Origin of the sequence: Ancylomarina sp. 16SWW S1-10-2 (assembly GCF_009669305.1) — a bacterium.
GTDB lineage: Bacteria > Bacteroidota > Bacteroidia > Bacteroidales > Marinifilaceae > Ancylomarina.
Genome location: NZ_SADB01000001.1, coordinates 57,672 through 115,342 on the forward strand (window position 1 = coordinate 57,672; position 57,671 = coordinate 115,342).

The window sequence follows — 57,671 nt, forward strand, 5'->3', positions numbered from 1 at the left end:
ACGCATCAGTAATAAATATTTTAGGAATTGCATTAACAGTAAAATTAGGGTTCGAAAAACTTGAACTCAAATCAATTTTTACAAAAATAAAACTATCTGCATAAACCTTTACCTTATCATCTGACCAAACTTCATCCTCCATTCTAAGACAAGGACCACACCATGTTGCCCAACAATCTACAACTATTAATTTATTTTGTTCTTTTGCAATTTCCTTTGCCAGTTCATAGGAATCCAACCAATTTATTTGACAATTAGCACTAAAACTCAAAAACAATAAAATAATACTAAACCTGAAACGATTCATAAATTAAAATTTTAAATAGTTATTATTATACTTCTTTAAAACAACACATTAATGGATAACATCCATTTGCGAACTTAAACAACACACTAACATAACATTAAAAAATTGATAACCAAAGAAATTTTTACTTTTTTTATGATAACTCAGAAAATAGAATCATAAATTCTTACTATTTTTGGATAATAACAATTAAACTTACTACCACCTTAACAAACAACTCTTTAAGAATATTCTCATGAATAAATTCATATCCCTTAGCTTCCTTTGCCTATTGTCATTTACTATTTCCGCTCAAAGCATCAATAAAAAAGATGCACAAGGACGCAAACAAGGTTATTGGGAAAATACAACTCCACTTGGCAAAAAAGTTTATGCAGGAAACTTTAAAGATGGATATCCTGAAGGAGAAATGAAACGTTTTTATAAGAATGGAGTTATAAAAGCTCGTCTATTTTTTTCAAACGAAGGCAAAAGAGCTAAAGCAAAGCTCTATAATACCTTCGGGCAATTAGCTGCAGAAGGGAATTATATCAATAAGCAAAAAGATTCATTATGGCAATATTTCAACAAAAATGAGGAAGTACGTATAGAAGAGTTTTATACCCATGGTAAGAAAGATGGTTTGAGTACCTACTACTATCCTAATGGGAACATTTACGAAACTTATGCTTATAAAAACAACTTGAAGGATGGACAATGGATAAGGAACAATATCGATGGGACTAAAATTGTTAAAGCAAACTATTCAAAAGGTAAACTCAATTCTTTTTTCACGACCTACTTTGATAATGAAATTATTAAAATAGATGGTTTATATAAGAATGGTAATCGACATGGAAAGTGGATATTTTACACCATAAAAGGTGAAATAGATAAAATCATAAATTACCAAATGGGTGTTGCTAATAACCAAGCTGAACTTGATAAATTAGAAGAACTAGAGATAAATACGATGGAGGCAAATAAAAATAAGGACATAGATCCTGAGAATTATATTCAAAACCCCAATGCGTATTTAATGAAACAACGGAGAAAATAAGTACTTTGTAAAATTATCCATGAACCAAGTGAATCAACTTTAAAATATACTCCAATCTGTGAAAGGCATATCCTTATATCAACTCAACAATCAAGTTAAATCGCACTTATCCAATGCCTTTTCGGATGAAATATGGGTGATTGCTGAAATATCAGAACTTAGACAAACCCAACCAGGACATTGCTATTTGGAACTGATTGAAAAAGACGAAAATACCGACCAGATTACGGCAAAAGCTAGAGCCACCATTTGGGCCTACACTTACCGGATGCTTAAACCTTATTTTAAAACAAGCACAGGTCAAGCACTAAGTTCTGGCATTAAGGTTTTGGTAAAAGTGACGGTTGAATTTCAAGAAATATATGGCTACAGCCTAAATATTAAAGATATTGATCCGACCTACACTTTGGGCGATATGGCTCGAAGGAAAAAAGAAACGATAGATAAATTAAAAGCAGAAGGTATATTCGATATGAATAGAGATCTTCTTTTTCCTGAGATACCAAAAACTATTGCTCTTATTTCGTCGCCAACAGCTGCAGGTTATGAAGATTTCGTCAATCAACTGGATAATAATCCTCAAGGATACAAATTTCATCACAAGCTATTCCCTGCTATTATGCAAGGGAATCAGGCCGAAAATTCGATTATTGAAACTTTAGAAAAAATATACGCCTACGAAGATGTTTTCGATGTGGTCGTGATTATTCGTGGAGGTGGTTCAACATCTGATTTGAATTGTTTCGACAATTTGGGTTTAGCTCAAAACATTGCTCAGTTTCCTATACCTGTAATTTCAGGAATTGGACATGAACGTGACGAAAGCATTGTTGATATGGTTGCCAACGTGAAAGTAAAAACACCAACAGCGGCAGCCGAATATTTAATCGATTGTTTCGAAGAATGCGAAACATATCACGAGAACTTACAGGACAATTTCCTTTCTGGAATTCAAAATATTCTATTGGAATCGTCTGATAGACTTCAACAACTATCGCAAAAATTCGCCCCACAAGTTCGACAAATTCTTGCAAGTAAGAATAACCAATTGAATATGGCTAGGCAAAGTATTATAGCTTCGGGAAAAGGTCTTCTACGCAATTCAAAGCACCAATTACAAGCTTTTGGCTTCGATCTTAAACTAGGCATAAAGCATCAAATTAATATGGAGCAAATGAGTCTCAATCAGTTTGTATTGAAACAAGGTAATGTGAGTAAGCGATTCTTTAATAAACACAAACATCAACTTGAACTATTTGAACAAAAAGCCAAATATGTTAATCCCGAAAACATCCTTAAAAAAGGTTACTCCTTAACACTTAGTAAGGGAAAAATAGTGAAAGATATCCGTGAACTAGAAGTAAACGATATAATTGAAACTAAATTTGCCAAGGGTAGTATCGAGAGTCAGGTAAAGAACATTAAGAAATAGATTATTAAAACTCAACGTTAAAATAGAAATATCATGCCTAAGAAAAAAATAAACTACCGCGAAGCAATAACAGAAATAGAAGAAACCATTCAGGCTATTGAAAATGAAGAATTAGATGTGGACCAGCTTTCCGATAAAGTAAAACGCGTGTCTGAACTGCTTAAAATCTGCAAAGCAAAATTACACAACACAGAAAAAGAAGTTGAGAACATTTTAAATGAAATGGAAGATTAGATAATTAAGGATTAGGAATTGAAGCAAAATAATCAAAAAACTTACTCACATCATCATGACACGATTTGCTACACATCTAAGTTTATTCACTTACCTATTGCTTATTTGTTTATCAGCATCAGCTCAAAAACAAGGAGAACAAGAACTAGTTAATGGGTTTATTCAAGATGATCTATTTAGATCAGCGAGTATGGGTATCGAGATATCTGACCTACAAACAGGACAAATCTTAGCATCTTATCAATCTGAAAAGAGTCTTACTCCTGCTTCAACACAAAAATTGATTACCACGGCTACGGCTCTTAAGGTCTTGGGTTCCGATTTTCAATTTAAGACCGATGTATATATCACTGGCAGAATTGATGAAAATGGAAATCTAATGGGAAATCTTGTTGTACGAGGTTTTGGAGATCCCACATTAGGATCGAAGTACTTCCCTCAAAACAATCGCTTCATTTCAACAGTTTACGCTAAACTTAAAAAATTAGGCATTCGCCAAATTAATGGTAAACTAATAGCTGACGATTCATATTATCAGAGCACGATTCCTCGTACATGGATTTGGGAAGATATCGGTAATTATTACGGAGCTGTACCTCATCCTATTAGCTATAAGGACAATACATATACACTTCATTTTGAATCAACAGAGGCTGGTCAATTAACTCAAATACAAAAGATTGACAGTAAACAAGAAGATTTAATAATCTCGAATAAGGTAATGAGTTCTACAATTAATAAGGACAAAGCCTATATATTTGGAGGAAACACAAGCACAAATCGACTTGTAGAAGGAACAATTCCTCAAAATAGATCCGATTTTAAAGTCAAGGGAGCTGTCTCAAAACCCGAGAAGGTTCTACTATCTGATCTCAAAAAAGTACTTGAAGCTGGTGGTATCCCAATTAAAGGACGATTATTTAAAACTAAAACTCAAAAAACATTAGTTCAATTTAGCTCACCTCCTCTATCTGATATTGTAGCTTTAACCAATCATAAAAGTATCAATTTGTTTGCAGATCATCTTCTTTTTGAAATTGGAATGAATCAAAAAAAAGAAGGTAGTTGGCAAGCTGGAACCGATGCCATAAAAGAATTTTGGCAATCGAAAGGAATTGATTCTAATGGGTTATTTCTTTATGATGGTAGCGGTTTATCTCACTTTAATGCCATCTCGGCACATACTTTAAATCAGATACTCTATTATATGAGTAAAAGTATCAATTCTGATGCCTTCTATAACTCCTTACCCATTGCAGGTCAGAACGGAACACTCAAAAACTTTGGCAAACAGAGTTCACTTGTAAATAATTTCAAGGCTAAAACAGGCAGTATGACAGGTGTTCGCTCCTACTCTGGTATTCTCACAAAAAACAATGGCAACCAAATAGTTGTAAGTGTTATCATAAATAATTATACTTGTTCTAGCAGAGACTTAAGTCAAAAATTTACAAATTTGCTCTTAGACCTATTGTAACTAGTTAAACCAGCTATTATGAAAGAAGTACAAGACGAAAGTAAAATCGAGAAACTATTAAAGATGCCATCTCATGGCTACACGAGTAATTTTCATAAAAGAGAAATGTGGAAAGAAATTGCAAAATCTTTTAATGGTGAATTTAAGATAAAATTTGATTCTAGTAAGACCTATGAGATGCATTACATTACAATTCCTCACAAAAAGTGGGAAATCAGTATTACTGTATCTGACACGAGACCATTAAAGTTTCAAGTGTTTTTTTCTTCGAGAATGGAATTCGATATTGAATTGAGTTTGAGCGATTTTATTGATAAAATTCTAATTAAACTTGACAAAAAAGAAATAAAATTAAGCTCTCAAGAATTTAACAAGCACTATTTAATTAGAAGTAGTAAATCCGATTTGGCAAAACAACTAATGACTGCCAAAATTCAAAAAGCGATTTTAGAAAGTAATCTTTTTTCAATTTGCTATAAAACAAATACCGAATCACAAAAAGCTGAATTAATGAGTATGATTCAACGAAGTGCAGACGATAAAGACTTTATTATTGCCTTAATAAAATTACACCAAGATTTAATTGATAGATTGTCGGAATTGAAGATTATTATATAGGCTATCCAAAGCCAAATTAATAAGCTAAAACAACTCTACTTTACCTATTCCAATCCGAGAGCTTACGACTACAAATTTTAATCAGGTTTGTAGGCATACGCAAATCGTGATAAGCAGATGGAGAAGTAAAATCCCGTTGGGGGAAACATGACAACCTAGGGACGAAGAGCCATCCCCTTGGGGAAAATCATAACAACCAAAGTGCGAAGAACTATCCCCCTGGGGAGAATCGTAACAACCAGAGGGAGAAGATCTATCCCCTTGGGAGAATCGTGACAAACTAGGAACGGAGAGCTATTCCCTTGAGGAGAATCGTGACAAACTAGGAACGGAGAGCTATTCCCTTGGGGAGAATCGTGACAGGCTGATGTTACTTAAGCTCAACTCTTAGAAGTAAGCTACAAAAAAAGCTCCACCAATTCTCATCAGTGAAGCTTCATTATATATTGTATCTCTCTATCAACTAAAAAAAATAGTATAATCCTACTGAAAGACGCGTATTACCAACCCAATGGGAATTAACCACTTCAGCTTTCTCATTCATACCATTCTCATCAGCATAGGCAGCAGCTGTATATTCAGCTTCAAGCTCAATTTTCAAATTCTTATATTGCTTGCAAACACGAGGAGCAATACGATACAACTCACCAATATTCTGACTACGACTATAAATCATACCAGGAACTACAATGTCATCTGCCCCATAGTTTTTTGAGTAAGCAGTTAATAAAGCGAATGTATAGTCATTCTTTTGATATGATAAATCGGCCCAAGTTCCCAACACTTTAATAGGCGTATAAGAAGCCTCATTAGTTAAAGGATTTAAAGTCTTTGCAGCATATCCACCTAACATTAATACATCAGTCATATTAGATCCGTACGTTGCTTGAGCTTTGAAAGTAACAGGTTTAAAATTCAATTTAAAATAGCTCATTAAAGCCCAAGATGAAAGTGTTTCATCATTTTTCCAAGTTTTAAAATCACCATCTTTTTCAGTTCCTGTTGTACTAGAAAGAGATGGCTTAATATTTTTAAACTCAGCACTAACCCCAATTAAATGATTCCCAAAATAGTAATGAACTTGTCCTTGAACAATTGGTAAACCTGCATTTCTTAAATACTTATTACTTGTTCCATCGGGTCCTGTACTCGTATAATCACGTTCAGAAGCTAAGGCAGCCAAGAATTTCCAGTTATCCGTTTTATGAGTTAAACGAACTTGCGGATTACGAGCAAATGGTTTAAAGGGTAGCCCCGAATTGGCACCAACAGTTGTAGGGAAAACCTCAGCAACAAAAAGTGGTGACCAGGTTTGACCAACAAGCAAAGAAGTCTTTCCCCAATTCAAATTGACATAAGCATGACGTATGCGTAATCCATTTGCGTCAGAATCACTATTACCAACAAATTCAGCCTCTACCAACCCTGTAGATTTAGCACCTAATATATCAGGTCCTGATAGCTTCGCATTAACACGAGTTAAAAGAACAGCCATATTATAAACACCACCTTTATTTAAATCTTTACCACTCGCATCCAGATTTTCGTCTTTAGGATACAGAAAAATTAAACCTTCGCGGGCACTTACAGTCTGACGAGAGTCGTAAGTAAATAAGGAATGTACAAAACCACCAAATTTAACTTTAACGGGCTTTTTTTCTTCTTTTGCTTGCGCAGACAAAAGATTTGTGCTGCAAAAAAACAGAATAAATAAGAGTAAATAGTTGTTGCGGTTCATAGCAATAGCTTAAGGTTTAGATTTGCCGCAAAGATAGTTTTTTTAATGAGAGTTAAAATATGTTAACGAGAAATGACGTTTTGTGGATCACAGTATATCGAAAAACAAAGCAACTCAACACCACTTTATCCTTTATGAACCTAATATTCCTGATAAATAATTAGAGAATCCCCCTCAAAATCGATACGAAAACTATCGCCCATGGATTCATTTAATGTGCCTTGCCAAAGCATATCTAGCTTTTGATCGGTAAGCTCATATCTCAAATTAGCAGTGGTAATAGTAGTTTCAGATTGTGGAGAAAATATCGATACTTGCTGTCCTGTATACGAGTCCATATTACGAGAACGAATAAGCGGTGTAAATGTTCCATAGTCAGTCAACATTTTCACCTTCATTTTTTTTGTGTAAGATGGTAATAAGAAGATATTTCCAATCATATGATCGTCACGCTCACCAGTTGCTCCAACAATTGTTACATCGTTAAATTTATTGCTTAAACACCAATTTATCGATTTCGTTAAATCATTAGTATCCTGATTGGAAAAATGATGAATGATATCCTTATATTTTAGCTTAAGATTATCGGAAAGTGAATCCAAATCGCCTACAATAGCTTGAGCCTGAATACCTGCAACTTCTAATTTATTAATTGCCCCATCGCAACAAACAATAAAGTCGGCTGACTTTAATATATTCAAAGGAATTTCGTTTGTGGGAAAGCTACCGTTAGCCAATATAACTGCTGATTTAGATCTCATTTTTCTATATTCTAAGGTGATAAGCCACAAAAATAGCTAATTGCTTTAGATTGCCTCAGTCTTTATCATATCTTTTTTCCATTGGAAATAGCCATAAAGAGCTAAAACAGTAAACACCGCAAATAAAACAGCAGTTGGGTAGAGTTCTTTATAAAGATATAGACACATAGAAACAGCATCAACCAACACCCAAACTAGCCATTGTTCAAGAATTTTTCGCGCCAGCATCCAGGTGGCAACAATACTTAACGCTGTGGTAAAAGAATCCCAGTAAGGTAAGGGTGAGTCGGTATAGTTTACCAAAACATAAGAAATGGCTATATAAATAAAAGAACTAGCCAATAAAAGTTTGAAAAATAGTGGTACTCTTATTCGACTCACAATCAATTCGACCTTATCCTGACTAGTCGATTTAGACCAATAAATCCATCCATAAATACTAATAAAAACATAGTAAAATTGGAGTCCCATATCGGCATAAAACTTAGCCACAAAAAACACATAGATATACAGCAATGCAGAAAACAAACCAACAGGCCAAAGCCATTTGCTCTGCTTAATTTCAAAATATAGATAGATAAATCCCGAAAGCGTTCCTATTATCTCAATAATATGTGTATTAATCCAATCTAACATTTTGTTTATATAAAATACCAAGCTGAAAAAAAACTCCCAGCTTGGTAAACCTATGACTTAATAATTAATTTTGTATTCTATTAAATTTTCAAACTGAGTCCAGCCATAAAATTTGTTCCCGCTTGCGGATATACATATTTCCATGTATTCTCAGTCCCTTGCTCATACCAGTTTCCACCGTAAGCATTATTGTTATATTTCGTATTTAGCAAGTTATTAACTTGTAATTGGAAACCAATATTTTTAAGCCCTAATGCAGCAAATGAATAATCGAATCTAAAATTATGAATACAATAGTCATCAATTTTACGATCACTGCTCGATGTATTATCAAAATATTGATCACCTACATATTTACTAATTAAATTGAAACCCATTCCTTTTACAGGTGTCCAGCTAATAATACTACTTCCTGTTACTTCTGGTGAATAAGAAATATCTGTACTTCCAAGATCTTTAGCTTGCTTAGATTCATTCCAACTTTCGTCGTAATAAGTCGAATATTCAACAAAATCTTTAATTTTGTTACGACTCAAAGTCAAATTGGCATCCCATTTCAAATTTTTAGTTAACTGCACACCCCAAATTAATTCAATACCTGCACGGTAACTTTTATCAACATTGGTCATAATATCATACCCCACAGATGACTTATCTCCTGTTGGAACAAGCTGATCTCTATAGTACATATAGTACATATTAAAACCAAAAGTAGACGATGAAGAAGTATGTGTATATCCTAACTCATAATCGAATAACTGTTCTTGTTTAGGCGTATTTAATGGATCACCATTTGCTTCTTTATAGTTAGAACGAGTAGGCTCTCGATGAGCTAATCCGAAAGATGCATAAGTTGTATTCTTGTCATTAATCGTATAAAACAAACCAGCTTTAGGATTAACGAAATCAAATTTATGCTCTTGGTTTAATTCTAACAATTTGCCAGTAATATCATCCATGTTATCGTCTAATCCAGTCATTATATATGTAATATGACGATACTGTACATCAGCATAAGCACTCAATTGAGAATTCAATTCAAAATTAACTTTGGCAAAGGTGTTATAATCTGTTTTCTCACCATTATTAAAATACCACTCGTAATTATTAGCTATCCCTCCATGCTCAGCCCATAGTATTTTTCCAAAATGATCACCATCATAACGGTTCCATGCACCACCTATTGTTGCACTAATCCCATTTTTATTATAATTTAATGAATAAGTCGCACCGTAAAAATCATTCTTCATCCATTTTTGGCGCGTTAAATCGGTTACTGTATAATCAGAATTAGACAACTCGTAATTACTGTATAGATCATCATCCTTAAACTGCTCATAATAACCTTTTCCTTTTGTATAATGTAAAGCTGCATTCATATTTAATGCCGAATTCAGTTCTAAGGAATAAAACAACTGGTAGTGTGTTTGTTTATAATTATCTGTTTGATCCTTATAATAATGTGTATTTCCTTCCGCATCAGTATACTCTCCTGCAGGATTATACTTACGATCAATTTCTGGAGTTGGATTACCCCACCAAGAAATACCAGTCTTCTGATCACCACTCATGATATTAAATTTCAACAAACTTTTTTCAGTATAATAAGCTCCTGTCATAAAAAAGGACTCATGGTCAGAGAAAGCACGATCGACATAACCATCAGATTTTAATTTAGAGTATCGTCCATCAAAACTAAACTTACCATTTATTAAACCTGTACCAAGCTTAAAAGTATTTCGGAAAGTATTAAAAGAACCAGCTAAGGATTGAATTTCGGCATAGGCATCCTTGTTAACCGTTTCGGTCTGAAAATTAATACTTGCACCAAAAGCAGCCGACCCATTGGTTGAAGTTCCAACTCCACGCTGAATTTGTATGTTATCAACAGATGAGGAAAAGTCCGGCATATTAACCCAATATACGCCCTGCGATTCAGAATCATTAAGAGGTACACCATTCATGGTTACATTAATTCTTGTTGCATCGGTACCACGAATACGCATAGCCGAATAACCGACTCCACTGCCCGATTCTGATGATTCTACTAAAGATGGTGTTAAACTTAACTGGTAAGGAATATCCTGACCTGTATTCTGCTTTTTCAACATATCTTTAGTGATATTTGTCATTGCAACAGGTGTTTTATTACCTGCACGAGTAGCAGAAACAATCACCTCATCAGCAAGTATAACAGAATGTTCAAGTACGAAATTAATCGTTAGATCCGACTTTAAATCAACTTTCTTAACTTGAGTTTCAAAAGCCATAAAACTAGCAGCAAACTCGTAAAAACCTGGTTTAAGATTTTTAATTTTGTACTCACCATCTGCATTAGAGGAAACACCATAGGTACTTCCTTTAATCACAACTGCCGCTCCTGGCAATGGGTTACCATCCTTATCAGTTACTTTACCATTAATAGTGATTTGTGAAAACCCTACATAACAGATAAACTGAAACAAGAGTAGCATAGCTACTTTTCTGAAAAATAAATTTAATTTGATTGTAGACATTACAATAAAGTTTTTTTTAGGCTGAATAATCAGCATTAGATAAAAAAATATTGCAATGAGGTTCTTTAGATGAGATATCAGGCGAATCGTAATTCCGCAATTCCCTACGCCGGCATTATCCGGATCAGGTGTTAGAAACCGATACAATTCTGTCTCTAAGGGTATAATCTCAGCCCGTTTATTTAAGGCACCCCACTGTTAATAGTCCACAAAGGTAATTTGATTTCCTTAAAATACAAGTCACAATACATTTCAATTTGAAACATATCACAATCCAAATTTAAAAACAAACTATTCCACACATAGATTTAAAACCAGAAATTCACAAAGAGTAATTAATAATCTTTTAAAAACAGTTCTATTAACCACTGCACGATTCCATCATCTAGTTACAACATTATTTCTTCCATATTTATTTGCAAAAAAAAAGAGCACCCATCACAAATGGCTGCTCTCATATATAAATATTTAGTAAACTTTTATTTATTCTTAGGCTCTTCTGTAACGCCCATAACTTCCTTTATAGCTTTAGTAAAAACCGATTTTGGTAATGCTCCTTTTGCCAACTGAGGCTCTCCCTTAGCAGGAATAAACAAAAAAGAAGGAATACTTCTTATTTTAAAAGCTGCTGCCACATTTTTAGCATAATCCACATTAACCTTATAAACTTGAATGGCATCGCCATATTCTTTTTGCAATTCTTCAAGAATTGGGGCAACTCTTTTACAAGGACCACACCAATCGGCATAAAAGTCGACAATTACTGGCTTATCCCCTTTAAACACCCAATTCTCTTCTTTTTCAAAATCATACACATTTTCTTTAAACCCCTCATCATCCAAAGGAATTACAATCGATTGAGAATAACTTGCTAAACCTATTAGCATAAAACTTAAAAGGAAAGTATACCTTACTAATTGTTTCATAATCATTGGATTTAATGTTCTGTTCAAATCTGCATTAATAAAATGCTAAACTATCTCATTCCCATTACAAAACCTCTTAATAACTTGTTAAAAAAGAGAAAATGAACACAATAAAATCTATTTTAGACAATCTAATAGCAGAAAATATGTCTCTAACCACTAATAGATATTAGTTCGAGAAATTAATAATTCCCCGAACTTTATATACAGATAGCTTTAACGTTTATTCACTTACGCCCAATACATCTTTAAAGGCTTGCTTAAAAGATTCTTTAGGTAAAGCACCTTGTGTCATTTGTGGTTGCCCCTCTTGTGGTACAAATAGTATTGAAGGAATACTCCGAATTCCAAAAACGGAAGCAAGCTCTTGTTCTTTCTCTGTATCAATCTTGTAGATTTCCAATTTGTCACCATACTCCTTCTTCAGTTCTTCAAGTACAGGAGCAACAGCTTTACATGGTCCACACCAATCGGCATAAAAATCTATTACACAAGGCTTATTTCCTTCAAATTTCCAATCCTTATTATTTTCGAAATCAAACACCTTTTCTTTGAAAGATGCTAATGTTAAATGTTCTAGCATAATCTTTTAATTTAGTAATGTAAATATATGGATTATTGTATATCAATTAATATGCCATAAATTTAAAACTGACATTATGCCATTAACCCAAAGGGTTTTGATTTTTAAAGTATAGGATTATATATCCGAACTGATTATCTCTTCTTATATTTTAGAATCATACTAAATAATTGTATGTTTGTCGATTCATGGAGTTGAAGCTAATCGATAAGCGATTTACTCCTGAGTTAAAATACAAACAAGAAAGAACGTGAAGAGATTTTTAACACACCCTATATTCCCAATATTATCTGAAATTGTAACACAAGAAAACCTTGAGTCTTATGTGATTGGAGGTTTTGTGAGAGATCTTTTTCTTGAAAGAAAATCGAAGGACATTGACATTGTTGTGATTGGCAGCGGAATTGAATTAGCTAAAAAAGTTGCTAAAAAAGCGGGTAATACAAATGTGTCTATTTTTAAGAGTTATGGCACAGCCATGCTTAAATATAAAGGATTTGAGATCGAATTTGTAGGCGCTCGTAAAGAGTCATATCAAAGAGAATCGCGTAATCCTATTGTAGAAGATGGCACATTAGATGATGATCAAAAACGTAGAGATTTTACTATTAATGCACTAGCATTGAGCTTACATAAAGATAATTTTGGTGAACTTTTAGATCCATTTGGCGGTGTAGAAGATCTTCAACGCAAAATTATTAAAACACCTCAAGACCCAATCATCACTTTCTCGGATGATCCTTTGAGAATGATGCGAGCGATTCGCTTTGCAAGTCAATTGAATTTTAAAATAGCAGATGTTACTTTCCAGGCAATTAAGGCTAATAAAGACAGAATTCATATCATCACCAAGGAACGAATTGTTGAAGAAATGAATAAGATTGTTATGTCAGCTAAACCGTCAATCGGATTCAAATTACTTGATGAAGCTGGTTTACTTCAGATTATTTTTCCTGAGTTTGGAAAATTAAAAGGTAGAGAAACTAGAGATGGCATTAGTCATAAAGACAACTTTTACCATACACTTGAGGTACTTGATAACCTATGCTGCCATTCTGACAATTTATGGCTTCGTTGGTCAGCTTTACTTCATGACATTGCAAAACCCAAAACAAAGAAATTCGTAAAAGGTACAGGTTGGACTTTTCATGCTCACAATTTTATTGGAGAGAAAATGATTCCAAAGATCTTTAAGAATATGAAGCTGCCTTTGAACGAAAAAATGAAATACGTTCAAAAAATGGTTTCCTTACATATGCGCCCCATTGTACTAGCTCAAGAAATTGTAACTGACTCTGCTATTCGCCGTTTACTTTTTGATGCAGGCGATGATATTGATGACTTAATGCTTTTGTGCGAGGCTGATATTACATCGAAAAATGAAGCAAAAGTCAAAAAATTCCTTGAGAATTTTAGTTTGGTACGTACCAAACTAAAAGAGGTTGAAGAAAAAGATACCATTAGAAATTTTCAACCACCTATTAGTGGAGAAGAAATTATTAGCACCTTTAATCTACGTCCTTCTAGAGTTATTGGAGATATTAAAATGGCAATAAAAGATGCAATTCTCGATGGAGAAATTCAAAACAATCATGAAGACGCCTATCAATACATGCTAAAGAAAGGCAAAGAACTTGGTTTAAAAACCGACGAAAAAAAATAAAAAAAAAAGCTCGAATAACACATTCGAGCTTTTTTTTACTTCTAATTTTTAATCAATATAGATATAGATACCACAACAACAAAAAGGCATATTATATCTATTTTTGCGGCGTCAAAATTACATTTCCATTAGCAACCTAACACAACAAGATGGCTTACGTTGACAACACCATGATTATCCGAAGAGATTTATTAGCAAAAATGGCTGAACTCTTTAATGAAGAAAAACTTGTTTCAGATATTGATAGAGTGCCTTTGATTATGGCTCCTAGAAACAGAGCAAAAACTGATCGCTGCTGTGTATTCAAAGAAAGAGTGATTATCAAAGAAAAATTTATTCCTCTTTTGGGTTTCGAATTAAAAGAAGATCGTGATGAACTTAAAACTTTAGCCGAATATGCTAAAGAAGCTCTTGTGAGAGAAAAACCAATAGAAAAAATTCTTACCGTGGTAGATGAAGCTTGCACCTCTTGTGTAAAAAATTCATATATCGTAACGAATCTTTGTAAAGGTTGTGTGGCTCATCCATGTATGATGAATTGCCCTAAAGAAGCTATTAGTTGGAATGCAAATGGTCAAGCACAAATTAACCCAGAAACTTGCGTTAACTGTGGTATTTGCATGAGTGTTTGTCCATATCATTCAATTATATTCATGCCAGTACCTTGCGAAAATGCATGCCCAGTTGGTGCTATTTCCAAAAACGAGTACGGTATAGAGCATATCGACGAAGAAAAATGTATCGATTGTGGTAAATGTATCACAGCTTGTCCATTTGGTTCAATTATGGAGAATTCTCAAATTATAGATGTCATGAAATCTCTGAAATCTGAACAAGAAACAATTGCCTTGGTTGCTCCTGCTCTTTATGGTCAATTCAAATATAATACAGAGAATGTAATTGGTGCCATAAAAGAACTTGGCTTTAAAGATGTTATTGAAGTTGCAAAAGGTGCCAATACGACTACTATAAACGAAGCAAACGAATTACTAGAACGACTAGAAAATAATGATCCTTTCATGACAACATCATGTTGTCCTGCTTATGTTTCTGCAGTTAAGAAGCATATCCCCGAAATGGAGAAATATGTTTCTCATACTAAGAGTCCTATGTACTACACGGCAGAGTTAGCAAAAGAGCAATATCCCAACGCTAAATTTGTATTTATTGGTCCCTGTATCGCTAAACGTCGAGAAGGTATGTCTGACCCAAATATCGATCTCGTAATGACTTTTGAAGAGCTTTCAGGCTTATTCACTGGTTGGAATATCAATATTAATGGTGATGCTATAGAACTTGATCGTAGTATTAAAGATCATGGTCGAGCTTATGCTGCAAGTGGTGGCGTTGCTCAATCTGTTCTTGAAGTTAAGCCATACGTTAACATTAAACCAGTTATCGTTGATGGTCTTGATAAAAAGAAGATCAATATGCTTAAAGCTTTTGCAAAAACAGGAAAAACAAGTGGTAACTTTATTGAAGTTATGGCTTGTGAAGGAGGTTGTATAGCAGGACCTAGCTCAAATTACGATGCTAAAACGGGAATGAAAATTTATCAAAATAGCTTAAAAAAATTCAAAGAAAATTAATATATCAAGCTACTAGAAAAAAGCATGGATCAGATCCATGCTTTTTTTGTTAATACTAATGTGTCTTTTCGTATTCTCTATATATTTCAAGTAATTCCTTTGCGGAATAAACACCTTTGGTAATTATACCTAAATCTTTAAGCAAGAGTTTCGCACTTACAATCACACTCTCCTCTTCCATAAATTGTTCGTGAACATTATTCAAATACTTTAGAACTTTAAAAGCATTAAATGCACCAAAGAACTTCTTTCTAAACGTATCGATGGAAGCACAATTGCGATTAATTTCATCTAAAGCTTCAAAAAAATTATCCTCCTTTAAATAGCTTCGAACAGGACCTGGTAATTCTACTATCAACTTATGAATAAAAGTCTCTTCATCCACTCCGAAAAAATCATCAACTCTATCGAAAAAAACTTTTAAATCCTTAAAAGCAGCATAGTTATAATTCTTATAGTTACTTATACCTTCACTTACAAAAGTAGACATCGCTTTCCCTGTACCAAAAGGTACTCTATCCGATGTACGAGGAGAAGGAATAACACGGGTATGCTTAATTTCATAAAACTTTCCTAAAGCAATAATCTTTTGTAGAAAATAGAAATCTTCTCCAGCTTGGCGACGATTCATTCCACCTTGTTTAATGTAAGCATTGGCAGATACAGCAAAACTTGAACCAACCGTATGATAGGCATGTGGATGACCAGTAAAACGCATTGCCAGCATATAATATCGCAAGTAAAGTTCATATTGAGCAATCGAATTATATATCAACTCACTAAACGCTTCTCCTTCGAGAGGATGCTCATAAAAGATGTTTGCACCATTTGCCTTGGGGTACTTTTTAAATAACTTCTCTATTTCGGTAAAGTAATTGGTATCACACGAAGAATCAGCATCATAACCTGTAATAATACCATTAGGCTTTCCAATTTTATTAAAACGACTCACAGCCTCATCCATAGCGATCTTACGTGCCAAACCAACTCCTGCTGATTTCTTTGGCAAGTTTGGCTGATGAATTAAATAGAACTTTAACTTGTTATCCTCATGGTCGACAAGCCATTCTTCAAAATCAGAAATCGTTTTGTCATTCTGCTTTAAAACCTCATCCGAAGCGAGTTCTCCTGAATTTACAATGACAATGACTTCAACATTGAAACTTGGTCGATCACAAAGCCACAAAGCCTGCAAGCTCGAAATTAAATCAGGCTCATCATAGCAAGGAATCGTAACAACAAGTCCAAGGTTTTCTGGAACCTCACTATTTATATAATCAGGAAAAACTTGTTGCTTTTTAAGGTATTTATCTGCGAAACTCATTGGTCTACATTCTATAGTTTAAACTTTCTTTGCAATATGCATAATAAGGCTGATTAATCAATAGCGGCCACAAAATAAAAAAGGGCAGAAAGCTATTAACCTCTGCCCTTTAATTAAATATTTGTTGCTCTTATTTCTTATATCTAGCATTTAAACCATCAATAATATCTTTAGTAATATCTAAGCCATCAGCAGAATACAATACTGTTCCACCCTTAGTTGTACTAATAATCATGCTAAATTTATGCTTTGTATTATATAACTTTAAGTAGTTAGTCACACTATCGAATAAACGCTTTGAATTCTCATTTTGCTCAGCCATTAATTCAGCACTTAATTTTCTATCAAGTTGATCTAAATTTTGTTTCTTAGCCAATAAGTCTCTTTGTGCTTTCTCTGCACGATCGCGATTAAGATAACCATTGTTTTGTATTTTACGCTGAAATTCAGCAGCTTCTTTTTCTAATTTCTGAGCTTTAAAATTAAAATTAGTTTTAGAATCTTCTTGTTTCTTAAGAAACTTTTCATTTAAATCGACAGAAAAATTATAATTCGATAATAATGAATCTGTATTCACATACACAACAGTACCATCTCCAGCAATAGATTTCATTTCGGCTTTATCTCCATCAGAGAAATGTAAAAAGAATAAAACTCCAACAGCAACAATTAAGACTGCATTAATAACAGTAGATAAATTTTTCATGTTTTATTATTTGATTTTAAATGTCAATCTGAAAAGAAAAACTCTATTCAGAAAAATTTGTCTTTAAATATAATCTCCATTGAAATTATTTTTCTAGACAAATAACAGTATATATTAATTGATTTAGGTCGTATACACACAAGCCAAAATAAATAAAAACTTCACGTTCCAAGAAATTGTGACTTAAGCCTAGCAAATATAAGTTTTTAATGATAATGGAAAAAGTTCTGATATAGATTTTTCTATTAATAGTGGAAAATAACTGCTTATTCAAAATCAATCAAATTAGCTGACAAACATCATTCTTTTTATTTCTCTTTAAATATACTTTTAGCTAATAAAAAACCCTAAATTAACCTTAAAACCACAAAAAATGTTTAATAAAATAATTGCAGCAAGCCTCCCATACATGCCAAAAAGGCTAGTTTGGATATTTTCTAAAAGATATATTGCGGGAGAAACGATTAACGATGCCATTAAAGCATCTCAAGATTTAAATGCACAAGGCATAAAAGTCACTATCGATCTTTTAGGAGAATTTATTGAAGATTTAAATCAAGCCACAGAAAATAGAGATGCCTATTTGAATATCATTGAGGCTTTCGAAAAAAATAAAATTGATGGAAACTACTCCGTAAAACCAACATTCTTTGGTTTACTAATCGATCCTGAAGCTTGTTATGAAAACATAAGAACTGTAGTTGCCAAAGCAGCAGAATACAATAATTTCATACGAATTGATATGGAAGATTCATCATGCGTGGATAAAGAAATTGACATCTTTAGACGTTTGAAAAAGGAATTCCCCAACAATGTTGGTCTAGTTATTCAAGCTTATCTTAGACGTACCTTTTCAGACATTAATAACATGCTGGATATTAAAAAAGAAACGAGCCTTAACTTCCGTTTATGCAAAGGTATTTACGTAGAACCAAAAGAAGTTGCTTTTAAAAAATATGAAGAAGTTAATGAAAATTACATTAAAAATTTAGACTTCATACTTAAAAATGGAATTTATCCAGGTATTGCAACTCACGACAAAAATCTAATTGAAGCAGCATACGACTTACTTGAAAAGTACAATGTACCAAAAGATAAGTATGAGTTCCAGATGTTATATGGCGTAACGCCTGAACTAAGACAAACAATTCTTGACAAAGGTCACAACATGAGAGTATATATTCCTTTTGGAAAAGATTGGTTTGGATACTCAACGCGTAGACTAAAAGAAAATCCAAAAATGACAATGCTAATTATAAAAGCATTATTTAACAGAGGCTAAGACAAAAAAAGCGGTGATAAAATCACCGCTTTATTTTTATTTCTTTTTCACACCATACTTATACATCTGCTGAAGAATCTTAACCTCTTCATCCGATGCCATGGCATCAGAAATTTTCATCTTTCTTTTGCGTTTCAACCTTTTAAGCTCTGGTAAAGTTCGTGTGGTACTCACTCCAGCAGTCATTTCGGTAGGTATCATTGTTTTATTCTCAATAGCACTTACATGGTTTTTAATAAGCAAATCTGTATTTGCTTTTGCATCCATTTTCTCAGGTCTCTTAGTTAAAGCCTCATAAGTTGCAGAATTCACATTATTTTTTGCTCTAACATAATCAGGTGTATTTATCTTAGCATTTTGAAATGCTTCTTTAAAATCACCAAAACGAGGTAAAATTAAAACCTCACGAAGCGCTATAGTATCCTTTGCTAAAAACACCCCAAATAGATAATCCTCCTGTTGTAGCGTATCGCTAACTACAACATCTACATCGTGATAACCAACAAACGAATATTTGATTGTATCACCAGAATTTACCCAGAAAGAAAACTTTCCATACTCATTAGCAATACCACCACGTTTCTTATTCACCCAAAAATGTGCATATGGTAAACCTTTTAAATCAGCCTGATCCATAACAGCTCCTGTAAAGAATATAGAATCAAGATTATATTTCTGAGCTTTAGTTTCTTTTGATAAAAACAAAGTTAAAATTATAGCACAGCAAAATATTATTTTTTTCATAAGGGAGTATTTAGTCTAAAGTTTAGCAATAACTAGATCTTCAAGTTTTCTTTTGGGCACATGATGCACGCCATTTTCATCTCTCCAATACTTTATATTTTCATCTTTCATTTCTTCGATTACAACTTTCTCTTTTGGTTTCCCTAAAGCTACCACTTGGATCAATAAATAATCTTCTGAAATATGTAGTAATTCTCTAAGATTTTTCTCTTTAAATGCTCTAAGAATACAACCACCATATCCAGCTTCAACAGCTCCTAGCAACAAATTTTGAACAGCAATACCATCATCACTAAAGTAATTTTTACTCAAACGTTCATCATTTAGCATGATAACATATGCAACAGGCTGTTCTCCTTCAATTGGTCCTGCCCAATCGCTTAAATAACCAGCCCAAGCTAAATTATCAAATACCTGTTTACATAATTCTTGATTAGTCACTGTCAAATATCTTATACTTTGTGCATTCCTTCCTGATGCTCCAAGTCTAGCCAAATCAATCCATTGCTTTAATTGTTCGTTCCCAATAATTTCGTTTTGATAAAAACGACGGTAACTTCTATTTTTTAATACGAGTTCTTTTAACATTTGAATTCTGTCTTATTATACAATTAAAATTCTAAATTAGGTACACCTTTTTTAATAAAATTGATTATTTCGATACTCTACATTAAGATAAGCATTTTATTACTTTTCATCAAGAGCTGAATTCTATTTAAACAACAAAACCAGAAATACTTAACTATCAGTCTTATTCATATAAGATACAATAAACAACTCGAAATTTTACAAGTGGCTACAAATCTAAATAAAAAAAGCTGCTACATGCGTAACAGCTCTATTTTAATACAATTAAATTCTTTATAAATTTTCAAATCGCTTCTCTATCACTTCCCAATTAAGCGCTTCCCAAAAATTTTCAATATATTTTGGACGGGCGTTTTGAGTATCTAAATAGTAAGCATGTTCCCATACGTCTAATGTCATTATAGGTTTCAGATTATCACACATAGGATTAGCCGCATTTGACGTTTTCACAATACTAAGTTTATTATCTGAATCGGCAACTAACCAAACCCAACCTGAACCAAAAAGAGTTGCTCCTGCTTTTGAAAATTCCTCTTTAAATTTTTCAAAGGAACCAAAAGTATGAACTAAAGCATCATTTAATTTATTTCCTGGTTTTCCACCACCTTTAGGTTTAAATGCCATAAAATAAAAAGTATGATTAAATACTTGTGCTGCATTATTAAAAATACCTCCATCTGATTTAAGAATAATATCAACTAAATCTGCATTCTCAAAAGGTGTTCCGCCAATTAAATTATTCAAATTGTTGACGTAAGCTTGGTGATGTTTACCATAATGGAACTCAAGAGTTCTTTTAGAAATATGAGGTTCTAGTGCATCTAATGCATAAGGTAATTGTGGAAGTTCGTGTTTCATAATTTTGTTTATTTAATTTACCTAAATTTCACTATAATTATTGAATAAGGCAAAAAAAAGATCAACTTTTGAATAAATTCAAAAGTCGATCCCAAAATCAAAAAAACAATAAACAAAACTAACTATGAAAACGTCTTGACGCTTCTGTCCAATTAATGACCTCAAAAAAATCTGATATATAATCGACTCTTCTATTTTGAAATTTTAAATAATAAGCATGTTCCCATACATCCAATCCTAAAATTGGTGTCCCTTTTACTTCAACATCATCCATTAATGGATTATCTTGATTTGGAGTAGAAGAAATTTTTAAACTACCGTCAGATAGTTTTACTAACCAAGCCCAGCCTGAACCAAATCGTGTAGCTGCTGCCTTTGAGAACTCTTCTTTAAACTGCTCAAAGCTTCCAAAAGTATCATTAATAGCTTTTTGCAATTCTCCTGTAGGCTCTCCACCTCCATCAGGTGACATTAACTTCCAAAACAAATCGTGATTATAATAACCGCCACCATTATTTCTGACTCCAGCAGATTGACCTGAAATATTTGCTAAAATTTCACCAATCCCTTTTTTATCGAGATCAGTACCTGCAATGGCTGCATTTAAATTATTTGTATATCCAGCGTGATGCTTTGAATGGTGAATTTCCATTGTTTTTGCATCAATATATGGTTCTAAAGCGTCGTATTTATATGGTAATTTAGGTAATTCAAAACTCATATCTAATCGTTTTAATCCGTAAAATAAATTATTGAAATTAACTATTCTTATTTAATCTCATTACTAATAACAATTCAAATCTATATTATAAATAAATTTATTCCTAATATATTAAGAGTTTTTTGTCTTTTATTTTCAATTCTTAATTTAGCAAACGTTTTGCCCGCTATATATCCTCTTTGTTTAAAAAGTCTTAAATAATTTTTCCTTCAATATTTAAAGCTTTCCTCAAGTCAATTCAGTAATTTCACAGCGAATTTAAAAGAAGATTTAAACCAGCGTGAATAAAAAGATTTTAGATATTGCCCTACCCAATATTGTGAGCAACATCACAATCCCCTTACTAGGGATTGTAGACTTAGCACTTATGGGACATTTGGGTAAAGTAGATTTTATTGGAGGCATTGCTTTAGGAGGTGTCATCTTCAACTTTCTTTATTGGGGATTTTCATTTTTGAGGATGGGCACTAGTGGCATTACAGCACAAGCCTACGGAGCTAGGAACTTACACGAAAGCATTCTTTCTTTAGGAAGAGCACTAAGTGTTGCAGCAGTTGGCAGTATCATCATATTATTACTTCAAAAGCCGATTGCCCTTTTAAGTTTTTCATGCATCAATTCCGAAGCCTCAGTTGAGAATATAGCTCGCTCTTATTACAACATTCGAATATGGGCAGCACCAGCAACCATATCTTTATATGCTTTAACAGGATGGTTTATTGGCATGCAGAATTCAAAAATTCCTATGACAATCGCCATTATATGTAATATAATCAACATCAGTTTATCAAGCTATTTTGTTTATGGCTTAAATCTAGATGCAAGAGGTGTTGCATTAGGAACAGTAATAGCTCAATATTGTGGATTGATTTTAGCCTCATTTTTTATTTGGCGCCATTATAGAAGACTATTCAAATATTGGACTAATAGAGGTTTATTTAAAATTACGGAACTAAAAAACTTTGTCCTAGTTAATAAGGATATATTTATTCGCACACTTTGTATCATTTTTGTATTTACTTTTTTCACAACAGAATCTGCAAGCACGAACAAAACAATACTTGCTGTTAATTCTCTTTTGCTACAATTCCTTTTTATCTTTTCGTACCTAATGGATGGTTTTGCATATGCTGCAGAAGCCCTAGTTGGAAAATTCATAGGAGCTAAAAATCGGAAAAACTTTCTGCTTACAGTTCGTTACTTATTTATTTGGGGAATTGGGATCAGCTTAATTTTCACCCTATTTTATGCACTGTGTAGCAATTGGATATTGTCGATGTTAACTAATAACACAAAAATAATAAGTGCAGCTAGTCCTTATCTAAAATGGGTTATATTACTCCCAATATTAAGTTTTGCCTCATTCATATACGATGGAATTTATATTGGAGCTACGGCCTCGGCTTATATGCGAAAAACCATGATGGCGGCTACCATTCTCATTTTTGCACCCGTTTATTGGATATTAAAAGACATACTTCTGAATCATGGTCTTTGGATAGCCATGTTATCTTTTATGTTTGCAAGAGGCCTATTCCAAGCCATTTATTTTAAAAAAGCTGTTTTAATAAAGTTCAAATAAATACTAGCTTTTCAATAATTGAAACTGATAAAGTTTACTCAACAAGTCTTTTAGATTAGTCGTTATTGTTTCTATTTCCTGATCATTAACACTTAAAATTTCACTTGCATTTTCAATAGTACCGGTAACATATGAAAGTTGAATTAAATCGATATTTGATTCTAAACAAGCATATAAAACTGCTGCTCCTTCAGAACTTATGATCTCAGGATAATTCTTAATATAGATTTCTCCTATCTGAAAAAGATTTGAAGGAATGGTATTACACGTCATGCCACTTACTTTTCGGAATGAGGTTAATATCTCTGAATAGTCAGAAGGGTTTTCTAGAATTCCATTTGTAAATGGCGCTTCAGTCTTAGAAATTAGTTCTAAATCGAAAAATGACTGAAATCCTGAATCATCATTAAAGCCAATATCTCCAAAATAATCATCAACAACATTCACTAAACTTCCAATCTCTATTTTATCCTTAAGAGCATATGATCTTCCAATGTGAATAACTAAATCGTAATTTTTACGTTGAATAGCTTTATTAATCCAATGACTAGCTATGCTCCCTCCATAACCAGATATTAAGACATCAAATTCATTTTCATCTAATTTAAATCGAGCATAATTTTTACCGTAATTATCAATCAATTGAAGTTGACTAATAAAATTTTGTAATGAAACAAAAGTGGAACTAACAATTAAAATATCCATAGATGCAAGTACTTAGCAATAACAAAGCTTCCAAAACCTTGCGTAATCGACAAAAAATATTCTTAAATTCGCAGGCACAAATAAATAAGCCTAAATACTAAAGGACAACAATTGAATTTTATCGAACAACAATATTAAAACACTAATTATAAGATGGAATTTTCAAGTAACGACTCAGAAAATAAAGGTTTTACAAAAATAGAAAAATTTGACAGAGAAACGACTGAAGAACTCATGTTTCACTATAAAAAAGTATTGGAACTTCTAGGTGAAGATGTGGACCGAGAAGGACTCGTTAAAACACCATTAAGAGTCGCAAAAGCAATGCAATTCCTTACTCAAGGTTACTATATCAAACCAGAAGAGATCTTAAAGTCAGCCATGTTTAAAGAGGATTATCGCCAAATGGTAATTGTTAAAGATATTGAAGTTTACTCAATGTGTGAACATCATATGTTACCCTTTGTAGGTAGAGCTCATATTGCATATATTCCTAACGGAACCATTACGGGCCTAAGTAAAATTGCTCGTGTTGTAGACGCTTTTGCACGCCGATTACAAGTACAAGAAAGATTAACAACTCAAATTAAAGATTGTATTCAAAATACACTTAATCCATTGGGAGTAGCCGTTGTTATTGAAGCACAACATATGTGTATGGCTATGCGTGGTGTACAAAAACAGAACTCAATCACAACAACCTCTGATTTTACAGGAGCATTTGAAAAAGCCGCTACACGCGAAGAATTTATTCGACTGATCTCTACAAAAACGATATAATAATTAACTATTGATAAGTATCAATACGAATCAAAAGATATGAAAACATATGTATTTCCTGGGCAAGGAGCCCAATTTGTTGGTATGGGTAAAGACCTATACGAAAACTCTGAACTAGGTAAAGAATTATTTGATAAAGCTAACGAAATTCTTGGTTTCAATATTACAGAACTGATGTTCAACGGAACTGACGAAGATCTAAGACAAACTAAGGTTACTCAACCAGCTATCTTTCTTCATTCTGTAATTTTAGCAAAAACTTTAGGTGCTGATTTTAAACCAGAAATGGTTGCAGGTCACTCGTTAGGAGAATTCTCTGCACTTGTTGCCAATGGAGCTCTTTCTTTCGAAGATGGTCTTAAATTGGTTTCTCAACGTGCTTTAGCTATGCAAAAAGCTTGCGAGAACGAACCATCAACTATGGCTGCTATCATTGGTCTTGATGACGAGACTGTTGTGAAAGTTTGTGCTGAAATTGACGAAATTGTTGTTCCTGCGAACTTCAACTGCCCAGGCCAATTGGTTATTTCGGGTAGCATGAAAGGTATTGAAATAGCCTGTGCAAAACTAACCGAAGCTGGCGCAAAACGTGCTATACCTTTGAAAGTTGGTGGTGCATTTCATTCTCCATTAATGGAGCCTGCACGTGTTGAGCTTGAAGAAGCTATCAAAAATACGAACTTCTCTAAACCTATTTGTGCTGTATACCAAAACGTAACTGCAAAACCAGTATCAGATCCTGAAGAAATCAAAAAGAATCTTGTTGCTCAATTAACTGCTCCTGTACGTTTTACTCAAACAATACTTAATATGATTGCTGATGGTGCAACTTCATTCACTGAAATTGGTCCTGGTAAAGTAATACAAGGTTTGGTTAAAAAAGTAGACCGTAAAATGGAAACTGCTGGTGTCGATTCATACCAAGCATAAACCACAATATTGATCGTATGATCAAGCAAAAAAAAGAGATCTCAAGCAATTGAGATCTCTTTTTTTATATATCCTATTGATATAGTACTTCTCTTATATCAGTTTATATTAAGTTGAACTAAGTATATCAAATTATTTATGCAGTATAACTGATATCTGTTTTTTCCCATCCATTAATATTTCCAAAGGCTCAGCAAAACGAACATGTTTAAAGAAATTTATCTGTTCAACAAATTCCTGCTTGTTAAGCACATCCTCTTTTACAAAACTAGTTGCCAAATTCGATTTCACAGAAAAGTAACCAACATTCATTGATGTTACATTATGGAAAAAGTGTGATCCCAATGAAGCATCCAAAGGAAAATCGTCAAGACCTTGCTCAACAATTACTTTAGCATTAGATATTTGCGACCAAAGAACAGGAATTCCTGTAAAACGATCCTTAGTTCCCCAACGACCAGGACCAATAAGAACATACTGTCTATCTTGCTCCTTCATTTTCTGATTTAAAATAGCTACTTCTTCGGCCATTTCCTCGGTCTTGGTTCTATCAAATTTACTAACATCCATGTAAATCACATCGCGAACATGATCTATTCTACCATTACCCATTCCTTTGTCAGCCAATAAAACAAGTCGATCTTTATCCACTTTATCCATATCGATCTCGATACTCATTTCCTGACGTATTAGAGGCTTAATCTGTAAAAGATTAAAGGTTGGCAAACCATTTTTCCCCTTAGATAAATCAACAGCAAATTCAATCTCAATAGGAGCTCCCATTGCTTGTTTAAAAATATTCAAAAGAATACTCAAAGTCTTAGCCAATGGAATTTGATTATACTTCAAAATGTTAGCAAAATCGACAACACGAGGACCTCTTAAATTTAAATCTGGCTCAATTCTATCATTGGCTCCATCGTATACCGAAGCACAATGTAATAAATTACCATCTTTCTCTGCTACCGAAAGCTCATACTTACGAGTTGAAGCATCTTCACCATCTTCAAGCAAATTCAAGTTATTAGATTCCACATCTATCGCATAAAAGTAGTTCTGCGAATTTTTTATTTGATCTTGGATAGATGCCAACTGTAATTTAGGGTACTCAGGGCAAAAACGATGTGTTTTTTCCCCACCAACAACATATTTACCTAATCCTAAACCTAGAACAGAAAAGCCATCCTCAGGTTTCATATACGAAAATGGATAATAGTTGTAAGATTGTGCTACACCACTAATATTTGGATAAAATTTACCATTATACTCTTGCCCAACAACGGCTTGTAGAATAACAGCCATTTTCTCTTCCTCAATTTTATAATCAACAGCAGAAAAATATGCTTTTGCCTCTGGCGTAAAAATGGAAGAATACACCATTTTAATCGCATTTATCAAATCGGCATAACGAACTTCAAAATCCTCATTATTATTTGGCAAAAGATAAGTAGCATAAACACCCGCAAAAGGTTGCATCAATGAATCCTCAAACAATCCCGAAGAACGAACCGCCAAAGGCATATTCATTTTCTCAAGATATTGACGAAGTTTTTTACAAAGCTTTTCCGATAAATGAGCTTCGATAAATTGTTTCTTTATTTCGTCGTAATTCTTTTCATTATATATTTTTTCAAGAAGATTATTATTTTCTAAAAAAACTTCATACTCATCAACTCCAATAATTGCAGTTCTTGGTATTGCGATATTAATATCCTTAATTAATTTTTGAAAGCTGATATTTTCAGTAAAATTACTTAAAAAAGCCAATCCTCTACCTTTACCACCTACTGATCCACCTCCTAAACGAATGACATAGTGATTAGAGTTCGCCAAACTAGGTTTGAATTTAATAATTCGTCCTCGCAATTGTTTCAACCTCGAAGCTTCAAAAACATCTAAACAAAATTGACGTAACTCCTTAACTGTTTTAAAATCGGATATTTGATAACGACGAAGTTTTTTCGCAATATTAATTTCACCTCTTGCCATCAACCAAGTTGAAATCCCATTACGTTTAGAATGATATAATAAGGACTCATCTGGTACATATCTCAATTTATTTTCAAAATCTTCTAAAGACTTCGCAACAGCAACTTGAGTGCCACTATGATTTCTAAATACGAAATCGCCAAAACCAAGCTTTAAATGAATAAAATTGAAAATATCGAGCGCAAGCGTATCACTATTTTTATTAATAAAATCAGCATTTACCTGAAAAGCACGCATGGCATTATCCGTATCGTGAGATTGCATCACACAAGGAATTCGCATTTTCTTTTCCTGTACATATGATATTAAATCAACACCAGCATCGTCATTTAATTTTCCATCACGAGAAAATCGAACATCAGAAATGACACAAAGAAGATTTTCTAAATAATTATCTACAATATCTACTGCATCCTCATAAGAACTAACCAAAATAACCTTTGGTCGAGCTCGCATTTTGAGAATTTTATGCATCTCATCAATATCATCTTCATCAGAAATAACCTTTTGAGTTTGGGTCATTATTGATGTATAGAGCAAAGGTAAATATCGAGAATAATACTTGACTGAGTCCTCTATTAAAAGCATAACACGAACATCACCAATTTTAGAATCAAGTGCTAAATTCATCTTATCTTCTATATATTTGGTCATGGCCATAAAGATCTTAGTCGATCCATTCCACACAAATACTCTTTCGATATTATTTCTGATTTTATCAGCAGCCTTGTCAAAATAAGCCAAATCACTATTATTATTCACCAATACTAAAACGGGAATATCTGGGTCTTTCTTTTTAATCTCTTGACTTAGCTCAAGTGGTGAATCTTTATCCAAACCAGCCATTAAGATTACAACGTCGAAATTGCGTTCGTCCATAGCTTCAAGCGCTTCGTCATTAGTCGTTACACTTGTGAATCGGGGTGCTGTATATAAATTAAGTTGAAGGTATTCACCAACAATTTTATCTGAGAACTGACCTTCCCTAACAATTGTATACGAATCGTAATAAGTTGCAACCAAAAGAATTTCCTTAACCTTGAATGGCATTAACTCTTGGAAGATATCTCTATCGTTTTTCTTCCTTTTATATATCTTCGAAATAGCAATTTCTTCCATGATAATTATAGCTTTTATTTAAAGACTGAAAATAACAAACAATTAACAATTGTAGGGTACAAATTCGCTATAAAAAAGAGATTAATACAAAATTTATAAAAAAATCCTGCTTGGTATTAAACCAAACAGGATTATATCTAAATAAATACACAAATTCAACTAGTCAACCACCCAAGTATCACCACTATTTAGTAGCTCATCCATAGATTTAATTGTTGATATGGCTTTGATATCTTCAATTTGTTGAGCCATTTTCTCATCATAAGAAGTTGAATCAACATCACGAATAACACCCAAAGCAACAGGATACTCAGGAGCCATCATACTCGAGAGTAACCAATGCATATGTGAATCTTCGGTATGAGCATCATGAACGAGGACATCTTGTTCTGTAATGCCATGTTCACCAATAGTCACAACAACAAGTTTACCATTGCCCCCCATAATGAGACCTTTATTTTTATCCTTACCAAAGATCATTGGCTTACCGTGCTCTATAACAAGTTGATATTCATCTTTGTTTGCTTTATCAGTGATAAGAGCATGTGCTCCATCATTATAAATCACACAGTTTTGAAGAATTTCAACGATAGATGTTCCTTTATGTGCAGATGCAGACTTTACGACTTCTTTTGTCAAATTAATATTCGTATCAATAGAACGAGCGTAGAACTTAGATTGAGCTCCTAGAGCCAACTGAGCAGGATTAAAAGGTTCCTCAATTGTTCCGTAAGGAGAGGTTTTAGTTACCATTCCATATCTTGATGTTGGGGAATACTGACCTTTAGTTAGACCATAAATCTCATTATTAAAGAGCATAATGGTCATATCAATATTTCTACGAACAGCATGAATAAAGTGGTTACCTCCAATGGCAAGAGCATCTCCATCTCCAGAAATCTGAAGCACTTCGAGATTAGGATTAGCACACTTTACGCCAGATGCAATGGCAGCAGCACGTCCGTGAATGGTGTGAAAACCATAGGTATTCATATAGTATGGAAAACGAGAAGAACAACCAATACCCGAAATTACAGCATAGTCTTCCCTCTTATGATCCATTTCAGCCATTGCTCTTTGAACAGAATTTAAGATACCATGGTCACCACAACCAGGGCACCAGCGATTCTCTTGATCACTTCTAAAATCCTTAGCACTTAGCCCCTTAACATTAGGTTTGTTTAATAATGTATCAGCCATGACTTATTTATCCTCCAATAATTGGTTAAATCTTTCTTTTAATTCTACCACCGTAAATGGTAATCCCATCAACTTATTGAGCTGTTCGAACTTAATACCATAAAATGAACCTCTTAAATACTCAACAAACTGTCCATTATTTAATTCACACACAATAATCTTCTTATAATGTCCGAATATCTCCCCAGTATTTTTTGGAAGAGGGAATATGTAGTTAAAATGAACCAAACTAATAGACTTACCTTCCTTTTGCAATTCTCTAACCGCCGTCATAAGATGCCCATATGTTCCTCCCCATCCAACGACAAGAACATCAGCTTCGTCATTTCCTTTCACTTTAAGTTCAGGAATATTGTTAGCAACAAGTTCAACTCTTTTCTTTCTAATATCACTCATCAATTGGTGATTTTCGGGAACATACGAAACGGTACCATCACCGTCCATTTTCTCGAGACCACCAATACGATGTTCTAAGCCTTTTGTACCTGGAATAGCCCATCGGCGGCTCAATCGATCATCCTCTCGCGCATAAGGAAGGAAATCTTCACCTTCTTTTGCAATAGGTGGAATAATTTCAGGAAGATCAGACATGGAAGGAATACGCCAAGGTTCTGTTCCGTTAGCAATAAAACCATCAGTCAACAATATAACTGGCGTCATGTGCTCTAGTGCGATTCGACCAGCCTCAAATGCAAAATGGAAACAATCTGATGGCGTACTAGCTGCAATAACAGGCATCGGACATTCACCACTTCGGCCATGAATGGCTTGTAATAAATCGGCTTGCTCTGTTTTAGTAGGAAGACCCGTAGAAGGACCACCACGCTGAACATTTACAATAACAAGTGGCAATTCAGTCATTACCGCAAGACCTGCCGCTTCAGTTTTTAATGCCAAACCAGGTCCCGAAGTTGTTGTTACAGCAAAATCACCGGCAAAACTAGCTCCAATCGCTGTACAAATACCAGCAATCTCGTCTTCTGCTTGGAAAGTTTTTACACCAAGGCCTTTATGAATAGCTAATTCTTGAAAAATATCTGTCGCTGGCGTAATAGGATACGATCCACAGAACAGTTCAAGCTTAGCCTTGTCTGCTGCAGCCATTAAACCCCAGGCTGTAGCTTTATTACCTGTAATATTACGATATCTTCCCTTACGAATATTCGCAGGAGCTACACTATAATTATAAGGTAAAGCTTCAATTGTTTTAGCAAAATTAAAACCGGCCTTAAGAACTTTCTTATTGGCATCAACAACTAAAGGATGTTTCTTAAATTTTTTCTCAATAAATTCTTCAGAATGCTTTAAAGGACGATCGAACATCCAATATACCATCCCCAAAGTAAACATATTCTTACTTCTAAGAATACTTTTTTGATCAAGACCTGAATCCTTCAAACACTCACGCGTAAGAGAAGTTACCTTTGCCTTAATTAAATTATAGTCAGCAAGTTTGTCTTCCAATAGAGGGTCTGAATCGTAACCGGCTTTTTCAAGGTTTTTTTCAGTAAAACTATCCTCATTCACGATAATTGTACCACTCGGTTTTACCCACTTTAAATTGGATTTTAAAGCTGCTGGATTCATCGCAACTAATACATCGGCATAATCACCAGGTGTGAAAACTTCTTGATGCCCAAAATGTAGTTGAAAGCCCGACACACCACCTACCGTACCTTGTGGAGCGCGAATTTCTGCCGGATAATCAGGAAAAGTTGCTACGTCGTTTCCAAATAAAGCTGAAGTGTCAGAAAACTGTGTTCCTGTTAATTGCATACCATCACCAGAATCACCTGAAAATCGGATAACAACATCTTCTCTTTCAATAATCTTTGTCTTTTGACTCATAACTGATTGATTTAACTTTAAGCTAAATTCTTATTTTACAAAATGTTTTGTACTTTATAAAACAAATAATGACCTAATAAATGTTGCTTTATTTTGACTCCGCCTAATACAAAGCTCTCAAATTTAAAAGGAGGATAGTAATGAAATATCCTTTTGTTGGTTAGAAGATAGACAAACCATAAATAGTAGCTGTTCGAGTAGAAAGACTATTGATAATTCAATATTAATAATCTAAGATTATAAGACGTCAATTATCACTCAAGCGTATAGAGCATTGAATTAAAATCTTCCAAAAAAAACAGAACTCATCTAAAAATCACGATTTTTCACAAACTCTAAACCAAACTTTTAATCATACCTGTTTATTTTAAATTGTAGAATAGATTTAGAAAATATGTTCTACAACAGTGGATAAAGGTAATGATTAGCACAACTTAGACAAGGAAATGAAAAAGAATTTTCAATAAAAATACAAAGGTTTGCGTAACCTTGGTAAAAACAATAATTTACTCGAAATAAGAAACAAAAAAGAGAGGGAATCCATATGGATTCCCTCTCTCAAATAATATTGTCAATTTAATATTGTGACAGGATCACATTACATCAAACTATTCAGCATAATCAGGATTTTGCTGAATATTCTCATTAACATTCAATTCAATTCTAGGAATTGGTTGAATTGTTTTGAAATCGTCGTATCCGATAAACATTGGAGCAATATTTAGATGATCGTCTCCAGTTCTAACAACATCCTTCTTATTTCTCATCAAATCGAAGAAAGTTTGACCTTCCCCAATAAATTCTTTTCTCTTCTCAAGAAGAATTCTATCAATATCGATATCACTTGCAACAAGTACATCAGCTACACCAGTACGTTGTTCAACAACAGTATTGATAAGAGAAGCAGCCACTGCTGCATTCGATGCACTTACTTTATAGATAGCCTCTGCCGCAATAAAATACATCTCAGACAAACGAATTAAATGCAATTTATTAGTTGTTTGATCAGGGTATTTCAATGACAAGTAATTAGTACTTGTTACGTTACCATCATCATCTTTCACAACATCAGCAAACATTGCTTCGCTACGCTCATCTTTGTCATTAGCAAAAAGAATATCAGTGAATGAATTCGTAATAACCATTGTATTGTAACCAGATTCGTTCCATAAGTAACCAATACCTTCACGACTTGGATTATCTTCTTCGGTATTAATTAAAGTAAAAATAGCTTCAGGATTATTAAATGAAGCTTCCCAACTTTTCTTATAATCGCCATGAGCAACCAAAGCATAATCTCCAGAATCTATAACCTCTTTAGCCATATCATAAGCTAATTGATTATCGCCATTAAAAAGATAAACTCGTGCCAACAAAGCCTTAACAGCATCAGCATTTAACCAACCTTCAGTGCTAGCACTTGCAGGCATTAACTCCATAGCTTTTTTCAAATCATCAATTACAAGCTTATAACTTGTAGCTAGATCTGCACGTACAGGTGATTCATCTTTAGTAATAACGTGATCGGCAAGAACAACTCCTAATTCATTAGAAGCATCTCCTGATAATGACGCTGGAATTCTAGCAAAAATGCGTAATAAATCGAAGTGATTTAAAGCACGTAAAGCGTAAAAGTTAGCTTCAATTTCTAATTTTTGTAATTCTTCTGCATCAGATTCAGCTACTAATTTATCAAGATTAGCAATGGCATTATTAACAGATACAAGAGCCTCATATGGACTAGTCCACATCTCAGAATTACCAGCTTCTGTTGTTTCATTGTAACGATACATTTCGTTATCACGTTTGTTAATATCTGATGATCGAACATCGATACCTTTTAAATCACCGTAAACAATATAATTAGCTCCGTAGTAATCTTCACTCTGCATAAGGGAGAATACTCCATTAACAGCATTACGACCATCTTTCACTGTATTAAATGCTTCATTAGCATCTATTCTATCTGTAGGAACCACATCACCCATCCAATCATCAGAACAAGAAGAAAGTCCAAGTGATAAAACTGTTCCCAGTAATAATATATATTTTTTCATTTATTTAAAATTTTTCAGTTTGTGATTACTTTACTAAAAGAAAGTATGACTCACTATTTAATTCTTATCTTCAATTAGAAGTTAACTTGAACTCCAAAAGTTACAGTTTTCAATGGAGGAAAATCAAAACTACTTAATACTGTACCTCGAGAATCTGTCTCAGGATCAAAATCATCTATTTTACTCAATGTCAACAAGTTTGTTGCACTAGCATAGAAACGAATGTTTGATAATCCTGCTATAGCCGAAATCTCTGAAGGAAGGCTGTATCCCAAGTTAATACTCTTTAAACGCATGTATGAAGCATCTTCCAATCTTCTAGATGAATTGTACTGTGAGTTTTGAGGTGAACCATAAACAACTTTTGGTAAAGAAGCACTCTCTCCTGGTGTTGTCCAATAATCTTTTAACTGAGCTTTAGTAACAGCTTTAGTTAAACTAGCACCGTCATCATAAACACTTGAATAAGGGTCAATATAAGCATCACCTCCTATTTTAAATGTGATCAAAAATGATAGATCAAAATTCTTATATGTGAAACTATTATTGATAGATCCAGATAAATCTGGGTTACCATCTCCAACAATTTTCTTACCTGCATATCTTGAATCTTCAGTAACATCTGATTCACCATCATTGTCATTATCAACTCTTTTCTCATTTTCGAGCACATACCATTGAGCATGACCATTAGTAGGATTTACGCCCGCCCAGTCTCTCAAGTAAATTGAACTATACGATTTACCTTCTCTTAGAATATATGGGAATGTTTCAACATTATCGCCACCTTCTAACTTATCGATAGTATTCTTGTTGTGAGCTAAGTTTAATGTCGTATTCCAAGAAAAATTATCGTTGTTAATGTTATGAGATGTAACACTCAATTCAAGACCTTGATTAGTCATTTCACCTACATTATCCCAATAGTATGAAAATCCTGAAGTTCTTGTTACAGGAACTTGTAATAACAAATCAGATGTTTTTCTATGGTAATACTCCAACTCAACATTTAAGAAATCGAATAATCTCATTTCAGTTGCAATACTGAAAGTCTTATTTTTTTCCCATTGTAAGTCTGGATTCGCAATTTGAGAATAAGATGTACCAGGAACATCGTTATAGTTAGCACCAAAATCATAAAGACCTAGAGCACCAACCCATGAAGTAGGTAAAGTACCATTAACACCATACGATGAACGTAATTTCAAGTCATTAATGAAATCGATATCTTCCATAAAACTCTCCGAAGAAATTCTCCATGAACCAGAAACAGAGTAGAAACTTCCCCATCGGTTATTCTCACCTAAACGAGAACTCGCATCAGTTCTATAACTAATAGATCCATAATACTTATTATCGTAGTTGTAGTTAAAACGTGACAAGATTGATTGCATTCTATCACCATCTGCATTGAATGAAGCAGATAAAGGTTTGGAAGCTACATCAAGTGTTGTCTTAACATCATTTGGAAAATTCTTCCCTTCGGCCTCTAGAAGTTTATCTTGTAATTTTTCAGCTTCATATCCCACTAAAAAGTCGATATTATGAACATCATCAATAGTTGTTGAATAATTCAATATATTAGATGAAGATAATTTTAATCGTCTCTTGTTTGATTCGTATGCATAACCATTATAACTTTCACCATCTTGAGAATTAGGAGCCCAATATTTTGAACCATAAACCTGTGTGAAAGTCATGCTGTTAGTAGACTTAAACGTTAAACCTTCGATTAAATTAAGTTGTAAGTATCCTTGGTTAGTTAAAGTCCAAACATCATTTTTATTTATATTCAAATCATTTTCTTTAACCAAGTTGGGTTTTTTACCACCTTCTACATCAGAGAAAGAACCATCTGTATTTTTAATTGGCGTTAATTGATTCAAATAAGAACGTGTTGCATACAATGGATTCACATAGTAATAACCAATTGTAGGAATAACATTCTGTTTCATTCTAGATAGAGAACTACTGAATCCAAATTCAATTAGGTCTGTAGCTTTGTGATCTAAATTTAATCGACCTGCAACACGGCTAAAATCCGATCCTTTAGCAACACCATCAGCTTCTAAATAGCTTAATGATGCAAAGAATTTAGTTTTTTCATTACCTCCAGCAGCAGAAAATTCAACATTCTTAGTCGTACCTTGTCTAAACATAGCATCATCCCAATCATAATCAGAATCTGGTCTAGTAGGATCATATTGACTAAAATAATCTCCGATATCAGCTTTAGCCAAAGTAGCAGCTGCTGCTTCATCCATACCTTCGTACTCAACAAGGTAATTTTTATAACCCAATACCTTATAATCAAAAGCTTCTTCAGGAGTCGCTAATTCAAGTGTCTTAACAGCAAAATCAGAAATACCCATTTCAGATTTAACTGTAAATTTAGTTTTACCAGTTTTACCACGCTTTGTAGTAATTAAAACAACACCATTAGCAGCACGAGAACCATACAATGCAGCTGCAGCGGCATCCTTTAGAATAGTAACATTTGCAATATCATTTGGGTTAATAGCAGACAATGCTCCTAAACTAGAGCTAGTTCCTAAACTTAGATTATCATTGGTTTGAGCAACTCCATCGATCACATACAATGGTTCGTTTGAAGAGTTAATTGAACCTATACCTCTTACACGAATTGAAGGAGCAGAACCGGGTTGACCAGAACCACTAGAAACTTCAACTCCAGCAGCCATACCTGCGATAGCTTCGCCAACAGAAATAACAGGTTTTTTAGCTAATTCATCAGATTTAATTTGAGTTGCAGAACCGGTAAAGCTAGATTTCTTAGCAGTTCCATAAGCGACAACCATTACTTCGTCCATACCAATGGACTCAGATTCCATTACTAAATTTATTGAGTCAGAATTAGCAGGTAATTCTATAGTTTTCATTCCAACAAAAGAGAAAACAAGCGTTTGTCCTTCATTGTCAACTGAAATTGTATAATTACCATCGAAGTCAGTCGTTGTACCAATTGTAGTCCCCTTTATAATTACAGAAACCCCTGGTATTGATAGTCCGTCATCGGCTGATGTTACCAATCCTGAAATTTCTCTACTTTGCGCCAAAACGCCTTGTAATCCTATAAGACATAAGACAACGATCGAAAATAGTTTTTTCATGAATCTTTAGTTAATTGATAATTAAATTTCTTTTATTTTCTCAATTTGAATTAACATGTGTTAAAAACAAATTTTCCCTTTTAATACTAAAAAAAACACACAAACAACTCAAAAACCACAGCACATGGGCTTTACAGAAGGAGGTCTTTTTTTTTGAGCTTTCAAAAGTGTAAAAAAAACTTAAATCGACAAACAAAAATTCACATTTAAAAACAAACTAAACTTTCACTAAAACATTAAACTTTACTTAAGATAAAAATACAACACCACAGCATACGATACATTATGACTCACAATAGGCAAAGCACACTAAAACATAAGAAATACCTAACATATTAGACAAAGAGATATTAGATCCAACATTTTACAAATATTAACAATCGTATAATTCAGCCAAAATAAATAGCATTATGTAAGTAAAAGGATACAATAGATTCTTCAGAATAGGATCACATGTTTTATGACACATTTATGTTATGAAGTAATTAGTTACATAGAACGTTAAAAAACTTTTTTTAATAAAATATCGACTATTGAAGGAATAAATTCTACTATTAAATCACACATTTTCGATAAAAACCAGCATATTAAACATAGTTTTTTCTGCTCGTATTTTAGATTATTTTGATCTTGTAGATTATCAAACTAAATATGCAATAGTTGACTTCACTCAAAAAGGAAAACGTCTCTTTCGAAGGAAGAATAATTGTTATAGAGAAATACAATTAGTTTTATACTATAGACTATGATCGTATGAAATTTGATCATTTTAATATAATTCGGTCAAACATATGCTATGTGTAGTTGATCATTGAAAGTTTGGATGAAATAATACCATCAAAAAAAGAAACAAAAAAGAGAGGGAATCCTAATGGATTCCCTCTCTCAAATAATATTATATTAATACAAAATTACAATTCTGCAACTGGATTTGGTTCCATTAAAGGATTAGCATCCACTTCCTCTTGAGGAATTTGAAACAACCAATTATTGTTTACTGATGGCTTAGCTTGACTATATCCTTTTTGATATAAAGTTGAACTAGCTCCTGAACCAGTTAGATCTAAAGCTAAATCTAAACGTAACATATCCAACCAACGATGTCCCTCACCCCAAAGTTCTATACGACGCTGTATCAAAATATCTTGAACTAATGCATCACCTGTGGTAGTAATTAATGCTGGCGTCTCACCTGAACGAGTACGAGCAGTCACCAACTCATTAATTACATTTTGTGCTTCAACATCTTTTCCTTCTTGCATTGCCAAAGCTTCCGCTTCGATCAAGTACATTTCTGATGATCTCATATAAAACACATCATCTGGATTAATTGTACCACCATCTTTATTTAAGAATTTAACTGACATATATGCATTTGTATAAAATGAAGTTGTCATGTTATAATCCTTTACAATTTTGTAAAATGCAGCATTAAACTCCTCTTTAGTTGCATAATTAGGATCAGCTTCCCAACCAACGAAGTCATTTGGAGCTTTCTCTAACCACATATCTTTACGATAGTCAGTATCACTAATTTCAGCAAATAAGTTATGGTTAATAAACTTTGGGTTACTTCTATTTTGAGAACCATTAAAGTTAGTTCCTTGGTAGTAAAACCATGAATAGTAATAGTTAGTCTGAGAATCGACCACCTCAGCACCCCACATTACTTCAGATAAGTTTACCGAATTAAAACCAATCTTATAATCAGCTTCATTCATCAAGCTATATCCACTTCTTGCAGCATTTGCATAAGTCGCAGCAGCAACGTAATCACCTTTAGTTAATGCAACACGAGCAGCAATACCATTAGCAACATTGATAGAGATGTGAGATTTATTATTTGGATCATCTGCATTTTCAAAGTAAGCCAAAGATGCAGCTAAATCTTTTTCAATTTGTTTGTAAACATTCTCAACAGTCTCTCTTGCTTGTCCTACAAGTTCAGCAGGATCCGTCTTTAACATTATTGGTACACCAAGGTCGGTGCTAGGGTTGCCATGAATATAGTTTTTAGCAAATAAGCAAACTAAACGGTGATGTAACCATGCTCTATAAGCGTATGCTTGACCTAATACATTAGATAAAGCAGGAGTATCTGTCATACCTTCGGCAGCGTTGATAATATTATTTACGTTACCAATAAGATGATAGTAATGATACCAAACAAAAGCCATATCTCCAGAATTTGGATTTGTATGACGTAGCCATTTAAGGGTATATTTAAACCATCCATTACCTGATCCTGAATGAAGCATATCACCAGCTGGAAAATCCAACATTGGCATAATATAAGATTCTCCGGCGTAATTATAATCACCTAAATCAGACTGGCTATACATCGCTCTATGTACACCATTTAAAGCAGCAATCATATTTTCTGGTGAAGACAAAGCATTGTCTGGAGCAACAGAATCAGTTGGTAGGTTTGTCAGCGTATCTTCAGAACAACTGACAGATGCAACTACCAACATCAGTATAAAAATTTTATTAAAATATTTTTTCATAATTATGTTTTTGTAATTAATGACCAATAAGTTATTAGAATGATACATTCACCCCAAAAGAAACAACTCTAGATGGCAAATAAACATTACTTGTTGTTCCAGAAAATGCTTGCTGTGGATTCATACCCTTTCTCTTAGTTAGCATAAATAAATTCTCTCCAGAAACAAATACCTTCAAATCAGTAATGCCAAAATTACTGATAGCTGCTTGCTTAAATGTATAACTTAAATTCACATTTTTTAAAGATAAATATGACGCGTCAGTTAACCATCGGTCAGAGGTTGGATTAATATGATCATTACCATTCTCTAAACGTGGAATATTAGTAATATCACCAGCTTTTTTCCAAGCTTTCTTTGCATCAACGTGTAATGCTTCACCATATTCACCTTCATTCATCAATGAAGCATAGTTATAATCAAGAATTTTTCCACCAATAGAATAAGTAAACATGACTCCTAATTGGAAGTTCTTGTAAGAAACTGTATTAGATACAGAACCAAAAACATCTGGAATTGAAGAATCGCCAGTATATCCTTTTTCAGAATTTAATTGATTATCAGTTGTAATCGCTTCATTATTTTCATCATAAGTACGAACATTCTCTCCTTTACCATTATCAGCTAATACATAGTATAAAGCCGCACCTGTTGCTACATCTACACCTGCATAATCATACAAGTAATAATCATAAATAGAATGACCTTTAGCCCATCTTTTTGAACCATTAATAAATGGAGTAGGAATTTCTGTAATTTCATTCTTAATTGTTGAAGCCTGAATATCGATATCCCAAGATAAATTATCTTTATCAATAATTGCAATACCTAAACCAAGTTCAAAACCTTCATTATATAAAGATGCAATATTACGTGGCTGAGAACTTAAACCTAAACTCGTTGGTAAAGGTTGAGAGTACAAAAGGTCTTCTGAAATTTTCTTGTAATATTCAAATGAACCTTTAATTCGATTATCTAATACTGCATATTCAACAGCAACATCATAACTATTTGAAGACTCCCATGTCAACAAAGGGTTACCAATGGTAGACCAAATAAGTCCTGATTCGCCTGCATTAGGATTATAGGTATATAAAGCCTGACTAGCATAGTAGTCATTCATATTATCATTACCAACCTCACCATAAGATGCTCTTAACTTCAATTGATCAATCCATGAGATATTCTGAATAAAATCTTCTTGATCCATTCTCCAGGTAGCACCTGCAGAGAAGAATCCACCCCAACGTACATCTTCATCAAATACAGATGAACCATCACGACGATAAGAACCTTCAAAATAATATTTGTTCTTAAAATTATACTTAAGACGTCCAAAATACCCCTCAGTATTCTTATCTGAAGAATATCCAGTAAGACTAGTTGGAGTTACAAAGTTAGCGAACTCATTAATACCATTTACAGTCAACTGAGTTTTCATACCATACATATTAGTATAGTGACGATCGAAAGATTCATGTCCTAACAATACCTCAATATTATGATCTTCATTAATTGTAGTGTTATAGTTAATTAACTGATTCCAGTTTAAAACAGTTCTAGTAAAACGAGTTTCATTATAACGTCCAGTTGGTGCACCATCACCTACAACAGCATTCTCAAATTCTCTATCAGTATAGTTTTGAATATCTAAACCTACGTTTGTAGAAACTTTTAGCCCCTCTATAACAGAAAATTCAGCATATGATCTATTTGAGATCGTATTTGTTTTAGTTTGATTATAGTTATAATCTAACTCAGCAATAATATGACGACCATTATTAGCAGCTGATGGACGGGAATTAATTCCATTGTCATATCCTCCACCAAGATCATATTGCTTCTCTCCATTAGCATCAAGAATATAACTCCCAGTTGCTGGATCTAATTGATATACAGGATAAATAGGTCCCATATAACGAGCAAAATAAAATGGATTAGAATATCCCGTATTGCTATCAGAAGTTGATCCTAATCCTTGTTTAGATAAAGTAACTGATAAATTAGTTCCTAACTTTAACCATTTTTTAGGAGTTGCATTGACATTCATACGAGCATTTACACGCTCAAAATTTGACTTTTTAACATAACCACTCTCATCTAAATATCCTAACGAGAAAAAGAAATCATGCTTATCGCCTCCACCTGAAGCTGAAAGATTATAGTTTTGTCTATAGCCTGTTTGCTCCATAGGATCATACCAATTTAAATCTGTAGACTGTACGTTGGCGTTTGGATTAATTTTCCCATCAACTCCAACAATCTGATCATTAGCAACATCAAAAGGATTATATTTTAATTTAGAATAAATTTCGGCAGAAGCTTTTGCAGCAGCAGCATCAAGATCCATTCCCTTACCATAAACCAAAGAGTTTTTATATGATTCAAACTGAAGTTCATAATAGTCTTTAGCTCCAACAGTTTCGTAATATGGAATTGACTGTGTTACAACACCACCAACAGCTTTAAAACTAATCTTAACTCTTCCATCAGCTTTTTTACCACGTTTAGTAGTAATCAAGATCACACCGTTAGCTGCACGTGAACCGTAAAGCGCTGTAGAAGAAGCATCTTTCAAAATAGTCATTGACTGAATATCATCTGGACTTATATCAGCAATACTTCCTTCGTATTGTGCTCCATCAACAACATAAAGTGGTGCAGAACTACCATTAAGTGATCCGAATCCACGAATACGAATTGCTGGTGCAGAACCTGGTTGACCTGAAGCCGCAGAAACCTGTACACCAGTAGTTGAACCTTCTAAAGCTTGGGTTACTGAAGATAAAGTTCTTTCTTCAAGTTTTTTAGCTCCAACAACACCTGCAGAACCCGTAAAAGATTCTTTCTTAGCTGTACCAAAGGCTACAACCATTACTTCATCTACTCCAATAGACTCAGATTCCATTACAACATTGATAGAACTAGAATTTATAGGCATTTCAATAGGTTTCATCCCTACGAATGAAAACAAAAGAATTTTCCCATCAACAGGTACACTAATTGTGTATTCTCCATCAAAATTAGTAGAAGTACCAATTGTAGTACCTTTTACAATAACGGAAACTCCAGGTATAGACAAGCCATCTTCGGCTGATGTCACTACCCCTGAAACTTCTCGATTTTGAGCAAAAACACTCTGTAATCCTATGACACACAGGATTAACATCGAAAATAGTTTTTTTTTCATAAATTTTTAGTTAGTGTTTATTTAATATTTATTGACTTATTATTGCAAAAATAAATCTTACATCAACTATTTAAGATGATAATCGCAACAATAAACTAATTTACTCATTATGTAAAGAAAAACATATAATACATTACACCTAATACATCACATATTCATTTTTAACTTAATAAGTATTGTAAAAGTGTGAAAAAAACTTAAATAATCAAAAAAAAAACTTATAAACATCTAAAATTCAAATAAACTCTACAATACCACAGCATAGGGGCATTATAACTTAACTAACAATAAAAACTGAACAGAATACAACCGATTTATAATTTTGCTTGTGAAATAGATAAAACCACTCATAAAGCATACATATAGTAATTGTAAATACATCATTATATGCAAATATTAAAGTGATATATAAAACAAATACATATTTTATGATATTGTTATATTTTTAAAAATAAGTACATAGAACGATAAAAGTTCAACTTTTGAAGGAATAGAATCTCCTATTAAATCACACATCTTACATTTCCGATAAAAAAAGCAAATTAAACTAAGTTCTTTCTGCTCGTATTTTAGATTATTCTAATCTTGTAGATTATCAAACAAAATATCCAATAGTGAACATCACTCAAAAAGGTAAACGTTTCTTTCGAAAGAAGAATAATTATAGCAGAAACATGAGAGAGTAAAAAATGTGAGAATCCATTAAAGCAACACTCTTATTATATTTTCACCTGAAAACCACCAACTTCCTTAGCCATTATAAACTTATCAGGACAAGACAATGTATAAAAAAAGGCCCTGAAGTTAACTTCAGGGCCTTAATATAAAATACAGGTAATTCAAATATTCAAACTATACTAAATTTCGTATAATTTAAAATAAAACCTGAATCAATAATAAATTTATTCAGCAACTGGTTTTGGTACTGCTGCTGCAGGATTATTATCACTTTCATTCATTACAGGGTTAGCCTGAATTTCAGCTTCAGGTATTCTCCATAATAAAATATTCTCTCCAGCAGGTATATTAAATACCATGGTAGCATTTGGATATCCACCACCTCGACGGTCAACCCCTTTGTTTAGACGCATAATATCGAACCAGTTCATACCTTCGCCCCATAATTCAATTCTACGTTGGCGGAATACTTCTTCCTGAACATCACCTTCACATACAAAATCAGGATCTCTAAACGCTTTAACAAAGCTCTCAAGTGTAGATTTACCATCAGCACCGCTCATAGCTTCACCCTCTGCTTTGATCAAATACATTTCTTCAATTCTCATCAAAGGAATATCATTTGCATTTGTAGAAGTTTCAATCTCATTCTTATAAGGTGCAAATTTCACTTGAGTATAAGCTCTGTATCCATAATCTTTCATGAATGCATTTTCGGCATCAGTTAAGTTAGCTGAAATCGTATCAGCATTAACCCACCATCCTTTACGAATATCAGTACTTGCAATACTATTATAAAGCTTCTTATTAATCTGTCTTCCACCACTATACCAACAATACCCATAATTAAAAGAACCCATATGAGAAATCCAGTTGACAATACCAGAGGAAACAACATCATCCGTTTCAGCAACAAAAATACCCCACATCCAGTTATGTTCTGTTAAATTCGAGAAGTAAGGATCACTTACTTCATCAATACTCGCTGGAGTAGCATCACTGGCATCAATTGCACTTGATGCATCTGCTGCAGCTTCAGCATACTTGTGCATAGTTAAATTTACACGTGCACGCAAACCATAAGCAACTGCCAAACTAACGTAACGTTTATCTTCACGCACAGAACCATTTTCCTCTGCTGATTTCAACAATGCAATAGCAGAGTTAAGATCATTTAACATTAAAGTATACACTTCTTCAACAGTAGAACGTGGCGCACCACCAAGAAGAGCAGATTCTTCTGCATTTTCAGCAGTAATTATTGGAACACATGGCTTTGTTTCATTTCCTTCATAATTAAACTGATACAATTGAGCCAAAACCCAATAGCTAAAAGCTCGTGCAGCCAAACCTTGACCTAAATAAAATTGAGTCACAGGCTCTTCTGTTGCAGGATCAATAGAACCAATTACATTATTGGAATTACTAATCATTGCGTACATATCATTCCAGATAATCTGAGTCTCTCTAGAAGTATAATCACGATCTGAATATTCAAGAGAACCCGACATCCAGTTATAACCATTATCCTCTTGTACGACATCATTACCATTGGCATCAGAAAATAACATTACAGATGGATAACCAATATCAAAGTGATTTACTCGATCAAAAACATCCTCATTAGGTGCATATTGAGAAAACTGAGCAAAAATACCATTAACCCCTGCTGCAGCTTTTGAAGGATCGTTTTCTACAACCTCCGCTTTTTGTTCCGTTGTAATATCTTCTCCTTGGGGCGCTGTATCAAGATCTTCACACCCAAAGAATGTTAGTAAAACGGGTACTAACAAAGCATATATATATTTATTTTTCATATCAATCATTTAAAATTGTTAAAACGACAAATTAATACCACCAGAAATTGTTCGTATTGGTGTATAAAGAGCAGTTGTAGCTGATGTATAACTTTGACGAGGATCTAAACCTTTTCTTTTTGTCCACAATGCAACATTATCCGCAGATAAATAAATACGAAGTTTTTCAAGTTTTAGTCTTTGAATAACTTCTTCAGGGAAAGTATAACCAATTGTCAAATTATTAAGACTTAAATAATCTGAACTTGTTATAAATCGTGTTGAAGTAGAGTTAGCATATTTATCATTAGCATCTAAACGAGGAACATTAGTAACAGTGTTCTCTGGTGTCCATGCATTTCTGATATCTTTATGATAATTTCCACCTGCATCACTTGCCGCACCTCCATGCATTAAACGTGCATATCCTGAGTCATAAATTTCACCACCCAATTGATAAGCACACTGTACTGATGCATCAAAACCATAAGCTGAAATCGAAGTACCAAAACCACCATAAACAACTGGCATTAGGTTATCAGTCGCTACTTTGTATCCTGAAGCAATAGAATACTCTTCAGTCTTATAACGTTCGCCTGCTGCATTTTCTGCCCAGTATAAAGCCAATCCAGTAGCTGCATCTACACCAGCATAGTCAACAAGGTACATACGATACATCGATTCGCCTTCTGAATATATTCTAGAACCATCAATTAATTCTCCATTCAATTCAGAAGCCAATTCATTAATTTCATTCTTAATAAATGTAGCATTACCAGTAAATGTCCAGTCAATATCACTGTTTTTTAGAATAGTATACGATAAATCAATCTCAACACCAGAATTGGTCATTGATCCAATATTCATTGGAATAGAAGTATATCCTAAACTAGCAGAAACTGGCTTGTAGTATAACATATCTGATGACTTACGTCCGAAATACTCCAATGAACCATTTAATTTATTATCTAATAATGCAAAGTCAACACCTACATTATATGATACAGAAGTTTCCCATGTGATATCTGGATTTCCTTTATAAGCTAAAGTACCATCAGAGAAAACACCTTCAGCTCCAGAAACAGTATACTGGTCAAGATATGCATAGTAATTACCTATAGCATCATTACCTTGCTCACCATAAGAAGCTTTTAATTTCAACATATTAACCCAAGAAGTAGATTCCATGAATGACTCATTAGTAAGAATCCATGCAGCACTAGTTGACCAAAAATCTCCCCAACGATTATCTGAACTGAAACGTGATGATGCATCACGACGATAAGCTACATTAAAGAAATAAGTATCTTTAAGAGAATAATTGATACGAGTAAACATACCTTCCGTTGAGTAAGTGTCTTTTGAACCACCACCCTGAAGCTGATCAATAGCATTATCTACAAAATACGATTCAGGATTATATAAATTTTGCCCACTTGACCAAACGTTCTCAGTTTCGTATTTATAACCATCATAACCTGCAGTAATATCAAATTGACTATCGTCATTTAAAGCATACTGATAGTTGGCTACATATTGCTGATTAAAACCGACTGTTCTTGTTTGAGTCTGAGAAGCAGTACCACCATAAGAAGCACTTTGTCCCTGGTAAGCATTACCTAGATCACCATAACGAGTATTGTCAACATTTAATCCATAACGAAGATTCACTGTTAATCCTTCTATTGGAGCAATTTCAGCGTACCATGTAGAATTAACAATATCCATACTATACTTAGTTTTGTTATAAGTTAAATCCCCTGCTGGATTGGCAATCGACATAAACGAACGGTCTTGATTAGTACTCTGACCGTCTCCGTAGTCATAAACCTTACGACCTTTATTAGTAAGAATATTTTTATCAACACCACGTACATACATTGGATATATAGGCGCAATGAAATTTGCAATAAAGAAAGCGTTACCACTAGAAGTAGTAGTTGTTTGCTCATCTGGATACTGACTTGTAACCTGATTAATACTTACATTTGCTCCAACTTTCAACCAATCTTTAACTTGGTGATCACCCTTTAAACGTCCAGAAAATCTCTCGAAACCTGATCCATCAACAAGACCTTGGTCATCAAGATAACCTAAAGATATGTAGTAAGTACTTTTATCGTTACCACCTGAAATAGACAAATTGTAATCTTGTCTTGTTTGATTTTCGAACATTTCATCTTCCCAATCGTCTGGTGTATAATAATAATCGCCATCGCTATAACCTAAAGTTGCATTAGGATTCAGTTTACCATCAGTTCCCATCAAACCTTCACCGTCAGGAAGAGTGTAAACTTGGTAACCTGTACCACCTTCAGTTTTAGTTGAAATCTTTTCATTAGCATAAGCATGTGCTTCTTCTGGTGTCTTATCTAAATTATAGATACCAGCATTGTATATTGCTGAATATGTTTTCTCTAAATATTCCTCACCACTTGTTAGCACATCATAATTTTCAACAGAACGAGAATTTACTCCGACTTTCATGTCAAAATTAACTCTTGTTTTACCAGCCTTAGCTTTTTTAGTTGTAATCATGATAATACCATTGGCTCCACGAGCACCATAAAGTGCTGTAGAAGCAGCATCTTTCAACACAGTCATCGATTCAATATCAGAAGAACTGATAGAAGACAAATCACCATCGAAAGGAATACCATCTACTACATATAAAGGACTTGCACCAGCATTAATAGAACCAACCCCACGTACGCGAACTGTCGCCTCAGCACCTGGCTGACCATTGCTACTAAGAACTTGCACACCTGCAACAGATCCAGACAAAGCTTGAGACACATTAGAAACCTGACGTTTCTCAAGTGTTTCAGAATCTACCACTGCAGCAGAACCAGTAAAAGAACCTTTTGTAGAAGTACCAAAAGCTACAACGATAACTTCATCCATACCTATAGATTGTGACTCCATTACCAAATTAACTGTACTAGAACTAATTGCAACCTCAGTTTCTTTCATACCTACAAAAGAAAAAACCAAAGTTTTAGCATCAGCAGGTACACTAATTGTGTATTTACCATCAAAATCAGTAGAAGTACCAATCGTAGTACCTTTCACAATAACGGAAACTCCAGGTATAGACAAGCCATCATCGGCTGATGTCACCACACCTGAAACTTCTCGACTTTGAGCGAATACGCTCTGTAATCCTATTACACATAGGACTAACATCGAAAATAGACTTTTTTTCATAAATTTTTAGTTAGTGGTTATTTAACATTTATTTATAAATTATTGTAATAACATGCCTTTCTGCAACTATTTTAGACAATCATCACAACAACAAACTAATTTACTCATTAAATAGGTAATAAAGTTAAAATTCAATGTTTTTCACACATAGAAAATATTTACCATCGCCAATAAGCATTGTCAAAAGTGTGAAAAAAACTTAAATAATCAAAATATTTGTACTAACAATATTCATGTTTTATATTAAAAATAAAATGAAATATGGACAATCATATTTTTAAAAAATATATATTTTAGTGAACCCTAAAAACATACACATCAGAAACACAAGTTAATGTATGTTAAAATTTATAATTTCAACTCAATTTCTAAATTGATAAATAATCAATTTAGTATCCATTTTTTATTTAAATTTGTATTCAAACCAAATAGAAATTGAAATGGCATATATTATAGATCTTAAAGGGAAAACACCCAAAATGGGCGAAAATTGTTTTTTGGCTCCTAACGCAAGTGTTATTGGTGATGTTGAAATGGGCGATGGTTGTAGCATTTGGTTCGGAGCGGTTCTTCGAGGAGATGTACATTACATCAAGATAGGAAACAACGTGAACATTCAAGACAATGCAACCATACATGCAACCTACAAAAAACATCCAACTAATATTGGGAATAACGTATCAATTGCTCATAACGCAGTTGTACACGGCTGCACAATAAAAGACAACGTATTAATTGGCATGGGTGCAGTTGTATTAGATAATGTGGTTATAGAATCTAATGCAATAGTTGCTGCAGGTGCAGTTGTCACTAAAAATACACATATAGAATCGGGAAGTGTTTACGCTGGTGCTCCTGCAAAAAAAATTAAGGAGTTAAGCCCAGAATTACTCGAGGGAGAAATTTATAGAATTGCTAACTCATACGCCATGTATGCTAGCTGGTATGAATAGAATTTTAGTTATCTGATGTCAGTTTTCAGTTATTATAAAACCGAAAACTGACATCGGAAAACACAACATATAATCTCAACTTAAGATTATATGTTGTGCTTTTAAATCTCGTTGTAAAAATACACTCGCTTTTTCTTCAAAATCAGAAATCGATTCAGTGGTGTAGAACTTAAGTTCTCCATTTTTGGAACAGACTTGATCAATTTCAGGATGTCTGTTTAAATAAACCTTCAAACTATTGGCAACTATCTGTCCTTGCGAAATAAGTTGAATATGATCGGGCAAAAAATCACCTATTTCATCTTTTAAAATGGGATAATGTGTACAGGCTAAAATAAGGGTATCAATTTTCTCATCCTTAGATAAAATAGCATCGATATGCTTCTTTATAAAATATCGCCCACCAACATTGTCATATTCCCTATTTTCTACTAAGGTTACCCAAGTAGGACAAGCTTCCTGACTAACTATAAAATCAGGATACAATTTAGCAAGTTCCATTAAATAGGATTCAGATCGTATCGTACCTGGAGTACCTAACACCCCCACATGCTTCGATTGACTTAATAAACCCAACTGTTCAACACTTGGTCTAATAACACCTAAAACACGTCTATTGGGCGCTATACGAGGTAAATCTTTTTGCTGAATAGTTCTCAATGCTTTTGCAGATGCGGTATTACAAGCTAAAATAACCAATTTACAACCCATCGAGAATAATTTTTCGACTGCTTGAAGGGTGTATTGATAAATGACATCAAAAGAACGCGTACCATAAGGTGCTCTTGCATTGTCTCCCAAATAAATAAAATCATACTCAGGCATTAACTTTATGAGTTCATCTAAAACAGTTAGTCCACCATATCCAGAATCGAAAACACCAATTGGATATTTAATTTTAGTCATATCGGTTAATTTATCATTCATCAAATCCAAAATACTTGTTATTATCCCCAATTAATAATACGAAAAAAGGTAGACTTATCACTAAGTCTACCTTTTAATATTTTATCTACTTAGGTCAATAGATCTACTGAATACCTAATTTTGCTTTTACAAGAGGCATAATATCAATACTAGTCGATGAATTAAACAATACAACACCCGTACTAAGATCTAAAACATATGTAAAACCATTTTCTTCTCCAACTTCTTTAATAGCCTTAGAAGCTCTATCAAAAATTGGTTTTAATAAATCTGTCTTAGAATTTGTAATCGCAGTTTGAGCAAATTGATCGTATTGTTGCATACGTGTTTGCTTGTCCATAATCTCTTTTTCTTTATCAGCACGAAGAGCCTCAGATAAAGTTTCTCTTTCTCCGATGTAAGCTTGATATAATTTTTGATATTCAGCTTGCATATCTTTCATCTGATTTTCAAATTCTTTAGCTTGAGTTTCTATTTGCTTTTGAGCAGCATCTCTTTCAGGCATAATAGCTAAAAGTTTAGAAGAGTCAATATGACCTAATTTAAGAGTCTGAGCAAACGTATTTGCGCTAGTCAAAAGCACTACGGCTAATAAAGTAACTTTTAAAATTCTTTTCATTTGGTTTCTTTTTTTTAGATAGAAAGTGATTTAGCTCCAATTAGAAAAAACCACATCCATAATTTTAATGTTTATTTACTCGTATTCCTAATTTATAAAGAACCTTATCACTAAGGTCAAACTTATTATTACTGTAGATGATAGTTGGTCCATTAGCTTTATCAATAATCATTCCATAATTACCAGCCTTTGCAATTTCTTTTATGGCATCATAGATATCATCTTGTATTGGACGCACTAGATCTTGTCTCTTTTTATAAAGCTCACCATCTTGTCCAAAATACTTAACTTGCAATTTTTGGGCCAAAGTTTCTTTTTCAAGTATTTCTTTTTCTTTCTTAGATCTCAACTCAGGAGATAAAAACACTTGATCCTTACGCAACTTGGCGTGCAAATTTTCAATTTCTAAATAAATACTTTCAATTTCAGCTTGCCATTTTGCAGAATACTCATTCAACTGATCCTGTGCAGATTTATAATCAGAAACATGATCAAGAATATAAGATGTATCTACAAATCCATATCTCTGTTGTTGAGCACTTAAACTTGAAAGACTAAACAGAAAAAAACTTAAAACACAGACTAAATACTTCATCATAAATTTTATTGATTAAAGTGATGTTGTGAATAGAAGCTAATAAAGCTTACATCTAGTTTTGAAAGTATCAAATTTACTAATTAAATATTTAAAAGAAATAAGAAACTTTGCAATTTATAAGCATAAAACTCTAAAATTGTTGACCAATTACGAAGTGGAACTGACTTCCATTTTCACCTGCAGTTGTAGCATCATCAAATCCATAAGCCCAATCAATACCCAACAAACCAAACATTGGCAAGAAAATTCTCATACCAACACCTGCAGAACGTTTCACATTAAATGGCTGAAAGTCTTCGAACTCATACCACGCATTACCAGCCTCAGCAAATGCCAATGCATAGATTGTTGCCGATTGGCTTAGAGATAATGGATAACGAATTTCGGCTGTAAACTTAGAGTAAATATTACCACCCAAACGTTGTCCACTTGCAGATACTGGAGTTAATGAACCATTTCCATAACCACGAACACCAATATTATCGCTACCATACATTGAATATCCTGACATACCATCACCACCAACTTCAAAACCCTCAAAAGGTGATCTCTTATCGCTGTTATAATGTCCCAAATATCCAAACTCAGCACCTGTATATAAAACTAATTTATCTGTTGAATTCAAGATTGGAGAAAACATTTTCCCTTTAAATACCCACTTATGATATTCAATCCATTTATATCTATCTTGGTTATCCTTATCGCTAGTTGTTAGTCTAGAATAATCTATATCATCAAATAAAGAATAAGGAGGAGTTATCTTCATACTTAAAGAAAAAGAAGAACCTCTTCTTGTATACAAAGGATTATCAATTGAACTTCTCGATAAGGTTGTTGTAAAACTAAAGTTATTCGATGTACCATCATGAATTAGGTAATACTGCCAATCCTTAAGATGATAATTCTGGTAACTAACCTCATTATACAGTGAAAAATAATCATCTGGCCACTTCAATCGTCTAGCTAAACCAACACTCATACCCATAACCTCTTGGTATTGGCCTGAGTTAGATGAACTACTATTGTATTGACTATAAGAACTACTATATCCTGATTGTTTAGAATAATAAAATGAAGTACTTAATGATGTGGGTTTTTTACCACCCAACCAAGGCTCTACAAACGAAATACTATAAGAACTATAATAAGAACCATTGGTTTGAGCTTTAATACTCAATGTTTGACCATCTCCTGTTGGAAGAGGACTCCATGCTTCTTTATCAAAAATATTTCTAATAGAAAAGTTTGAGAACTTCAAACCTACTGTACCAATAATCATACCAGCACCCCAACCCCCTGAAAGCTCTATTTGGTCGTTCGCTTTTTCTACTAATTCATAATTAATATCAACTTTCCCACTTTCTGGTCTAGGCTTAATATCTGGATTGATAGCTTCGGGATCGAAATGACCCAACTGAGCCAATTCACGTACTGAACGAATAATATCTTTTTTACTAAATAGTTCACCAGGATAAGTATAAAGCTCTCTTCTGGCTACGTGCTCATTTGTTTTGGTGTTACCTAGTATATTTACCCTATCAATATAAGCTTGTTTTCCTTCAACAATACGCATTTCAATATTGATCGAATCTGTTCCAACAACTGTCTCAACAGGATTTACATTGAAAAATAAATAACCATGATCTAAATAAAGATTACTTACAGCATCGTCATCAGTAGATATTCTTTCATCCAATAATGCTTTATTATATGTATCACCTTTCTTAAGTTTCAAATACTGATCGAGCATAAATGAATTATACACCGTATTACCTACCCAAGTCACATCATTAAAATAATAACGATTTCCCTCTTTATATTTCAAATATATATCTACTCTATCATCATCAACATCAACAACACTATCTGAAATAATTAAAGCATCACGAAATCCTTTTTCGTTAAACTTATCAATCAGTGTTAGCTTATCTTCTTCCCACTTTTCTTCAATATATTTAGACGACTTTAAAAAATTCTTAAATTTCTTTTCTTTCGAATTCTTTATAAATTTCTTTATTTTCTTTGTCGTAAAAGCATGATTACCTTCAACAAAAATATGACGTATTTTTATTTTATTACTTCTATCTACAATAATATCTAACACGACACTATTTTCCTCATCAGTAGCATCACGTTGAACAATACGCACATTAGTGTTATAAAAACCCTTTTCTTTAAAGTAATCTTTTACTACAATTTCAGCATTATTAATTAAGAAATCAGTTACCTGAATACCTTTCATTAACTTCAGCTTTTCTTTAAGCTTAGTTGTTTCACTTTTAGATAAGCCACTGTAGTTTACACTAGATAAACGAGGTCGTTCTTGAAGATAAATATTCAAGTATATTTTATTACCGATAAGTTTAGTTGCTGTAACTGCAATATCAGAAAATAAACCTTGCTTATAAAGATTCTGAATTCCTTTAGTAATTTTATCACCAGGAATATCAATTTTAGCACCATCTTTTAAACCAGCAATACGCTTCAAAACATCGCTTTCGAGATGTTTAATTCCAGAAATAGTGACACCACCAATTTCGAATTTCTTAGGTGAAGCATAGTTCACTGTTGGATTATAAATAGTATCAGCTTCTTGTGCAAAAGTGCTTAAACTTATAAGAAGAGAAAAGAGGAAAGTTAATCGCTTAATCATTATCTAATTGAATAGTTAATTCTTACTTATTATTTACTTGCTCACTAATTTTACCAAAACGTCTTTCTCTATTTTGATAATCTAAAATTGCTTTACAAAGCTCATCTTTATTAAAGTCAGGCCAAAACAATTTTGCGAAATAGAATTCAGAATAGGCAATTTGCCACAACAAAAAATTACTTATTCGATATTCACCACTTGTTCGAATGACTAATTCAGGATCAGGTATTCCCTTTGTTGTAAGATGATTTTCAAACAAAGACGAATCAATATCTTCAACTGAAATTTCTCCGGTTTTTGCTTTAAGTGCAATTTGCTTAACTGCATCAACAATTTCCCATCGTGCACTATAGCTTAATGCCAATACCAAAGTTAAACCTGTATTAACTCCAGTTTTTTCAATTGTACCATTTAATTTTAACTTAACCTCTTCGGGTAAATTACTTAAATCTCCAATTGCCTTTAAGCTCACATTATTCTTCATGAGAGTTGGCGTTTCATGTTCGATGGCATCAACAAGTAATGACATTAAACTTAAAACCTCGTCTTTAGGACGATTCCAATTCTCCATTGAGAATGCATAGAGTGTTAAATAAGATATACCAAGTTCAGCAGCAGCCTCAACTGTTTGACGAACGGCTTCTACCCCATTCTGATGACCTACAATTCGATGCTCACCTCGCTCCTTTGCCCATCGTCCATTACCATCCATGATAATAGCGATATGCTTTGGCAACCTATCTTTTATAATCGTATCTATAATCACTTATATTATTTTACAATTCTATCATATGCATGACATTGCAGATCATTAAATAATTGCAATGTTAAGCTTACACCTAAAAATGATATCCAATCATTATTATGGAACTTATTTGCAATATTTAATTTATTTGGATCTTCTAACCCATCTAAATCATCTGTAAAACTCTTTTTAAACGACCATTCAACCGCAGCTGTCCATCGTTTACCAATTAAGTATTTACATCCTATCCCCATTGGAATAGCAAAAGATGAAGTCGTACTACTGGATGAAACATACGACAAACCACTTGTTACGTAGGGCGAAAACCTTTTTGTCCTACTTGACAGTGGCAATAAAAATGGTTGAAAATTAAATTCCAATTGTACCGAAACATCAACCAAAGTTGTTTTAAAAGATGCTGCTCTAGATTGTTGATATTTGTTATCAAAATCTAAATCATTCCCTTTTAAATCTCCAAAACTAAAACTCGTTCTCAAAGCATATCGTGGTCCCATATTATAACGATACAATAAACCTACTGTCGGAGAACTTGAATAGAACTGCTTTTCAGGATTAATATCTCCCAAGTAATAGCTAGCTCCTACAATAACTCCTACATCTGATGAGTTTTGAGCATATATTGAATGACCAACAAAAATGAATAATATCCCTAAAATAAATTTATACATGAAAAACTCATTTATGTAACTTAATTCTTCTTATCTAAATATAAGATTGCTAAGTATTGAATATTATTCAATCATAAGCTACAAAAGTAGCATATAATATGAAAAAACCTCAGGTCTTAACAAAAATTAACCGCGGTTCACAAATATTCTTACTCGCCACTAAAAACTAATTAATTACGTTTATCAACGCCCCACATAAGCTTGTTTCTAAGTGTACTATAAAAAGTATGCGTATTTAATTTTAGAACCTTAATTTTAAAATCTGCTTTACTTATTTTTAATTCAGTTAAAGCGTCAATACTAACCGATCTTGAATCTAATGAAGCCAAATAGCTATCACTACGCCCTTCAACTTTCAATGTGATTATTTGTTGATTAGGCACTACAATTGGTCTTACTGTTAAGTTATGTGGAGATATTGGCGAAATGACAAAATTCTGCGTATTGGGTATCATAATAGGACCTCCAACACTCAAAGAATATGCTGTAGAACCTGTAGGTGTCGCAATAATAACCCCATCAGCCCAATAAGAATTCAAGTATTCGCCATCAATATACGTATGAATCGTAATCATCGATGCCGTATCTTTTTTGTGAACAGTAAATTCATTTAAAGCATAATTGAAATCTTTAAACAAACCATTATCTCCTGTTTGCACCTTCAATAAAGTTCTCTCTTCTATTGCAAAATTGCCATCTAAAATATTCGTAATAGCAGTAGGAATTTCATCTTGTGCAATATCAGCCATAAAGCCTAAACGTCCACTATTAACACCAACAATAGGTATTCCTGAAGCTTGAACTACAATAACAGCATCGAGAAAAGTACCATCTCCACCTATTGTGAAAAAATAATCAGACTCTTTATCCAAATCAGAATGCTCTGTAAAAAATATTGAAATATCAGGCGTAAAGCCCAAATGACTTACAATAAAGTCATAAAATGGACGATAAATACTTAGTTCTATTTTATGTAAACTAAATTCATCTAAAATTAATTTAAAGCTATCTAGAAAATCTTCACTAAACTGCTTCCCAAACAGGGCTACCTTCATAATCTTTTTTAAAAATTAAGTAATCATTTTTAATGAATAAAGTAAATGCTCATTATTCATCTCAAAAACAACAACAATAAGCATTGCAATTTTAGATCACAAATATAAGGGAATAGGGGCTCCAAACAATAAAATATGGCGTTTGAATGATACAAAGTTATGGATTCAAAAATTTCATGAAAGAATTATAACGATCGAAAAGTAAATCTTGCATATCATCATTTTTCGAATAGGTTGATTTAATCACATAATCATAACGATGAAAAGTTTGAATAATAGATGTCAGATTTGTTTTATTAATCTTAATCGTAAGTTCCATTTTACGCGAGGTCTCAGAAGTTTTAATATAAAGGCTTAAAATTTTGGCATCATTACTTTCTACAATCTGGGCAACTTCACTTAACGAATAGTCAATTGAGTTTAATTCTAAAACAATAACTCCTCCTGGCTCACTAACGGCAAAAATCTCATTAATACAACCCATTAAATCACTTAAAGTGATTAAACCCAAATAAGTTTTCTCATCTTCCAAAAGAACAGGAATTACGGTAAGTTTTAGTTGAGACACCTTTTCTATTACATCGTAAATATGTTGACCTTGGGTAACAAAAGGTTTAAACAAAGATAGTTTTTGCCTTTTAATTGTTTCTTCAGCCTGATTTAAATCATAAATATCATTATCAGACAAAAGCCCAACAAACTCATCATCTCTCACTATGGGTAAATGAGAAACCTTAAATATTTCCATCCAATTTAGAGCCTGAAACCCCGTATCAGACTCTCTCAAAACTGGAACAACATCAGAAATTAAATCTTTTGCAACCATATTACGTTCTTTTTCAAAAAAATACTTCTAATTTTACTTTTCAACAAAGCAAATAATACTATAACTTTGACTATAATTATTTAACAACACAACTATTTCAACATAAAATGACTAGACTTAGTGTAAATATAAACAAAATTGCAAC

Annotated in this window: 44 protein-coding genes and 1 riboswitch (2 of these 45 cut by a window edge); of the genes, 13 read left to right on the forward strand and 31 right to left on the reverse strand. The window is 33.3% G+C overall.

Annotation, left to right across the window (positions count from 1 at the left end; translation table 11 throughout):
• Positions 1-307, reverse strand: partial view of a thioredoxin family protein gene (locus EMN46_RS00280; RefSeq protein WP_154198680.1) — the start only. Its footprint begins 515 nt before the window's first position; the window shows 307 of its 822 coding nt (coding positions 1-307); its start codon is at positions 305-307; its stop codon lies beyond the left edge, outside the window.
• A 235-nt stretch (positions 308-542) separates the two neighbouring features.
• On the opposite strand from EMN46_RS00280, the gene EMN46_RS00285 reads away from it, so the two are divergent.
• Genes EMN46_RS00285 through EMN46_RS00305 form a run of 5 tightly spaced genes read left to right on the forward strand, consistent with a single transcriptional unit; the run spans position 543 to position 5,107 of the window.
• On the forward strand, positions 543-1,346 hold the full coding sequence (locus EMN46_RS00285) for a toxin-antitoxin system YwqK family antitoxin (protein ID WP_154198681.1): 804 nt from the start codon (positions 543-545) through the stop codon (positions 1,344-1,346).
• A 58-nt stretch (positions 1,347-1,404) separates the two neighbouring features.
• Complete coding sequence (xseA, locus tag EMN46_RS00290; RefSeq protein ID WP_368667469.1) at positions 1,405-2,778, forward strand: exodeoxyribonuclease VII large subunit; 1,374 nt, start codon at positions 1,405-1,407, stop codon at positions 2,776-2,778.
• A gap of 33 nt (positions 2,779-2,811) precedes the next feature.
• The gene (gene xseB / locus EMN46_RS00295) at positions 2,812-3,012 is read left to right on the forward strand and encodes an exodeoxyribonuclease VII small subunit (RefSeq protein ID WP_154198682.1); all 201 of its coding nucleotides are present in this window, start codon (positions 2,812-2,814) and stop codon (positions 3,010-3,012) included.
• 55 nt (positions 3,013-3,067) lie between these two features.
• On the forward strand, positions 3,068-4,489 hold the full coding sequence (gene dacB, locus EMN46_RS00300; protein ID WP_154198683.1) for a D-alanyl-D-alanine carboxypeptidase/D-alanyl-D-alanine-endopeptidase: 1,422 nt from the start codon (positions 3,068-3,070) through the stop codon (positions 4,487-4,489).
• Positions 4,490-4,507: 18 nt separating this feature from the next.
• Positions 4,508-5,107, forward strand: coding sequence for a hypothetical protein (locus tag EMN46_RS00305; protein ID WP_154198684.1), 600 nt, complete (start codon positions 4,508-4,510; stop codon positions 5,105-5,107).
• A 463-nt stretch (positions 5,108-5,570) separates the two neighbouring features.
• On the opposite strand, the gene EMN46_RS00310 is transcribed toward EMN46_RS00305, so the two are convergent.
• The 6 genes from EMN46_RS00310 to trxA (EMN46_RS00335) all read right to left on the reverse strand — a co-directional run bounded on the left by EMN46_RS00310 (position 5,571) and on the right by trxA (EMN46_RS00335) (position 12,267).
• Entirely contained in the window at positions 5,571-6,845 is a 1,275-nt protein-coding gene (locus EMN46_RS00310) for a hypothetical protein (RefSeq protein WP_154198685.1), read from the reverse strand.
• 140 nt (positions 6,846-6,985) lie between these two features.
• Complete coding sequence (locus EMN46_RS00315) at positions 6,986-7,606, reverse strand: thiamine diphosphokinase (protein ID WP_154198686.1); 621 nt, start codon at positions 7,604-7,606, stop codon at positions 6,986-6,988.
• A gap of 45 nt (positions 7,607-7,651) precedes the next feature.
• A complete protein-coding gene (pnuC, locus tag EMN46_RS00320) occupies positions 7,652-8,242 on the reverse strand; it encodes a nicotinamide riboside transporter PnuC (protein WP_154198687.1) in 591 nt (196 codons plus the stop codon).
• Between the two features lie 80 nt (positions 8,243-8,322).
• Positions 8,323-10,758, reverse strand: coding sequence for a TonB-dependent receptor (locus EMN46_RS00325; protein WP_229130226.1), 2,436 nt, complete (start codon positions 10,756-10,758; stop codon positions 8,323-8,325).
• An 84-nt stretch (positions 10,759-10,842) separates the two neighbouring features.
• Positions 10,843-10,962, reverse strand: a riboswitch (TPP riboswitch).
• A 275-nt stretch (positions 10,963-11,237) separates the two neighbouring features.
• A complete protein-coding gene (gene trxA, locus EMN46_RS00330) occupies positions 11,238-11,684 on the reverse strand; it encodes a thioredoxin (RefSeq protein WP_154198688.1) in 447 nt (148 codons plus the stop codon).
• Positions 11,685-11,907: 223 nt separating this feature from the next.
• Positions 11,908-12,267 (reverse strand): thioredoxin, encoded by a 360-nt coding sequence (gene trxA, locus EMN46_RS00335; protein WP_154198689.1) that lies wholly within the window; start codon positions 12,265-12,267, stop codon positions 11,908-11,910.
• Between the two features lie 250 nt (positions 12,268-12,517).
• Here trxA (EMN46_RS00335) and EMN46_RS20340 point away from each other — a divergent pair, with 250 nt between their 5' ends.
• Together EMN46_RS20340 and EMN46_RS00345 are read left to right on the forward strand one after the other, a co-directional pair.
• A complete protein-coding gene (locus EMN46_RS20340; RefSeq protein ID WP_368667471.1) occupies positions 12,518-13,930 on the forward strand; it encodes a CCA tRNA nucleotidyltransferase in 1,413 nt (470 codons plus the stop codon).
• 149 nt (positions 13,931-14,079) lie between these two features.
• Positions 14,080-15,519 carry a monomeric [FeFe] hydrogenase gene (locus tag EMN46_RS00345; RefSeq protein WP_154198690.1) on the forward strand — a complete coding sequence of 480 codons (1,440 nt, stop codon included), beginning with the start codon at positions 14,080-14,082 and terminating at the stop codon, positions 15,517-15,519.
• Positions 15,520-15,574: 55 nt separating this feature from the next.
• Here the strand turns inward: EMN46_RS00345 and EMN46_RS00350 are convergent, their stop codons facing one another.
• Positions 15,575-16,843 carry a glycosyltransferase family 2 protein gene (locus EMN46_RS00350; protein WP_154198691.1) on the reverse strand — a complete coding sequence of 423 codons (1,269 nt, stop codon included), beginning with the start codon at positions 16,841-16,843 and terminating at the stop codon, positions 15,575-15,577.
• Positions 16,844-16,973: 130 nt separating this feature from the next.
• Positions 16,974-17,549 carry an OmpH family outer membrane protein gene (locus tag EMN46_RS00355; RefSeq protein WP_154198692.1) on the reverse strand — a complete coding sequence of 192 codons (576 nt, stop codon included), beginning with the start codon at positions 17,547-17,549 and terminating at the stop codon, positions 16,974-16,976.
• Between the two features lie 373 nt (positions 17,550-17,922).
• Between EMN46_RS00355 and EMN46_RS00360 the strand changes: the two genes are divergently transcribed.
• Positions 17,923-18,831 (forward strand): proline dehydrogenase family protein, encoded by a 909-nt coding sequence (locus tag EMN46_RS00360; protein ID WP_154198693.1) that lies wholly within the window; start codon positions 17,923-17,925, stop codon positions 18,829-18,831.
• 36 nt (positions 18,832-18,867) lie between these two features.
• On the opposite strand, the gene EMN46_RS00365 is transcribed toward EMN46_RS00360, so the two are convergent.
• The 4 genes from EMN46_RS00365 to EMN46_RS00380 form a co-directional block, all read right to left on the reverse strand.
• Positions 18,868-19,575: a carboxypeptidase-like regulatory domain-containing protein gene (locus tag EMN46_RS00365; RefSeq protein ID WP_154198694.1), complete on the reverse strand. Its 708-nt coding sequence runs from the start codon at positions 19,573-19,575 to the stop codon at positions 18,868-18,870.
• Between the two features lie 15 nt (positions 19,576-19,590).
• Positions 19,591-20,163 (reverse strand): nitroreductase family protein, encoded by a 573-nt coding sequence (locus tag EMN46_RS00370; RefSeq protein ID WP_154198695.1) that lies wholly within the window; start codon positions 20,161-20,163, stop codon positions 19,591-19,593.
• A gap of 273 nt (positions 20,164-20,436) precedes the next feature.
• Positions 20,437-21,021, reverse strand: coding sequence for a superoxide dismutase (locus EMN46_RS00375; protein WP_154198696.1), 585 nt, complete (start codon positions 21,019-21,021; stop codon positions 20,437-20,439).
• A 118-nt stretch (positions 21,022-21,139) separates the two neighbouring features.
• Positions 21,140-21,742, reverse strand: a complete 603-nt coding sequence (locus EMN46_RS00380; protein ID WP_154198697.1) for a superoxide dismutase — start codon at positions 21,740-21,742, stop codon at positions 21,140-21,142.
• 280 nt (positions 21,743-22,022) lie between these two features.
• On the opposite strand from EMN46_RS00380, the gene EMN46_RS00385 reads away from it, so the two are divergent.
• Positions 22,023-23,324 carry an MATE family efflux transporter gene (locus EMN46_RS00385; protein WP_368667472.1) on the forward strand — a complete coding sequence of 434 codons (1,302 nt, stop codon included), beginning with the start codon at positions 22,023-22,025 and terminating at the stop codon, positions 23,322-23,324.
• A gap of 3 nt (positions 23,325-23,327) precedes the next feature.
• Here the strand turns inward: EMN46_RS00385 and EMN46_RS00390 are convergent, their stop codons facing one another.
• Positions 23,328-24,029, reverse strand: coding sequence for a hypothetical protein (locus tag EMN46_RS00390; protein ID WP_154198698.1), 702 nt, complete (start codon positions 24,027-24,029; stop codon positions 23,328-23,330).
• Between the two features lie 153 nt (positions 24,030-24,182).
• On the opposite strand from EMN46_RS00390, the gene folE reads away from it, so the two are divergent.
• Together folE and fabD are read left to right on the forward strand one after the other, a co-directional pair.
• Entirely contained in the window at positions 24,183-24,809 is a 627-nt protein-coding gene (gene folE / locus EMN46_RS00395; RefSeq protein ID WP_154198699.1) for a GTP cyclohydrolase I FolE, read from the forward strand.
• Positions 24,810-24,848: 39 nt separating this feature from the next.
• Positions 24,849-25,739, forward strand: a complete 891-nt coding sequence (gene fabD / locus EMN46_RS00400) for an ACP S-malonyltransferase (protein ID WP_154198700.1) — start codon at positions 24,849-24,851, stop codon at positions 25,737-25,739.
• Positions 25,740-25,871: 132 nt separating this feature from the next.
• Here fabD and EMN46_RS00405 read toward each other — a convergent pair whose 3' ends face one another.
• From EMN46_RS00405 to EMN46_RS00445, 9 genes are all read right to left on the reverse strand, one after another.
• Positions 25,872-28,847 (reverse strand): PEP/pyruvate-binding domain-containing protein, encoded by a 2,976-nt coding sequence (locus tag EMN46_RS00405; RefSeq protein ID WP_154198701.1) that lies wholly within the window; start codon positions 28,845-28,847, stop codon positions 25,872-25,874.
• A 159-nt stretch (positions 28,848-29,006) separates the two neighbouring features.
• Positions 29,007-30,047 carry a 2-oxoacid:ferredoxin oxidoreductase subunit beta gene (locus tag EMN46_RS00410; RefSeq protein WP_154198702.1) on the reverse strand — a complete coding sequence of 347 codons (1,041 nt, stop codon included), beginning with the start codon at positions 30,045-30,047 and terminating at the stop codon, positions 29,007-29,009.
• A gap of 3 nt (positions 30,048-30,050) precedes the next feature.
• Complete coding sequence (locus tag EMN46_RS00415; RefSeq protein WP_154198703.1) at positions 30,051-31,895, reverse strand: 2-oxoacid:acceptor oxidoreductase subunit alpha; 1,845 nt, start codon at positions 31,893-31,895, stop codon at positions 30,051-30,053.
• 608 nt (positions 31,896-32,503) lie between these two features.
• Entirely contained in the window at positions 32,504-33,952 is a 1,449-nt protein-coding gene (locus EMN46_RS00420; protein WP_154198704.1) for a RagB/SusD family nutrient uptake outer membrane protein, read from the reverse strand.
• Between the two features lie 74 nt (positions 33,953-34,026).
• Positions 34,027-37,083, reverse strand: a complete 3,057-nt coding sequence (locus EMN46_RS00425; protein WP_154198705.1) for a TonB-dependent receptor — start codon at positions 37,081-37,083, stop codon at positions 34,027-34,029.
• A gap of 911 nt (positions 37,084-37,994) precedes the next feature.
• Positions 37,995-39,590: a RagB/SusD family nutrient uptake outer membrane protein gene (locus tag EMN46_RS00430; protein ID WP_154198706.1), complete on the reverse strand. Its 1,596-nt coding sequence runs from the start codon at positions 39,588-39,590 to the stop codon at positions 37,995-37,997.
• A 34-nt stretch (positions 39,591-39,624) separates the two neighbouring features.
• Positions 39,625-42,780 carry a TonB-dependent receptor gene (locus EMN46_RS00435; protein WP_154198707.1) on the reverse strand — a complete coding sequence of 1,052 codons (3,156 nt, stop codon included), beginning with the start codon at positions 42,778-42,780 and terminating at the stop codon, positions 39,625-39,627.
• Positions 42,781-43,682: 902 nt separating this feature from the next.
• Positions 43,683-45,275 (reverse strand): RagB/SusD family nutrient uptake outer membrane protein, encoded by a 1,593-nt coding sequence (locus EMN46_RS00440; RefSeq protein ID WP_154198708.1) that lies wholly within the window; start codon positions 45,273-45,275, stop codon positions 43,683-43,685.
• A gap of 18 nt (positions 45,276-45,293) precedes the next feature.
• Complete coding sequence (locus tag EMN46_RS00445; protein ID WP_154198709.1) at positions 45,294-48,461, reverse strand: TonB-dependent receptor; 3,168 nt, start codon at positions 48,459-48,461, stop codon at positions 45,294-45,296.
• 440 nt (positions 48,462-48,901) lie between these two features.
• Here EMN46_RS00445 and EMN46_RS00450 point away from each other — a divergent pair, with 440 nt between their 5' ends.
• Positions 48,902-49,414 carry a gamma carbonic anhydrase family protein gene (locus EMN46_RS00450; protein ID WP_154198710.1) on the forward strand — a complete coding sequence of 171 codons (513 nt, stop codon included), beginning with the start codon at positions 48,902-48,904 and terminating at the stop codon, positions 49,412-49,414.
• A gap of 75 nt (positions 49,415-49,489) precedes the next feature.
• Here EMN46_RS00450 and murI read toward each other — a convergent pair whose 3' ends face one another.
• From murI to EMN46_RS00490, 8 genes are all read right to left on the reverse strand, one after another.
• Positions 49,490-50,320 carry a glutamate racemase gene (gene murI / locus EMN46_RS00455; protein ID WP_229130227.1) on the reverse strand — a complete coding sequence of 277 codons (831 nt, stop codon included), beginning with the start codon at positions 50,318-50,320 and terminating at the stop codon, positions 49,490-49,492.
• Between the two features lie 124 nt (positions 50,321-50,444).
• Positions 50,445-50,960 carry an OmpH family outer membrane protein gene (locus EMN46_RS00460; protein WP_154198712.1) on the reverse strand — a complete coding sequence of 172 codons (516 nt, stop codon included), beginning with the start codon at positions 50,958-50,960 and terminating at the stop codon, positions 50,445-50,447.
• A 64-nt stretch (positions 50,961-51,024) separates the two neighbouring features.
• Positions 51,025-51,558 (reverse strand): OmpH family outer membrane protein, encoded by a 534-nt coding sequence (locus EMN46_RS00465; protein WP_154198713.1) that lies wholly within the window; start codon positions 51,556-51,558, stop codon positions 51,025-51,027.
• Positions 51,559-51,688: 130 nt separating this feature from the next.
• Positions 51,689-54,211 carry an outer membrane protein assembly factor BamA gene (gene bamA / locus EMN46_RS00470; RefSeq protein WP_154198714.1) on the reverse strand — a complete coding sequence of 841 codons (2,523 nt, stop codon included), beginning with the start codon at positions 54,209-54,211 and terminating at the stop codon, positions 51,689-51,691.
• A gap of 22 nt (positions 54,212-54,233) precedes the next feature.
• A complete protein-coding gene (locus EMN46_RS00475; protein ID WP_368667473.1) occupies positions 54,234-54,977 on the reverse strand; it encodes an isoprenyl transferase in 744 nt (247 codons plus the stop codon).
• A 5-nt stretch (positions 54,978-54,982) separates the two neighbouring features.
• Complete coding sequence (locus EMN46_RS00480; RefSeq protein ID WP_154198715.1) at positions 54,983-55,645, reverse strand: DUF6089 family protein; 663 nt, start codon at positions 55,643-55,645, stop codon at positions 54,983-54,985.
• 170 nt (positions 55,646-55,815) lie between these two features.
• Positions 55,816-56,700 (reverse strand): NAD kinase, encoded by an 885-nt coding sequence (locus EMN46_RS00485; RefSeq protein ID WP_154198716.1) that lies wholly within the window; start codon positions 56,698-56,700, stop codon positions 55,816-55,818.
• A 157-nt stretch (positions 56,701-56,857) separates the two neighbouring features.
• Positions 56,858-57,526, reverse strand: coding sequence for a CBS domain-containing protein (locus EMN46_RS00490; RefSeq protein WP_154198717.1), 669 nt, complete (start codon positions 57,524-57,526; stop codon positions 56,858-56,860).
• A gap of 107 nt (positions 57,527-57,633) precedes the next feature.
• Between EMN46_RS00490 and EMN46_RS00495 the strand changes: the two genes are divergently transcribed.
• A protein-coding gene (locus EMN46_RS00495) for a pyridoxine 5'-phosphate synthase (protein WP_154198718.1) crosses the window boundary here: on the forward strand, positions 57,634-57,671 show its 5' end (the start). Its footprint extends 676 nt past the window's final position; only the first 38 of its 714 coding nucleotides appear in the window; its start codon is at positions 57,634-57,636; its stop codon lies beyond the right edge, outside the window.

Coding starts and splice junctions, on each gene's coding strand:
- EMN46_RS00285 (WP_154198681.1), top strand. CDS start 543: ATGAATAAATTCATATCCCTTAGCTTCCTTTGCCTATTGTCATTTACT.
- xseB (WP_154198682.1), top strand. CDS start 2,812: ATGCCTAAGAAAAAAATAAACTACCGCGAAGCAATAACAGAAATAGAA.
- dacB (WP_154198683.1), top strand. CDS start 3,068: ATGACACGATTTGCTACACATCTAAGTTTATTCACTTACCTATTGCTT.
- EMN46_RS00305 (WP_154198684.1), top strand. CDS start 4,508: ATGAAAGAAGTACAAGACGAAAGTAAAATCGAGAAACTATTAAAGATG.
- EMN46_RS00310 (WP_154198685.1), bottom strand. CDS start 6,845: ATGAACCGCAACAACTATTTACTCTTATTTATTCTGTTTTTTTGCAGC.
- EMN46_RS00315 (WP_154198686.1), bottom strand. CDS start 7,606: ATGAGATCTAAATCAGCAGTTATATTGGCTAACGGTAGCTTTCCCACA.
- pnuC (WP_154198687.1), bottom strand. CDS start 8,242: ATGTTAGATTGGATTAATACACATATTATTGAGATAATAGGAACGCTT.
- EMN46_RS00325 (WP_229130226.1), bottom strand. CDS start 10,758: ATGTCTACAATCAAATTAAATTTATTTTTCAGAAAAGTAGCTATGCTA.
- trxA (WP_154198688.1), bottom strand. CDS start 11,684: ATGAAACAATTAGTAAGGTATACTTTCCTTTTAAGTTTTATGCTAATA.
- trxA (WP_154198689.1), bottom strand. CDS start 12,267: ATGCTAGAACATTTAACATTAGCATCTTTCAAAGAAAAGGTGTTTGAT.
- EMN46_RS00345 (WP_154198690.1), top strand. CDS start 14,080: ATGGCTTACGTTGACAACACCATGATTATCCGAAGAGATTTATTAGCA.
- EMN46_RS00350 (WP_154198691.1), bottom strand. CDS start 16,843: ATGAGTTTCGCAGATAAATACCTTAAAAAGCAACAAGTTTTTCCTGAT.
- EMN46_RS00355 (WP_154198692.1), bottom strand. CDS start 17,549: ATGAAAAATTTATCTACTGTTATTAATGCAGTCTTAATTGTTGCTGTT.
- EMN46_RS00360 (WP_154198693.1), top strand. CDS start 17,923: ATGTTTAATAAAATAATTGCAGCAAGCCTCCCATACATGCCAAAAAGG.
- EMN46_RS00365 (WP_154198694.1), bottom strand. CDS start 19,575: ATGAAAAAAATAATATTTTGCTGTGCTATAATTTTAACTTTGTTTTTA.
- EMN46_RS00370 (WP_154198695.1), bottom strand. CDS start 20,163: ATGTTAAAAGAACTCGTATTAAAAAATAGAAGTTACCGTCGTTTTTAT.
- EMN46_RS00375 (WP_154198696.1), bottom strand. CDS start 21,021: ATGAAACACGAACTTCCACAATTACCTTATGCATTAGATGCACTAGAA.
- EMN46_RS00380 (WP_154198697.1), bottom strand. CDS start 21,742: ATGAGTTTTGAATTACCTAAATTACCATATAAATACGACGCTTTAGAA.
- EMN46_RS00390 (WP_154198698.1), bottom strand. CDS start 24,029: ATGGATATTTTAATTGTTAGTTCCACTTTTGTTTCATTACAAAATTTT.
- folE (WP_154198699.1), top strand. CDS start 24,183: ATGGAATTTTCAAGTAACGACTCAGAAAATAAAGGTTTTACAAAAATA.
- fabD (WP_154198700.1), top strand. CDS start 24,849: ATGAAAACATATGTATTTCCTGGGCAAGGAGCCCAATTTGTTGGTATG.
- EMN46_RS00405 (WP_154198701.1), bottom strand. CDS start 28,847: ATGGAAGAAATTGCTATTTCGAAGATATATAAAAGGAAGAAAAACGAT.
- EMN46_RS00410 (WP_154198702.1), bottom strand. CDS start 30,047: ATGGCTGATACATTATTAAACAAACCTAATGTTAAGGGGCTAAGTGCT.
- EMN46_RS00415 (WP_154198703.1), bottom strand. CDS start 31,895: ATGAGTCAAAAGACAAAGATTATTGAAAGAGAAGATGTTGTTATCCGA.
- EMN46_RS00420 (WP_154198704.1), bottom strand. CDS start 33,952: ATGAAAAAATATATATTATTACTGGGAACAGTTTTATCACTTGGACTT.
- EMN46_RS00425 (WP_154198705.1), bottom strand. CDS start 37,083: ATGAAAAAACTATTTTCGATCGTTGTCTTATGTCTTATAGGATTACAA.
- EMN46_RS00430 (WP_154198706.1), bottom strand. CDS start 39,590: ATGAAAAAATATTTTAATAAAATTTTTATACTGATGTTGGTAGTTGCA.
- EMN46_RS00435 (WP_154198707.1), bottom strand. CDS start 42,780: ATGAAAAAAAAACTATTTTCGATGTTAATCCTGTGTGTCATAGGATTA.
- EMN46_RS00440 (WP_154198708.1), bottom strand. CDS start 45,275: ATGAAAAATAAATATATATATGCTTTGTTAGTACCCGTTTTACTAACA.
- EMN46_RS00445 (WP_154198709.1), bottom strand. CDS start 48,461: ATGAAAAAAAGTCTATTTTCGATGTTAGTCCTATGTGTAATAGGATTA.
- EMN46_RS00450 (WP_154198710.1), top strand. CDS start 48,902: ATGGCATATATTATAGATCTTAAAGGGAAAACACCCAAAATGGGCGAA.
- murI (WP_229130227.1), bottom strand. CDS start 50,320: ATGACTAAAATTAAATATCCAATTGGTGTTTTCGATTCTGGATATGGT.
- EMN46_RS00460 (WP_154198712.1), bottom strand. CDS start 50,960: ATGAAAAGAATTTTAAAAGTTACTTTATTAGCCGTAGTGCTTTTGACT.
- EMN46_RS00465 (WP_154198713.1), bottom strand. CDS start 51,558: ATGATGAAGTATTTAGTCTGTGTTTTAAGTTTTTTTCTGTTTAGTCTT.
- bamA (WP_154198714.1), bottom strand. CDS start 54,211: ATGATTAAGCGATTAACTTTCCTCTTTTCTCTTCTTATAAGTTTAAGC.
- EMN46_RS00480 (WP_154198715.1), bottom strand. CDS start 55,645: ATGTATAAATTTATTTTAGGGATATTATTCATTTTTGTTGGTCATTCA.
- EMN46_RS00485 (WP_154198716.1), bottom strand. CDS start 56,700: ATGAAGGTAGCCCTGTTTGGGAAGCAGTTTAGTGAAGATTTTCTAGAT.
- EMN46_RS00490 (WP_154198717.1), bottom strand. CDS start 57,526: ATGGTTGCAAAAGATTTAATTTCTGATGTTGTTCCAGTTTTGAGAGAG.